This is a genomic window from Microbacterium sp. P26 (genome assembly GCF_023712585.1).
GTDB classification, from domain to species: domain Bacteria; phylum Actinomycetota; class Actinomycetes; order Actinomycetales; family Microbacteriaceae; genus Microbacterium; species Microbacterium algihabitans_A.
In genome coordinates this window covers 340,629-397,367 of record NZ_JAMAXZ010000002.1, presented here as the reverse complement: position 1 = coordinate 397,367, position 56,739 = coordinate 340,629, and the positions used below count along the sequence as shown (strand labels likewise).

The following is a 56,739-nucleotide window of genomic DNA, read 5'->3' as shown; positions in this document are numbered from 1 at the left end:
CGGTGATGATCTGGTCGTACGTTCCGCCGTGGTCCCAGTGGATGGCCACCGGCACGCTCGAGCGGTGCGCGCGGGCGTGCATCGCCGGGATCAGGTCGGTGGTGATGTGCGAGACCTCGTCGGGGTGGATCGCGATGATGACCGGAGCGTTCTTCTCCTCGCTGATGTCCATGATCCCGGTGAACATCGCCCAGTCGCTGATGTTGAAGGCCGGGATGGCGAAGCTGTGGGCGTTGGCGACGTCGAGGATGGACTTGCCGGTGTAAAGCACGGATGACTCCTTGTTCGGGGTTGGGTAGGCGGCGGTCAGCTCTTCACCGAGCCGGCCGTCAGGCCGCTGATGAAGAAGCGTTGGAAGAAGAGGAAGAGCAGCAGCACCGGGATCGAGCCGAGGATGCTCATCGCCATGATCTGGTTCCACTCGTACGAGTGCTGGCCCATGAGCAGTTGGATGCCGATGGGCACGGTGCGCATGTCGATGGTGCGCGTGAGGGTGAGGGCGAACAGGAACTCGTTCCACGCGATCATGAACGTGTAGATACCCACCGAGACGATGCCCGGGATCGAGATCGGCACGAGCACGCGCCACAGCGCGGTGAAGGAGCCGGCGCCGTCGACGCGGACCGCTTCGTCGAGCTCCTTCGGGAGGGTGTTGAAGTACCCGGTCATCATGATGATCGCGTAGGGCAGCGTGAAGACCATGTAGGTGAAGATCAGGCCCGGATAGGTGTTGTAGAGGCCGAGCCCGACCATCAGCCCGAAGTACGGGATGAGCAGCGTGATCGGCGGCACCGCCTGGACGCTGACGATGATGACGTTGACGATGCGCTTGCCGCGGAACTCGAAGCGGCTGAACGCGTACGCCGCCTGGATCGCGACGAGGAGCGTCAGGATCGTCACCGCCCCCGCCACGACGTAGCTGTTGATGAAGAAGCGCACCGTCTCGGGGTTGGTGAAGATCGACACGTACGCGTCGAACGAGAAGGTGTCGGTGATCAGGCGCGGCGGGAGCTCGAAGATCTGCGTGTTCGACTTGAACGAGCTCGACAGCATCCACAGCACCGGACCCGCCGCGAACACGGCTCCGATGACGAGGCCGATGAGCACGCCGGTCTGGGCGAGCCGGCGACGCGTCTTCGTGGTGCCGACGCGCTGGCGCGGGGCGGTGGTGCCGACGCGCTGACGCGGCGTGGTGGTCGTCGAGGCCATGTCAGTCCCTCGCCTTCTGCTGGCGGACGTAGAGCACCGCGATGATCATCGACATCGCCAGGACCAGCACCGCCGAGGTGGAGGCCATCGAGAAGTCGTATTTCGCGAATGCGAGCTTGTAGGTGAAGGTGCTGAGCATCTCGGTGACGTCGATCGGACCGCCGCCCGTGGTCAGCCAGATGAGCGCGAACTGCTGCGAGGTCCAGATCAGATCGAGCAGCACGAGGCTGACGATGATCGGTCGCAGCTGCGGGATCGTGACGTTCCAGAACCGCTGGGCGGGGCTCGCCCCGTCGACGGTCGCCGCCTCGTACAGGTCGCTCGGAATGCCCTGGAGGCCGGCGAGCAGGCTGACCATGAAGAACGGGTAGCCGGCCCAGATGTTGATGAACGTGACGGTGCCCAGGGCGAGCTGCGGCGACGAGAGCCACTCGATGTTCGTGTTCAGGAGGAAGTTGACGATGCCGTTGGGGGCGAGCAGCATGCGCCACAGCACCGCGATGACCGCGACGGTGAACAGCCAGGGCAGCACGTACAGCCCGCGGAAGATCGCACGGGGCACCGCTCCGATCAGGCGGCTGTTGAGCAGCATCGCGAACGACAGACCGAGCACGAGGTGCGCGGCGACGCTGGTGAGGGTGAAGAAGAGGGTGTTGCCGGTGGCCTTCCAGAAGCCCGGGTCCGTCAGGATCGCGACGTAGTTGTCGACGCCGACGAGGTCGGGGCTCTTGTTCAGGATGACGTTGTCCTGGAAGGAGTACCCCACGACCATCACGATCGGAACGATCATCAGGACGAAGAGCAGGATCAGGGTCGGCGAGAGGAAGACGTACGCCTCGCCGGCCTTGCGGAGCTGGCGGGTGCGGCGCGAGGTGGGTCGTCCGGTGACGATGACCTCGGTGTCGGGGGGAGTGAGGGTGCGCATTGACATGGTGTGCGGCTTTCGATGAGCGGGATGCCGCACCGCCAGGCGGTACGGTGCGGCATCCCGGATCAGGATCGGATCAGAACTCCGAGGTCCATTCGTCCTGCGACTTCTTCAGCGCGTCGCTCATGGACTGCTGACCGTCGAGGGCTGCCTGGAACTGCTCGCCGAACTGGCGCATCAGGTCCTCGGCGACGGGCAGACCGGTGAACTCGTTCGCCGGGTAGCCCTTCTTGTAGATGTCGAAGGCGGTCTTGAACAGCTCGTCGTCTTCGACGAACGTGGGCACGCTCTCGGTGTTGCCCGGGAACGCTTTGGCCATCGTCGACAGCTCGCTGTTGACGTCCTTGCCCATCAGGAACTGCACCAGCTTGAAGGCGGCGTCCTTGTGCTCGGAGTTCTCGGCGACGCCGATGCCCCACGAGGCGTAGGGGATGCCGCGCTCTCCCGAGAAGCCGTCCTCGGCGGGGATCGCCGAGATCGAGAAAGTCAGGTCGGGGTTCGACTCGCGGATGAGGTTGATGTGCGCCAGCGAGTCGATCATCATGCCGACGCGGCCGTTGGTGAACTCCTCGACCTTGTCCTGCTCCTTCATGGTGAACGAGCCCGGCGCGATGACACCGTCCTTCCACAGCTGCTGGATGTAGTCGGTCGCCGACGAGACGTCGGAGTTCGTCAGGTCGGGCTGGCCGTCCTTGAGCATCGAGCCGCCCGAGGCCCACACCCACGACATGACGTCGTTCTGCACGCCGTTGGGCGCTTCGAGCGAGAGCGGCAGCACCCAGCCCGAGACGTCGCCGCCGAGGGCGGTGATCTTCTTCGCCGCGTCGGCGAACTCGGTGCGCGTCGACGGCGGGGCCGAAACCCCCGCCTGCGAGAGCAGTCCGTCGTTCGTGAACATCGGGTAGACGAAGTTGACGACCGGGATCATGTAGGTGCTGCCGTCGACCTGGATCTGGCTGGCGAGCTGACTGTCGTCGTAGCCGGAGTCACCCATGAGCTTCGTGAGATCGGCGATCACGCCCTGCTTGGCGAAGTCGCTGACCCATGCGCCGTCGAGACCGACGACGTCGGGCATGGTCCCGGATGCCGCTCCGGCGAAGAGCTGCTCCTTGGTGGAGGCGTACGGGCCGCTCACCAGGTCGACCTTGATGCCGGGGTTCTCCTGCTCGAACTGGTCCATGAGACCGCGGAACTGGCCGTCGCCCAGTTCGGGTTCCCACCACTGGGCGAATTCGATCGTGACGTCTCCGCCGTCCGCGGGGGCGGCGCTGTTCGACGAGCACCCCGCCATCGCCAGGAGGGTCGTGGCCGCTGCTGCGACACCGACGAGCTTGAAGGCGTTCCGACGCCGGCGCCCGCTGTTGTCCATCATTTCTCCTCGTTGAGATCTGCTGCATTTCGCGCTGTTCTGCGCGTTCTTGCATCTTTGAGCATGAGTATGCGCGTCATCGCGGGGACAGGTCAAGCGCTCGATGCAGATTCGTGACAATTCACGCATGAAAGCGCGCCAGAGAACGCAGATCAGTCGCTAAGGCTGCTGTTCTTTGCCGTTTTCTCACAAATTCTGCGGATGCCGCCGCAGAACCGTGCTAAAGATGACGCCATGGACGCAACCACAGCCACGACGAAGCGGCGGTTGCCGGCGGGCCGCAAGGCGGAACTCGCCGCCTACGTCGCCGACACCGGACAGGTGACGGTGGTCGACCTCGCCTCGCACTTCGGCGTCTCGATCGACACCGTCCGCCGCGATCTCGACCAGCTCGACCGTGAGGGCATCGTCGTCCGCACGCACGGCGGGGCCGTCAGCGCCATGTCGGTCCCCGGCCGCGATCGAGGACTCGACGTGCGCCTGCAGATGCAGATCTCCGAGAAGGAGCGCATCGCCGCCCTCGCCGTCGAGCTCATCGAAGACGGGTCGACGCTCATGCTGAACGCGGGCACGACGACGCTCGCCGTCGCCCGCGCCCTGCGCAACCACCGCGATCTGACCATCGCGACGAACAACCTGCGCATCCCCGCCGAGATCTCCCCCTCGGTGTTCCGCGATCTGTTCATCTTCGGCGGCGCGGTCCGCACGATCACCCAGGCGACGACCGGGCCGGTGACCCTTGCGATGAACTCGCACTCCCCCGAGGTCGACATCCGCAGCGACTACGCCCTGATCGCGGTGGGAGCGGTCGACGGGTCGGGCTTCTCCACCAGCAACCTCGGCGACGCCACGATGATGACCGAGATGATCCAGAAGGCCGACCGCACGGCGATCCTCGCCGACTCGTCGAAGCTCGACCGGCGACTGTTCGCGCAGATCGCCCCGCTCGAGAAGGCCGACTACCTCATCACTGACGCTCCACCGTCCGCAGAGCTGGCCGCCGCGCTGAAAGAGGCGGGCGTCACGGTCCTCACGCCCTGACGCTCACCCCGCGACGAGGGGCACGCGCAGGATCATGTCGGAGTCGCCCCCACCGCGATCGGTGTTGCTCGTGACGACCCACAGGGTGCCGTCCGGGGCTTCGACGACATCGCGCAGCCGCCCGTATGTGCCGACGAAGTACTCCGATGCCGCGCCCACATCGGCCGTGGGGACGACGCGCACACGCTGGCCGCGCAGGTTGGCGATGACCACCGCGCCGTCGATCACCGCGAGACCACTCGGACTGGCATCCGCCGGCGCCCATTGCTGCACGGGGTCGACGAATCCCTCCTGGCCGCCGACTCCCTCGACCTCTGGCCAGCCGTAGTTCGCGCCCGGTTCGATGATGTTCAACTCGTCCCAGGTGTTCTGACCGAACTCCGACGCGTACATGATGCCGGCGGCATCCCACCCGATGCCCTGCGGATTGCGGTGACCGAGACTCCACACCGGCGAGCCCGGGAACGGGTTGTCGGCCGGTATGGCGCCGTCGGGCTCGACGCGCAGGATCTTGCCGCCGAGCGAGCCGGGATCCTGGGCGGCACCGGGCTCGGAGGCGTCTCCGGCCGTGACGTACAGCAGACCATCGGGGCCGAAGGCGAGGCGCCCGCCGTTGTGGATGTTCGCGGAGGGGATGCCGGCGACGACCGTCTCGGCGGAGCCCAGGCGCAGCGAGCCCGGCTGGCCCTCCAGGGCGAATCGCAGCACGCGATTGTCGTCGACCGTGGTGGCGTAGGCGTAGAGGAATCCGTCGGCGACGGCGATGCCGAGCAGGCCTCCTTCGCCGCCGGGCGCGACCCCGGGTACCTCGCCGACCACGCGCGTGGATCCACCGACGATCTCGAGCACCTCGCCCGTGTCGCGCTGGCTCACGAGCGCGGTCTCTGCGTCGAAGGCGACCGACCACGGGGTCGTGAGCCCCTCGACCACCGTCGTCGGGTCTGCGGCGAGGGCGGGCGGTGCGCTCGAAGACGGCGACGTCGACGACTCCGGCGCGACGGATGAGGGCGGCGCGACGATCGGTGTCGCGGCATCCGTCTGTCGTTCGGCGGTGCACCCGGCGAGGGCGGCGAGCGCGAGCGCTCCGACGGTGGCCGCGGTCGCACGCAGCGAAAGGGTGGCGGTGGTCATGGCTCTCCTCGTCGGGTCTGTGAACCCTCTGAGATACCCGCTCGACCTGAGTTCCCGGTGAGGGTTGCGCTCGCCCGCCGCCGGCGAGCCACTGCGCGAACGGCCACCCCGACGGGTGACGCCGACCGAAGCGCCGGGTGAGAGGGCGGAGGACCGTGCGTCGAGCAGGACGCCGGCGGCGGCCACCGACCGTCCCCGGTGTTCTGGCCGGACGGGATCCCACCCGCCCGAGACGGTGTCGACACGACCGCGCGCCGGATCTCCGGGGCCCTTGTATGAGCGTGCCCAACCTTCACCTCGCCCGCTAAGGAGAACCCCGTGTCCTCGTCGTCTTCCCCCTCACCCGCACGCCGGCGGCGCCGCCTCGCGCTGCCCGTCGTCCTCGCCGGCAGCGTCGCGTCGCTCATCCTCGCCCTCGGCTTGTCCCCCACCGTCGCCGCCTTCACCGCGTCGATCCAGAACACGATCAACACCGCCGGCGCGGGCTCGCTGATCATGCAGGAGAACGACTCCTCCGGTCTGATCGTCTGCAAGAGCACCGACGGCGCGAGCGGGGTCTCCTCGAACTCGGCCACCTGTTCCACGATCAACAGGTACGGTGGCGACCTCGCGATGGCGCCCGGCCAGACGGTCACGACGAACGTCGCGATCCTGAACGCCGGCTCGCTCGACGCGAAGGGGTTCACGCTGACTCCCGGCGCATGTACCCAGTCGGCCACGAGCACAGTCTACGGTTCCGCCTCCGACCTGTGCTCGCAGATGAAGCTCAAGATTACCTCCGGCGCTTTCGACATCTACGACGGCACCGTCGACGGCCTCGCCTCCACGATCGACATCCTCGACAAGGTGGGCGCCTCGTCCCTCCCCGCCGGGTCTTCGGCGACCTTCACCTTCGCGGTGACGCTGCCGAGCACGCTCGGCCCGAGCTACTCGAACCTGAAGGTGTCGCAGCCTCTCACCTGGACGTTCTCGTCCTGAGCCCCGCCCCGTGACCGACACCCTCGAAGCTCCGCCCTCCCGGGGTCGTCGCGGATCCGCACTATCGGTGGCGATCGTGATCGCGTTGCTCGCGGTCGCGATCGCCACCGTCCTCGGGGTCACCGGGGCTCGACTCCTCGTCGTCGACACCCCGAGCATGGCCGAGGCGGCTCCTGTCGGCACGCTCGTCGTGACGGAGCCACACGCTCGCTACGCCGTCGGCGAGGTCGTGACGTACACGCACAACGACCGCACGATCACCCACCGCATCGTCGAGGCCGACGGCGAGGTCTTCCGCACGCGGGGAGACCTCAACGGCTCGGCCGACCCGTGGGACGTCCGTCCCGACCAGATCGTCGGGGCGGCCGTCCTCATCGTCCCCGGCCTCGGCTTCGCGCTGAAGGCCGCGCCCTGGCTCCTGATCGGCGCCGTCCTCGTCGAGGCGATCGCCCGAGCGCGCGGGGATCGTCGCGCCTGGGCGTGGAGCGTCCGGCTCACCGGCTGGTCCGTCGTGATCACGGCCGTGAGCCTCTGGCTGCGCCCGTGGTTCAACATGGTCCTGCTCGACTTCCGCGCCGCCGACAGCGGTGACGGAGCCCTCATGCACGTCGTGAACACCGGCATCCTGCCCCTGCTCGCCGGCGCGACCCGGTTGGTCAGCGGCGAGCAGGCCACCGTGCTGTCCACGCACCGCATCGCGTCGGGCGCCTACTCGCTCACTCCCGTGCCCGATCCCGACCTGCCGGTGCGGATTCTGTTGGTGCTGCTGTGTCTGCTGCCCTTCCTCGCATCGCTCGTGATCCACGAGAGCGATGTCGCACCCGATGGCGGCTTCCGCGTCCGCACCGATCGCCGCGCGCGCGCAGTGCTGCTGCCGCTGGCGATCGCGACGGTGCTCGCCGTGATCGCCCTGACCACGGTCGGCGGGAGCGACGCGGCGTTCTCGGCGTCCATCCGCAGCAGCGACGACACCGCGGGGGCTATGAACCAGAACTGCCGCTTCGCCGTGACTGATTTCGCCGCGAAGCACCCGTCCGACCTGTACGCGGCCTACGCGATGTCGGCGACGTCGACGGCATCCGAGACCGACATCTCCGGCAACGGTCGCACCGCGACCTGGCGCAAGCCGCCCACCACCTCGAGCTCGATCGGGTGTCGCCGCGACAGCCCCGCCGCGTCGGTGACCTTCGACGGCTCTCAGTGCCTGTACGTTCCCGGCCGGCTCGAACCGCAGACCTTCAGTCTCGAGGCCTGGTTCTCGACCACCTCCGCCCCGAGCGGCAAGATCGTGGGATTCGGCACCGACCCAGCACCCGAGAACGAGAACCACTGGGACCGCCACATCTACCTCGACGCGAACGGGCGCATCGTCTACGGCAACTTCCCCGACGCCTACGCCCTGATCACGACTCCCGCGGGCCGGAGCTACGCGGACGGGAAGTGGCACGCGGTGGTCGCCACGCTCTCGAGCTCGGGCATGCAGCTCTTCGTCGACGGGGCACTCGTCGGCACCGACGGCACGACCCGGGGCCAGTGGTACGACGGCTACTGGAAGTTCGGGTGCGGAAAGACCGACTTCTGGACGTCTCAGACCGGCCCCGCTGCGGGCGACCCCGCCTTCTTCACGGGCTCGATCCAATACGGCGCGATCTACAACCGGGTCCTGACGGCCGCCGAGGTCGAGGACCACTGGCGCTCCGGCACCGGGTGACCCCCGGGGGGGGCACGGGAGCCGGCCCGCGAACCGCGACATCGCGTAGCGTGGTCGAACCCGACCGAAAGGCCCCGCCGTGCCCCGGCCGACCCAGCCCAAGCTCTCGCGCGAGCAGATCGCCCGTGCCGCGCTCGCCCTCGTCGACCGCGACGGCAGCCAGGGGGCGAGCATCCGCCGCGTCGCCGACCGCCTCAAGGTGCACCCGACCTCGCTCTACAATCACGTGCCGAATCTCGCCGCGCTGGTCGAAGACGTCCGCGCGCTCGTGTCTGCGCGCATCGATTCCTCGTACCTTCGCGAGCGCGAGTGGGAGGAGGGCCTGCTGCTGTGGGCGCGCTCCTACCGTGACGCCTTCCGCCGGCATCCGAAGGCCATCCCCCTGCTGATGTCGCAGAGCTCGTCGGCCCCCTTGTTGATGTCGCAGTACGAGGACTTCGCGATCGCCGCTGAGCGCGTCGGATGGTCGAGCGACGACATCCTGCCGCTGCTGACGGCCTTCGAGTCGTTCATCATCGGCAGCGTGCTCGACATGACCGGCCCTTCGGTCATGTTCGACCCGTCGGGGCAAGAAGAGGACGTCCCTCGGTTCGCCGCCGCCTACGCCACCCTCTCGAGCCACGATCCGGCCGACCCTGTGGCCACGCGTGCGTTCGAGCTCGGTCTGTCGTTGCTCATCGCGGGAGCGCGTCCCCGCCCGTCCGCGTGAGCCCGGCTCACATGCGCGCGTAGCGCGCGCGGGCGAAGCAGAACAGGCCGTACACGACGAGTCCCGCCCCCACGAGCCAGAGCACGATCTGGCCGAACGGCAGGCCCGCCAGGGAGCGCAGCGCCGCGTCGAGCCCGCCCGCGGCGCTCGGGTCGTGCGCGAAGGCCGCGACGAGGAACAGGATCCCCGCGACGCCGATCGCGATGCCCTTGGCGATGTAGCCGACCATCCCGAAGGTCCGGATGCCGCGCCCCGCGGTCCCGCCGGGGCTGGAGATGTTCTTCATGAAGGCCTTGGTGATTCCGCGGACGATGAAGGCGACGCCGATGACGGCGACCGCCAATCCGACGATCACCAGGAGGACGATGCCGCCGGGCATCGCCATGAGCTGCGCGCTCATCGTCTGCGACTGCTCGGACGAGTCGGAACGACCTCCCGAGACGACGGTGAAGGCGGTGACCGCGATCGCCCCGTAAGCGATGGCGGTCCCCACGTCCTTGGCGCGGTGCGCCCAGCGCTTCTTCGCGTCGGTGTCGCGCTCGCCGACGGCCTCGGCGATCTGCCAGACGGCGAGGGCGGCGAGACCGATCACGATGACCCACAGCAGCAGCATTCCGGCGGGCGCCTTCGCGACCTGCCCGAGGGCTCCGCTCTGGTCGGCGCTGTCTCCGCCGCTCCCGGTGGCGATCGAGATCGCGATCACTCCGATCAGCAGGTGCAGCACCCCCAACACGATGTAGCCGATCCGCGCCGCCACTCGGAAGGCGGTGGAGTCCTGCGCCTTGTCGGCGGCGGTGGATGCGGAGGCGGAGGCGGAGGTCATCCGGGCACGATAGCGCTCACGCGGTCGCGTCGACCACCCGTTGCGCGCGACGCACCCGCCACACCTCGACGAGAGCCCACACCAGCGTCGACACGGCGATCCCCTCGAGCAAGCCCGCGGTCACGTCGGAGAGCCAGTGCGCGTGCAGGTACGTTCGGCTCCACATCATCAGAAGGACCCACACGACCCCGGCGCCCCAGATCCACCCGCGGCGCAGGATGAGCGCCAGGGTGATCGCGATGGTCGTCGCCACAGCGGTGTGTCCCGAGGGGAACGAGGTCGCCTGGGTCTCGGCGAGCGAGTCCGACGGTCGGGCGCGTGCGATCACGGCCGCGAGCGGAGCGCCGATCAGCACCACGAGGGCGATCGCCCCCGCGACGTTGAGGGCATCCCAGGGGCGTTTGCGCAGGAGGAAGACGATGGTGGTCGAGATGCCGATCACGATCATTCCGATCGTGCCGCCGACGGTGGCCGGGATCCACGCGATGATGACCGCGACCGGGTTCGCCAGGGCGGCCATCGCGTCGTCCCACCACTGGTCGAAGGCCAGCGGCGCTCCGCCGTCGAGGTCGACGGCCAGGCGCAGGGCCACGAACAGCACCGTGGCGATCACGCCCACGATGAGGGCGACCGGGCGGCGCGCGTCGACCCTCGGTCGGTCGGGCAGGATCGCGGGCTCGTCGGTCGTGGCATCCATCCGCGCATCGTCTCAGGAAGGAGGCGTCTCGGGATAGCCATTGCCCGGCGCAGGCGGAACACTTCTCGTACAAGTGCCTCTCGAAACCGTAAAACAAACAGTGTAGGTTTTTGCCATGACCTCCGAGGCCCTCACCGTCGTCGACGCCGACATCGACAGCCTTCGCCACGCCCTCGACGCCGGTCGCATCACCAGCGTCGAGCTCGTGGCCCGCTACCTCAACCGCATCGCGGCCTACGACCGCTCCGGCATCCGGCTCAACAGCGTCCCGGTGCTCGACCCCCGCGCGTTCGCCGCAGCCCGCGCGTCCGACCTGCGTCGCGCGCAGGGGCGCACGCGCGGCCCCCTCGACGGCATCCCCTTCACCGCGAAGGACAGCTACCGCGTCGAGGGCCTGCCCGTGGCATCTGGATCCCCCGCCTTCCGCGACCTGATCGCGGGCGACGACGCCTTCGCCGTCGAGCGCCTGCGCGAAGCCGGGGCCGTGTTCCTGGGGCTCACCAACATGCCGCCCATGGCCGCCGGCGGCATGCAGCGCGGGGTGTACGGCCGCGCCGAATCGCCCTACAACGGCGACTACCTGGCATCCGCCTTCGGCTCGGGCTCGTCCAACGGGTCTGGCACCGCCACCGCGGCGAGCTTCTGCGCGTTCGGACTCGGTGAGGAGACCTGGTCGTCGGGTCGCGCTCCCGCCTCGCACAACGCCCTCGTCGCCTATACGCCCTCACGCGGGGTGATCTCGGTGCGCGGCAACTGGCCCCTCGTGCCGACCATGGACGTCGTCGTCCCCCACACGCGCACGATCGGCGACCTGCAGCACGTGCTCGACGCGGTCGTCGTCGACGACGCCGAGACCGAGGGCGACCTCTGGCGCACGCAGCCGTTCATCAACCTCCCGCGCCCGTCGGAGGTGCGTCCCGCGTCGTTCGCGGCGCTCGAGCCGTTGCCGCTCGCGGGCCTGCGCCTCGCCGTGCCGCGCATCTACGTCAACGGCGACCCCGACAACGCCTCCCCCATCGTCACACGCGACAGCGTGATCGCGCTCTGGAACGACCTGCGCGCCGACCTCGAAGCCGCGGGTGCCGAGGTCGTCGAGACCGCCTTCCCCGTCGTCGAGCGTTACGAGAAGCTGCACGCGGGCGACGAGGACTTCGTCGACCGCGGGTTCGTCACGCGCACCTTCCTCGACGACGAGGTGGGCGATCTCGCGGTGTGGGCGATGGACACGTTCCTGCGCACGAACGCCGACCCGCGACTTCCCCGTCTCGCCGACGTCGAAGCGGCCCTGATCTTCCCCCACCCCCCGGGAGCGCTTCCCGACCGATACGGCATCTGGCACTACGACATCTCGTATGACATCGGCGAGTACGCCGACCGTGCGCAGCAGTGGAACCCCGACTGGCGCGACGTGCCGAGCCTCGAAGAGGGGCTGCGCGGCCTCGAGCACACCCGCCGCGTCGACTTCGAGGAGTGGCTGGAGGCCGAGGGTATCGACGCGGTCGTCTTCCCCACGCAGGCCGACGTGGGCCCCGCCGATGCCGACGCGAACCCCGCTTCGGCCGACATCGCGTGGCGCAACGGCGTGTGGGTCTCGAACGGCAACCTGGTCCCCCGCCACCTCGGCATCCCGACCGTCACCGTGCCGATGGGGACGATGGCCGACACCCGGATGCCGGTGGGCCTGACCCTCGCCGGACCGGCCTACAGCGACACGCGCCTCGTGCAGCTGGCCCAGGCGATCACCGCGCTCGGCGAGCGCCGCACGACCCCGCCGCGCACCCCCGCCCTGCCCGACGAGGCGCTGTTCGCCGACCCGCGTCCGGCTGCAGGGGGCGAGCTGTCGGTCACCGTCGACGAGGTCGTGCACGACGGCGAGCGCGTGCACGTCACCGCCACCGTGGCCGGCGCGGCGGCCGTCGAGGTCGCGCTCTTCGTCGACGGGGTGCGCGTGCCGGCCCGGGTCGACGGCGACCGCGTGAGCGGTGTGGCCGAGGTCTCACCCGACTTGTACGGTGAGGCCGTGAGCGAGTGGGTCCCGCCCTACGGCCCGCTCGTCGTCGTCGCCGTCCGCGATGCCGGTGGAGCCGTCGCCGGCGCCGTCGCCACGGCATCCGACTCTTCGCTCTGACACCCGAACCGCTCGAGGACACCATGACCGACATCGCGCCGACCCCGGTCTTCGACTACTTCAGCCAGGTCGACCTTCCCACTCCGACGCTGTCCGACGAGGAGGTGCAGCGTCTGTTCGTCGACGCGTTCGGCGTCGACATCGACGTGCAGGCGCTCGGCAGCCAGCAGGATCAGAACTTCCGCGTCTTCGCGCGGGGCTCGACCGAGCCACTCGGGGTGCTCAAGCTCAGCAACCCGGTCTTCAGCGAGGCCGAGATCGAGATGCAGGATGCCGCGGCGGCGCGCGTCGCCGAGCGCAGCCCGCAGGTGCGCATCCCGCGCATCGTCGAGGGGCCGCGCGGGGCGATGTCGTCGTGGTGGGAGTCGAGCCAGGGCCGCATCCACGCACGCGTGATCGAGAACATCGCCGGTCGCACGCTGATGGGCTCGGGCTACCTCTCCCCCGCGGCGGTGGAGAGCCTGGGCGCGCTGTCGGCGGCGGTGAGCCTCTCGCTCGCCGACTTCACCCACCCCGCGACCGGTCGGGTGCTGCAGTGGGACCTGCGTCACGCCGAGCGTGTCATCGATACCCTGCTCCCCCTCGAACCGGATGCCGGGGTGCGGGCGATCGTGCAGCGCGCGGCCGACGCGGCGCGATCCGCGCTCTCCCCGGTCCGCGATCTGCTCCCCATCCAGGCCGGGCACTTCGACGTGACCGACGACAACGTGCTGCGCGCCCCCGGCGCCGCGGTGCCCGACGCGGTCATCGACTTCGGCGACGTGTGCGCGTCGTGGCGCGTCGGCGAGATCGCGGTGACCGTCTCGTCGGTGCTGCACCACGACGATGCGACCCCCGAGGCCGCCTTCCCCGCCATCCGCGCGTTCGACCGGGTACGCGACCTGACCGATGACGAGCTCACCGCGCTCTGGCCCCTCGTCGTCCTCCGCGGCGCGGTGCTCGTGCTCAGCGGCCGCGCGCAGGTGCGCCTCGACGACGAGAACGCGTACGCCAGCGTCGCGCTCGACCGCGAGTTCCGCATCCTCGAGCAGGCGGCATCCGTTCCGATCCCCGTGATCACCGCCGCGACCCGGGCGGCCCTCGGGCGTCCCCGCGCCGACGAGCCCGCGTGGACCGGCGCGCCGGTGCTCTCGCTCGGCCGCCCCGTCGAGCTCGATGCCTCGACGGAGTCGCCGCTGAACGACGCGGGCGCCTGGCTCGACGCCGCCACCCTCGACGCCGCGGCGCTGGCCGCCCTCGACGCGGGAGCCGACGTCGTGACCGTGCCGGCGTGGCGCGCGCGCCTGACGGGCACGACCGACCCCCTGCCCTCGACGCCCGAAACCGTTCCGACCGACATCCTGGTGTGGCTCGCCCGACCGGCCACCCACGAACCCGTCACGCGTGACGGGCACGGGTCGCAGATCGTGACGACGGATGCCGGGACCCTGACGATCGACGGAGTGCCCGCCGACGCGGCATCCGGAACCCTTCCGGCGCGCACCCGTCTGTCGGTGCGCCGTTCGCTCGACGGACTCGTCCCCCCGTTGCGGACCACCCGTGCCCTCGCCGACGCCTGGCGCGGGGTCGCCGGCGATCCCGGTGCGGCGCTCGGCCTGCCCTCCCCCGCGACCGAGGCCGACGACGTGCTCGAGCGACGCCACGAGGTGCTCGCCGAGGTGCAGGAGCACTACTACGCCGTCCCGCCGCGCATCGAGCGCGGATGGCGCGAGCACCTCATCGACGTCGACGGTCGCGTGTATCTCGACATGGTCAACAACGTGGCCTCGGTCGGTCACGCGCACCCCCGCGTGGTCGAGGCCGGCGCCCGTCAGATGCACCTGCTGAACACCAACTCGCGCTTCCACTACCGCGCGATCACCGACTTCGCCGACCGGATCGCGGCGACCCTGCCCGACGGCTTCGACACCGTCTTCTTCGTCAACTCCGGCTCCGAGGCCACCGACCTCGCGATCCGCCTCGCGATGGCGGCGACCGGCCGGCCCGACGTCGTCGCGATGCGCGAGGCGTACCACGGGTGGACCTACGCCAGCGATGCGGTGTCGACCTCGATCGCCGACAACCCGAACGCGCTGTCCACCCGCCCCGCGTGGGTGCACACCGTCGACGCCGCCAACTCCTACCGGGGGAAGTACCGGGGGGCGGATGCCGGGAACTACGCCCCCGAAGCCGTCGCGGTGGTCGACGAACTCGCGGCATCCGGTCGCCCTCCGGCGGCACTGATCGCCGAAACCTACTACGGCAACGCCGGCGGAGTCGCCCTGCCCGACGGCTACCTCACCGACGTCTACGCCGCCATCCGCCGCCACGGCGGCCTCGCGATCGCCGACGAGGTGCAGGTCGGCTACGGCCGGCTGGGTGAGTGGTTCTGGGGCTTCGAGCAGCAGGGCGCGGTGCCCGACATCGTCGCGGTGGCGAAGTCCATCGGCGGCGGCCACCCGCTCGGCGCGGTGATCACGCGGCGCGAGATCGCCGACCGCTATCGCACGCAGGGGTACTTCTTCTCGTCCACCGGAGGCTCGCCCGTGTCGTCGGCGATCGGCATGGCCGTGCTCGACGTGATCGAGCAGGAGGGGCTGCAAGAGAACGCGCGGATCGTCGGTGGGCACCTCAAGCGACGCCTCGAAAAGCTCAGCGAGAAGCACGACCTCATCGGCACCGTGCACGGCTCCGGCCTGTACCTGGGCGTCGAGTTCGTGCGCGACCGAGAGACCCTCGAGCCCGCCACCGCCGAGACCGCCGCGATCTGCGACCGCCTGCTCGAGCGGGGCGTCATCATGCAGCCGACCGGCGACTTCCAGAACGTTCTGAAGATCAAACCGCCGCTGGTGGTCACGCAGGCGTCGGTCGACGTCTTCGTCGACGAGCTCGATCGCGTCCTGACCACCGGATTCTGACCCGCCCCGACCCTCGAGGAGCACGCCATGTGGCGCATGCCCGCTGAAACCGCCCCCCACGAACGCACGTGGATGGCGTTCCCCCGCGAGGGCTTCACCCTCGGAGACGGAGCCGAAACCCGCGAAGAGGGATACCGCGCCTGGACCGACGTGGCCCACGCCGTGGCGCAGTTCGAGCCGGTGACGATGGTCGTCGACCCCACCGAGACCGCGCGGGCCCGACGCATGCTCTCGGCCGAGGTCGAGATCGTCGAGGCGCCCCTCGACGAGTTCTGGATGCGCGACGTCGGCCCCACCTTCGTCACTGACCCCGATCGCCCGGGTGTCCTCGGCGCGGTCGACTGGATCTTCAACGGGTGGGGAGCCCCCGACTGGGCCGAGTGGCAGAAGTCGGCCGGCATCGCCCGCGTGGTCGCCGAACACGTCGGCGCCGAACGCATCGACTCGCTGCTCGTCGCCGAGGGCGGCGGCCTGCACGTCGACGGCACCGGCACCGTGCTGCTCACCGAGACCGTGCAGCTCGACCCGCGCCGCAACCCGTTCGCCGACCGCGCCCGCGTCGAGGCCGAGATGGGCCGCACCATCGGGGCGACGGATGCCGTGTGGCTCTCGCGCGGACTCACCCGCGATTACGACGACTTCGGCACGAACGGCCACGTCGACATCGTCGCGACCTTCGCGTCACCGGATCACGTGCTCGTGCACGAGCAGACGGATGCCGCCCACCCCGACTTCGAGGTGTCGCAGCTCGTGCGCCGCGAGCTGTCCGACGCGTTCGCCGCGCGCGGCCGCACGGTGACGATCACGGGCGTGCCCGCCCCCGCCACCCTCCGCGACGACGAGGGGTGGGTCGACTGGAGTTACATCAACCACCTCGTCACCAACGACGGCGTCGTGCTCTGCGGATTCGGCGAGGAGTCCGCCGACGCCCGCGCCCGCGCGATCATCGGCGACGCCTACCCCGGCCGCCGCGTGGTGACGGTCGACGCCCGCCCGCTGTTCGACCGCGGCGGCGGCATCCACTGCATCACCCAGCAGCAGCCGCGGGTGTGATCCCGCGCGCGGCGGGGCCGCGAGCCCACGCATCGCGGCGGGGCGCCTCAGGTGGGTGAAGAGCGCACCGCGCCCAGTACCAGCGGGTCGCTGCATCCTCGCGCGAAGCCGCGAAGCGCCGATCCATGTCGTGCTGCAGCAGGAGTGCGCCGATCCGTTCGGCGAGCGGCGCCAGCCACCGGGGCCGGCACGCGAAGTTGTAGCGCCAGACCGCGAGCGTGCTGCCGGGGTCGCCGGCGACGCAGCGGGACTCGATGACGGGCATGGACTCATCGTGGCAGGCCGCATCGGACCGCGCATCGCGGGGAGCACATGACGAAGGCCCCGCGTCCGTGAGGAATCGGGGCCTTCGTGGTGGCGGTGACGGTGGGATTTGAACCCACGGTAGGGGTGAACCTACACAACATTTCGAGTGTTGCACCTTCGGCCGCTCGGACACGTCACCGCCGACTAGCTTACGACACTCTCCGGGATGCCGCGAACCGGCCCGGGAACCCGGCTCGACCCTCATTCGTCCACCTTCGAACGATGCCGCTGGAAGCGGTTCCCGACCGCTGCCAGGATCGAGCCATGAGCGTGATCGAGAACTCGAAGCTGACGGTCGTGGGCGCGGGGAGCGTGGGGGCGAGCGTCGCCTACGCCGCTCTGATCCGCGGCTCGGCGCGGCACGTCGCCCTCTACGACATCGCCGCCGAGAAGGTCGAGGCCGAGGTGCTCGACCTCGCGCACGGCACGCAGTTCACCGGGTCGAGCGACATCACCGGCGGCGCCGACGTCTCGGTCGCCGAGGGCTCGCATGTCGTCGTCATCACCGCCGGCGCGAAGCAGAACCCCGGGCAGACGCGCACCGAGCTGGCCGCCACGAACGCCCGCATCATCGACGACATGATGCCGAAGCTCCTCGAGGTCGCCCCGAACGCGGTGTACGTCATCGTCACGAACCCGTGCGACGTGCTGACCGTTCTCGCCCAGAGGTCGACCGGGCTCCCGGCATCCCGGATCTTCGCCTCCGGAACCGTGCTCGACACCTCGCGCCTGCGGTGGAAGATCGCCCAGCGCGCCGGGGTTGCGACCTCGAGCGTGCACGCCTGGATCGTCGGCGAGCACGGCGACACGGAGTTCCCGCTCTGGTCGACGGCGACGATCGGCTCGGTCCCCATCACCCAGTTCGAGCTGCCCGACGGCTCCCGCTTCGACAAGGCGGAGCTCGACGCGATCGCCGTCGACGTGCGCGACGCCGCGTACAAGGTCATCAAGGGCAAGGGCGCGACGAACTACGCGATCGGCCTCTCGAGCGCCCGCATCGTCGAGGCCGTCCTGCGTGACGAGCACGCGATCCTGCCCGTCAGCACGGTGCTCGACGACTTCCACGGCATCAGCGGCACAGCATTGTCGGTCCCTTCGATCGTCTCCGCGCGCGGAGCCGTGCCCCTGGCCGCAACGCCCTTCTCGAGCGGAGAGCTGACGCTCCTGCGGCGCTCCGCCGACGCCCTGACGGCCGTCGCCGAGTCGCTGCGCGACTGATTCCGCATGCCCCCTCGCGTCGACCCGGTCCGCCCGCTGGGTGCGAAGAGGCAGATCCCGGATGCCGGAACCCCGGCGACCAGCGATGTCGGAGGCCCCGCGTAGCCTGAGCACATGGCATCCCGACGTCCTGCTGCAGCCCCCGCGCCCTACCGGTGCACCGAGTGCGGATGGACGACGGTGAAGTGGGTCGGGCGCTGCGGCGAGTGCCAGTCGTGGGGAACCGTCGTCGAGGCGGCGGAGCAGACGGGCATCGTCCGCTCGATCACTCCGGTCGCCCCGGGGGCCGGGCGCGTCGCACGCCGCATCACCGAGATCGACACGCAAGACGCCCCGCGGCGCACGAGCGGGGTCGGCGAGTTCGACCGCGTGCTGGGCGGCGGCATCGTGCCCGGCGCCGCCATTCTGCTCAGCGGCGAGCCGGGCGTGGGCAAGTCGACGCTGCTGCTCGAGGTCGCCGCGCAGAGCGCCCGCGCCGGGCGCCGCGTGCTCTACGCGAGCGGTGAAGAATCCGCGGCGCAGGTGCGACTGCGTGCCGAGCGCACCGGCGCTCTGCACGACGAGCTCTTCCTCGCGGCCGAGACCGACCTCGCCACGATCCTCGGGCACATCGACCAGGTCGAGCCGGGCCTGCTCATCGTCGACTCGGTGCAGACGGTGTCGTCGGCGCACAGCGACGGCGCCGCCGGTCAGCCCGCGCAGGTGCGCGAGGTGGCATCCGCCCTCATCCGCGTCGCGAAAGAGCGGGGCCTGCCGATCATCCTCGTCGGCCATGTCACGAAAGACGGCTCGATCGCGGGCCCGCGCATCCTCGAACACCTCGTCGACGTCGTCTGCCACTTCGAGGGCGACCGTCAGACGTCGTTGCGCTTCGTCCGCGCGCTGAAGAACCGGTTCGGGCCGACCGATGAAGTCGGCTGCTTCGACATGACCGGCACGGGCATCGCCGAGGTCGCCGACCCGAGCGCGCTGTTCCTCGGTCACGGCGAACCCGAACCCGGCACGTGCGTCACCATCGCGATGGAGGGTCGCAGAGCCCTCCCCGTCGAGATCCAAGCTTTGGCGGTGCGCCAGACCGCTCCGAACCCGCGTCGCATCGTCAACGGCGTCGACTCCTCGCGCGTCGCGATGGTGCTCGCGGTGCTCGAGAGCCGCATGGGGCTCACGCTGTCCGACCGCGACGTCTACGTCTCGACCGTCGGCGGGGTGCGACTGGTCGAGCCCGCCGCCGACCTCGCCATCGCGATCGCCGTCGCCAACGCGGTGAAGAACCGCAAGGTGTCGAAGCGTCTCGCCGCGATCGGTGAGCTCACGCTCACGGGCGAGATCCGCAACGTGACCCAGGCCGCCCAGCGCGCGTCCGAAGCCAAGCGTCTCGGGTATCACACCGTGCTCGACGCCTCGTCCCGCAAGCTGGCCCAGGCCCTGAACGAACTGCAAGTGCGCGGCATGCCGCGTGACGACAGCGAACCGGGGTTCTGACGCGGGGCTCGGGCATTGAGAGCCCTGCGGGTCTGAGCTCACCCGCGTCCGGCGACGGAAGACGTGAGAGACCCGCCGGTCGAGGGGCGCTCCGGCTCAGCGACCGGGAGGAGCAGACCGGCGACGGCGGTGCGGGGAGGTCATCCCCAGCACGGCGGGGATGACAAGTCCGGCGGCGCACACGGCACCGGCGATCAGGTACTCCATGGCCTCGAGTCTCGCACGGGCGTCTCACCCGCGCGACTTCAAACGTTCACCCGCGAGCCTTCAGCCCGCCGCGAGGCGCGACGCACCTCGTCGAGACCCGCAGATGGTCGACAAACCGTCCAGCGACTCAGGCGTCGAGCGCGGCGATCAGATCGGCGGGCGACGCCTGGATCGGGTGCGGGCCAGCGATGTCGATGAACACCGTCGTGATGGCATCCTGATGCGTTCCGAGGAAGGTGCGCAGCCACTGCGGCGACTGCAACGCCACGTGCGGAGGCAGCGTCTCGGGCTTGTGCGCCGCGTCACTGAAGAGCAGCAGAGCGAGTTGACCGGTGTTCGGGTCGCGGTACGTCCACACCTCGCCGACGCTGAGCGGGTTGTCGGCGTCGCCGGGGGTCATCAGCGGCACGACCGTCGGTCCGTGGCGGAGGGCGAAGGCGATCGCGGCCATGTCTTGGGTCTGCAGGGCGTCGATGAGCGCGGTGTTCTTGAAGTCCACGTCGAGCTTCTTCCCCTTGCGCTTCTTGCCTGCGGCCATCCTCCGAGCCTAATCGCGCGGGGCGCCGCGACCGCATCGCGGGTTCGGGGCGCATTCCGTCGGTCGGGGCGGACGATGTCCGCCCCGACGTGCAGAACCCGCCCCGAACCGCACCTCGCGCGACCTGCGACCCCTTACGCCAGGAAGCCCCGCAACAGCGCCGCCGACCCGGCGAGGTGATCCCGCATCGCCGCATGGGCGGCATCCGGTCGTCCGGCGAGGATCGCCGACACGATCGCCGCGTGCTGCGAGGTGGAGTGGTCGATGTTGCGCGGCAGCAGCGGAAAGGTGTCGAGCCAGGCGTTCACGCGCGCGCGGTTGTCGGCGACGAGGGGGACGAGCGACGGGATGCCGGCGAGCTCGGCGATCGTGAGGTGCAGCAGGGTGTCGAGTCGGCGGTAGTCCGCTCCCCCGGCGACCGCCGCCGCTTCGTGCCGCGCCCACAGCACATCGCGCTCCTCAGCGGGAAGCGATCGACCGGCCGCGGCCCAGGCGGCCCCGGGCTCGAGCACGCCGCGCAGGGCGATCACGTCCGAGAGCTCGGCGGGTGACACGACCGCCGGCTCTGACGGCCGCGGCACGGGGTCGACGACGAAGGTCCCGCCGTAGCGACCTCGCCGTGTCTCGAGCCACCCGGCATCCGACAATTCCCGCAGAGCCTCGCGCACCGTGTCTCGACTGACGCCGTAGAGGGCGGCGAGCTCGCGCTCGGCAGGCAACGACTCCCCCGGGGCGACGAGCCCGAGCCGCACGGTCTGCACGATGCGCGCGGTGGTGTCTTCGAGCGCGTTGCCGGTGCGCACGGGCCGGTAGACGGCCCGCCGCAGGTCGTCCAGGGGCGCCTCGCTCACCCTCTCAGCCTGTCACGTCAGGTTCAGAGCGGGGTCACGTAGGCGTTGGTGATACCGCCGTCGACCACGAACGCCGTGGCGGTGATGAACGAGGCGTCGTCGGATGCCAGGAAGGCCACGGCAGCGGCCATCTCCTCCGGCTCCGCGAACCGGCCCATCGGCACGTGCACGAGGCGGCGCTGCGCGCGCTCGGGGTCTTTCGCGAACAGCTCCTGCAGGAGCGGGGTGTTGACGGGTCCTGGGCACAGCGCGTTGACGCGGATGCCCTGTCGCGCGAACTGAACGCCGAGCTCGCGGGTCATGGCGAGCACGCCGCCCTTCGACGCGGTGTACGAGATCTGCGAGGTGGCCGAGCCCAGCAGCGCGACGAACGAGGCGGTGTTGATGATCGACCCGCGACCGGCCGGCACCATGTGGCGCAGCGCCGCACGCGAGCACAGGTACACGCTCTTCAGGTTGACGTCCTGCACCTTGTCCCACGCGGGCAGCTCGGTCGTCTCGATCGAGTCGTCGTCGGCGGGTGAGATGCCGGCGTTGTTGAAGGCGATGTCGACGCTGCCGAGGTCGGCGGCGACGCCGTCGAAGAGGGCGTTCACGGAGTCCTCGTCGGCGACGTTCACCTGACGGAAGACGCCGTCGACCGAGGCGGCGGCCGCCGTGCCGGTGGTCTCGTCGAGGTCGGCGATCACCACGCGGGCACCTTCGGCGGCGAAGCGTCGGGCGGTGGCGAGGCCGATGCCGCTCGCGCCTCCCGTGACGATGGCGACGCGGTCGCGCAGGCGCTGGGTGAGGTCGATGGTCATGGTGCGGTGGTTCCTTTCGAGCCGAACCTCGTCCCACTTATGGCTGGTTCAGGGCCTCTCGGGGAGCCATAAGTGGGACAAGGATCGTCATAACTGGGACGAGGGGGTCGGGCGGCGGGCAGTCGGGAGAGGGGCGGTCACTCGGTGGCGTAGAAGACGTTCTTGGTCTCGGTGAAGTGCTCGGCGGCATCCGGACCCAGTTCGCGACCGAGGCCCGAGGCCTTCATGCCGCCGAACGGGGTGGAGTACCGCACCGACGAGTGCGAGTTCACCGACAGCACCCCGCTGCGCACGCCACGCGAGACCCGGATGCCGCGACCCAGGTTCTCGGTCCAGATCGAGCCCGCGAGGCCGTAGGCGGTGTCGTTGGCGAGGCGAATGGCATCCGCCTCGTCGTCGAACGGCATGACCGCCAGCACAGGGCCGAACACCTCGTCGCGGGCGATGCGGTCGCCCGGCTGGGCGAGCACCACGGCGGGGGCGAACCAGAAGCCGTCGCCCTCGGGGGCCGATCCGCGGAACGCGACTTCGGTGCCGTCGAGGAAGCCCTGCACGCTCGAGCGGTGGGGTGCCGAGATCAGGGGCCCCATCTGCGTCGCCTCGTCGTGAGGATCACCGACCTTCCAGGCCGCGACCGCCGGCTCGAGCATCTCGAGGAATCGGTCGAAGACGCTGCGCTCGACCAAGAGGCGACTGCGCGCGCAGCAGTCCTGGCCGGCGTTGTCGAACACCGAGCCGGGGACGCCCGCCGCGGCCTTCTCGAGGTCGGCGTCGGCGAAGACGATGTTCGCGCTCTTGCCGCCCAGCTCGAGGGTGACGGGCTTGAGCAGCTGGGCGCACCCGGCCGCCACTTCGGTGCCGACCTCGGTCGATCCGGTGAAGACGACCTTGTGCACGTCGGGGTGGGTGACGAAGCGCTGGCCGACGACCGAGCCCGATCCGACGACGACGCGGAACAGCCCCGCGGGGAGTCCCGCCTCGAGCGCCAGCTCGCCGAGACGAACGGCCGTCAGAGGGGTGAGCTCGGCGGGCTTCAGCACGACGGCGTTGCCCGCGGCGAGCGCCGGCGCGAAGCCCCACGCGGCGATCGTCATGGGGAAGTTCCACGGCACGATGATCCCGACGACGCCGTAGGGCTCGTGATAGGTGACATCGAGTCCGCCCGCGACCGGGATCTGCGACCCGATCAGGCGTTCGGGAGAACCGGCGTAGTAGTTGAGCACCTGGGCGACGTGCTGGGCTTCCCACCGGGCCGAGCCGATCGGGTGTCCGGAGTTCTGCACCTCGAGGGCGGCGAGCTCGTCGACGTGCGTCTCGACGACGCGGGCGAACGAGCGGAGCGCATCGGCGCGGGCGACGGGGGCGAGGGCGGCCCACGAGCGCTGCGCGCGGACGGCGTCGGCGACGGCGGCGTCCACCTCGGCGACGTCGGCGCGCTCGAGCGTGGTGATCGGCGTTCCGGTCGACGGATCGATGACAGTGAAGGAACTCATGCGGTGGCTTTCTGGTGCTCGGGGAAACGTGCGGCCCGGTGTCGGGCTGCGGCGGCGACGAGTCCGAGGAAGAGTCGCCGGTCCTCGGCGTTCTCCTCGGGATGCCATTGCACGGCGACCAGGTAGTCGTCGCCGTCGACCTCGACGGCCTGCACGAGTCCGTCGTCGGTGCGCGCGGTGACGTGCAGGCCGTCGGCGACACGGTCGACGCCCTGGTGGTGATAGCTGTGGACGGTGAGCGCCCCGGCGCCGACGAGGCCGGCGAGCCGGGTGTCGGCATCCACCTCCACCACGTTCTCGGCGAAGACGCCGCCACCGATGCGGTACCTCTCGGTGCCGAGCGCCTCGGGCAGATGCTGGTGCAGCGTGCCGCCCATCGCGACGTTGATGAGCTGGAGTCCGCGGCAGATGCCGAAGACCGGGATACCGCGCTCGCGCGCCCCCGCGAGCAGCGCGATCTCCCACGCGTCGCGGTCGGCGCGCGCGGGGTCGGTCGTGGGGTGGCGCTCGGCGCCGTAGAGCTCGGGCTGCACGTCGAGGCCGCCGGTGAGGATCAGCCCGTCGAGCCCGTCGAGCACCGCCGCGGCGGCCTGCTCGGGCCGCGGCTGCGGAGGCAGCAGCACCGCGGTGGCGCCCGAGGCGGTCACGGCGTCGAAGTACTGCTGCGGCAGGAACGAGGCGCGCACGTCCCAGACTCCCTGTTTCGCGCGCTCGAGGTAGGTGGTGAGCCCCACGACGGGGGTCCTGCTCGGATCAGAGGCGCTCGAAACCACGCACCCGCTCCCAATCGGTCACGGCGGCGTCGTAGGCCTCGACCTCGATGCGCGCCTGGTTCAGGTAGTGCTCCACGACCTCGTCGCCGAAGGCGGCGCGGGCGATGCTCGACTCGGAGAAGAGCTTCGCGGCGTCGCGGAGGGTGGTGGGCAGGGTGTCGACGCCCGCCGCGTAGGCGTTGCCGGTGAGCGGGGCGGGCAGCTCGAGTTCGTCCTCGATGCCGTGCAAGCCCCCCGCGATGATCGCGGAGATCGCGAGGTACGGATTTACGTCTCCCCCGGGCACGCGGTTCTCCACGCGCAGCGACGACCCGCGACCGACCACGCGCAGCGCGCACGTGCGGTTGTCGACACCCCAGGCGACGCCGGTCGGCGCGAAGGACCCCTTGGCGTAGCGCTTGTAGGAGTTGATGGTGGGGGCGTACAGCAGCGTGAACTCGCGGAGGGTGGCGAGGATGCCGGCGATCCAGTGCTGCATCAGGGGGCTGAAACCGTGCTCCTCGTCGCCCGCCATGACGGCCGCACCGTCGTCGCCGCGCACCGAGAGGTGGATATGGCAGCTGTTGCCCTCGCGCTCGTTGAACTTGGCCATGAACGTGAGCGACTTGCCGTGGCGGTCGGCGATCTCCTTCGCGCCGTTCTTGTAGATCGTGTGGTTGTCGGCGGTCTCGAGCGCCTCGGCGTAGCGGAACGCGATCTCCTGCTGACCGAAGTTGCATTCCCCCTTCACGCCCTCGCAGTACATCCCTGCCCCGTCCATGCCGACGCGGATGTCGCGCAGCAGCGGCTCGAGCCGGGTGGTAGCGAGCAGGTTGTAGTCGACGTTGTAGTCGGTCGAGGGCGTCAGGTGCGTGTACCCCTTGGCCCAGGCGTCGCGGAACGAGTCGTCGAAGACGATGAACTCGAGTTCCGTGCCGGCGTAGGCGGTCAGGCCGCGTTCGGCCAGCCGCTCGCGCTGGGCGTTCAGGATGCCGCGGGGCGACTGCACCACGCGGGCGCGGTCCTCCCAGGCGAGGTCGGCCATCACCAGCGCGGTTCCGGGCTGCCAGGGCACGCGTCGCAGCGTGTCGAGGTCGGGCACGAGCAGCATGTCGCCGTAGCCCTTGTCCCAGCTCGACATCGCGTAGCCGTCGACGGTGTTGAGGTCGACGTCGACCGAGAGCAGGTAGTTGCACGCCTCGGCACCGTGGCCCTGCACCTCGTCGCGCCAGAACCGCGCCGCGACGCGCTTGCCGACGAGGCGGCCCTGCGCGTCGGGGAAGGCCACGACGACCGTGTCGATCTCTCCCGCATCGATCGCGGCATCCAGCTCCGCGGTGGTGAGATTGCCCGCCATGGTGTCCCTCTCGCCTCAACGACGCCCTCCCGAGCGGAGGACGTAACGAGGAACTTACACGCCAAAGGTAGACAGGTCGACCAATAGAAGGCCATGATCTTCCGCAAAGGCGAGCCCGAAGCCTGCCCGACACGTCTGGAGGCCCCATGTCCACCTCGAGCCACTCACGAAAAAAGGTCGCCGGAGCCACCTATACGGCAACCGACGCCACCTACTTCGAGAAACGCACCCTGAAACGCTCCGCCGGCGTGTGGGGGCTGTGGGGCCTCGCGGTCGCCGCCGTCATCTCGGGCGACTTCTCCGGCTGGAACTTCGGCATCGGCTTCGCCGGCTTCGGAGGCATGCTGATCGCCTTCGTCATCCTCGTGATCATGTACTACGGCCTCACCTTCTCGATCGGCGAGATGGCGGCGGCCATGCCGCACACCGGCGGCGCCTACTCGTTCGCCCGGTCGGCGATGGGCCCCTGGGGTGGCCTCGCGACCGGCCTCGCCGAGACCATCGAGTACGTCGCCACCACCGCGGTGGTGGTCTACTTCTCGGGCCAGTACGCCGACTCGGCCCTCGAGCTCCTCACCGGCGTGAGCCTTCCGTCGTTCGTGTGGTGGATCATCCTCTACGCCCTGTTCATCGCCCTCAACGCGGCGGGCGCCAACATCTCGTTCGGGTTCGCGATCGTCGTGTCGATCATCTCCATCGGCATCATCGTGGTCTTCGGGGTCATGGCGCTGGCATCCGGGGCCTTCGACTGGGGTTCGCTGTGGGATCAGACACCCGACCCCGGCAACACCGAGTTCCTCCCGTTCGGCGTCGGATCGATCCTGCTCGCCCTCCCCTTCGCGATGTGGTTCTTCCTCGGCATCGAGGAGCTCCCCCTCGCCGCGGAGGAGTCGCACGACCCGGCCCGCGACATCCCGCGCGCCGGCCTCTGGGCCCGCGGCACGCTCATCGTGACGGGCCTCATCGTGCTCTTCCTCAACACCGGCGTACTCGGGGCCGACGCGACCGGCGAATCGGTCGAACCGCTGCTCGACGGCTTCCGCGCGATGGTCGGCGATCAGGCCGCCGCGCTCTTGTCGCTGCTCGCCCTTGTGGGCCTGCTCGCGTCGCTGATGGGCATCATGTTCGCCTACGGGCGCAACATGTACTCGCTCTCGCGCGCCGGGTACTACCCGCGGTGGCTCTCTCTCACCGGAAAGCGCAAGACCCCGTGGGTCGCCCTCGTCTTCGGCGCCGTGCTCGGGTTCATCGCCCTCGTGGTGGTCCAGGCCGCGGGAGGTGACGCCAGCCCGGCCGGCGCGATCGTGCTGAACATCGCCGTGTGGGGCGCGGTGCTGGCCTACTTCCTGCAGATGGTCTCGTTCATCGTGCTCCGCCGGAAGTTCCCGAACGCCGTGCGGCCCTACAAGAGCCCATGGGGCCTGTTCGGCGCGTACTCGGCCGCGATCATCGCCGCCGTGGTGTTCTTCGGCCTGCTGCTGAACTCCGCGTACCTGCTCGCGATCGTCGCGATCATCGCGGTCTACGCGGTGATCTTCGTGGCCTTCGCCGTCTACGGTCGGCACCGACTGGTGCTCTCGCCCGAGGAGGAGTACGCCCTGTCCGGCGGCCTGCACGGCGACCCGCAGCAGGAGGGCTACGACGCCATGGAGGGCGAGGTGTTCGGCACCGACCGGCGCTCCTGACGAAAAAAGCGAGGGGCGGATGCCGCGGCATCCGCCCCTCGCCGTGCTCGGGTCAGCGCAGCACGAACGACGCCGTCCCCGTCGAGGGGATCCCGCCGATCGACACGCTCAAGTGGTAGGTCGCTCCGGCGCCGGGGGCGTACGGGCGCTCGCTCTCGCACGTGCCGACCGAGGAACGCGTGCGGTCCCAGGTCAGCGGCGCGGAGCTCGTGACGGTCTGCCCGGCCGACAGGGTGACCTCCATGTCGCTGGGCTCCGACTGGCAGTCGGTCGAACGCCACCACACGTCGGAGCCGCTGGTGACGGTGAACGACTGCGCGCTCGTACCGACGTTCATGATGCAGGGGTTCGCCGAGGTGTTGGTCAGGCGGATCGACAGCTGAGGGTTCTCGCCCTGCGCGTACTCCCCCTTGTCCGACAGCGCCTCGACCGTGATGTCCGAGGGCGTGCACTCCACCGGTCCGGAGGGCGCTGCCTGGGTGGGCGACGGCGACGGGGAGTCGGCCACCGCGGGCGCGGCGGAGCTCGGCGCGACGGCGGGCGCGCTCGCGACAGGGGTGGGCGGAGCATCGGCGGTGGGGGCGGTGCGCCACGGCGGAGCCGCGACGAGCCACACGACGAGGCCGATCACGATCAGGGCGAGAAGCCCGGCCGCGAGACGACGTCGACGGTAGACCGCCGGGGACTGCCTCCGCCTACGGGGGGCATCGGTCATGGTTCAAGGGTAGGCGCAGCAGAGAGGCGCCCCCGCCACGGCACGCTCACAGTTGCTTGAGCATGCGGGTGTTGCCCAGGGTGTTCGGCTTCACGTGCGCCAGGTCGAGGAACTCGGCCACCCCCTCGTCGGGGCTGCGCACCAACTGCGAGTACACGTCGGGGTCGACGACCTGCTCGCCGATCGGGGCGAACCCGCGCCGCGTGAAGAAGTCGACCTCGAAGGTGAGGCAGAACAGCCGCGAGACGCCCAGCTCACGGGCCCGGGCCTCGAGCACCTCGACGATCGCTCGACCCACTCCGTGATGCAGCCAGTCGTCGTGCACGATGAGCGTGCGGATCTCGGCGAGGTCGTCCCACATCACGTGCAGGGCACCGCAGCCGATGACGACTCCGTCGGCCTCGGCCACGACGAACTGCTGCACCGACCCGTAGAGCACGACGAGGTCTTTGCCCAGCAGGATGCGCTTCTGCACGAACGGCTCGAGCAGTTCGTGGATGCGGCGGACGTCGGCGGTTCCGGCGGGGCGGACGACGAACGGCGCGGAAGAGGTCATCCAACCAGCGTACGCCGCAACGACGAAGGGCCCGGATGCCGTGGCATCCGAGCCCTTCCTTCGCTATGCGATCAGCTGCCCGCGAGCGTGTCGGGGGTCGCTGCGATCTCGCCGGCCGTGCCGACCCCGATGGCGACCTTCTCACCGCGAGGGCTGGTCTCGAACGAGAACTGACCGTTCTCGACGCCGACCTTGACGTGATCGCCGGACTCGAGCTCGCCGTGCAGGATCTTCTCGCTGAGACGGTCTTCGACCTCGCGCTGCATGGCGCGGCGCAGGGGGCGAGCACCGAGCGTCGGGTCGAACCCGATGTCGATGAGCTTGTCCTTCGCCTCGTCCGACAGCTCGACGGTCATGTCGCGGTCGAGCAGACGGTCGGCCAGACGCTTCACGAACAGACCGACGATCTGACGCAGTTCGTCCTTGTTCAGCTGCGGGAAGACGATGACGTCGTCGACGCGGTTGAGGAATTCGGGCTTGAAGTGACGCTTCAGCTCCTCGTCGACCTTGCCCTTCATCCGCTCGTACGAGGTCTGGGCGCTGCCCTCGACCTGGAAGCCGACAGGGCCACCGGCGATCGCCGACGAACCGAGGTTCGTCGTCATGATGATCACGGTGTTCTTGAAGTCGATGACGCGACCCTGACCATCGGTCAGGCGACCCTCTTCGAGGATCTGCAGCAGCGAGTTGAAGATGTCGGGGTGAGCCTTCTCGATCTCGTCGAAGAGAACGACCGAGAACGGCTTGCGGCGCACCTTCTCGGTGAGCTGGCCACCCTCTTCGAATCCAACGAATCCGGGAGGGGCACCGAACAGACGCGACACCGTGTGCTTCTCACCGAACTCCGACATGTCGAGGGAGATCAGCGCACCCTCGTCGTCGAAGAGGAACTCGGCGAGCGCCTTGGCGAGCTCGGTCTTTCCGACGCCCGTGGGGCCGGCGAAGATGAACGAGCCCGACGGGCGCTTGGGGTCCTTGAGGCCCGCGCGCTGACGACGGATCGTGCGCGAGAGGGCCGCGATCGCCTCTTCCTGGCCGATGACCCGCTGGTGCAGGGCCTTCTCCATGAACATGAGGCGGCTGGACTCCTCCTCGGTGAGCTTGAACACCGGGATGCCGGTCGCCTGGGCGAGCACCTCGGCGATCAGACCCTCGTCGACCACCGCGTGGGAGGCGACGTCACCCGAGCGCCACTGCTTCTCGAGGCGCAGACGCTCGGCGAGGAGGGACTTCTCCTCGTCGCGCAGGGCGGCGGCCTTCTCGAAGTCCTGCTCCTCGGAGGCGAGCTCCTTCTGCTCGCGGACCTTGGCGATCTTCTCGTCGAACTCGCGCAGTTCCGGCGGGCTCGACAGGATCGACAGGCGCAGGCGGGCACCGGCCTCGTCGATCAGGTCGATCGCCTTGTCGGGCAGGAAGCGGTCGCTGATGTAGCGGTCGGCGAGGTTGGCCGCCGCGACGATCGCGCCGTCGGTGATCTGCACCTTGTGGTGCGCCTCGTACCGGTCGCGCAGACCCTTCAGGATGTTGATCGCGTGCGGCAGGCTCGGCTCGGCCACCTGGATCGGCTGGAAGCGGCGCTCGAGAGCGGCGTCCTTCTCGAAGTGCTTGCGGTACTCGTCGAGCGTGGTGGCACCGATGGTCTGGAGCTCACCGCGGGCGAGGAGGGGCTTGAGGATCGACGCGGCGTCGATCGCGCCTTCGGCGGCACCCGCACCGACGAGGGTGTGGATCTCGTCGATGAAGACGATGATGTCGCCGCGCGTGCGGATCTCCTTCGTGACCTTCTTCAGGCGCTCCTCGAAGTCACCGCGGTAGCGGGATCCGGCGATGAGCGAGCCGAGGTCGAGCGAGTAGACCTGCTTGTCCTTCAGCGTCTCGGGCACGTCGCCCTTGACGATGGCCTGGGCGAGGCCTTCGACGACCGCCGTCTTTCCGACACCGGGCTCGCCGATGAGGACGGGGTTGTTCTTCGAGCGGCGCGACAGGATCTGCATCACGCGCTCGATCTCCTTCTCGCGCCCGATGACGGGGTCGAGCTTGTTGTCGCGCGCGGCCTGCGTGAGGTTGCGGCCGAACTGGTCGAGCACGGCCGAACCGCCCTGGGCGGCTCCCTGGCTCTGCTCGCCGGCACCCGAGGCTACGCCCGCGGGCTCCTTGCCCTGGTACCCCGAGAGCAGCTGGATGACCTGTTGGCGCACCTTGTTCAGGTCGGCGCCGAGCTTGACGAGCACCTGTGCGGCGACGCCCTCACCCTCGCGGATGAGACCGAGCAGGATGTGCTCGGTTCCGATGTAGTTGTGGCCCAGCTGCAGCGCTTCGCGCAGCGACAGCTCGAGCACCTTCTTCGCACGGGGCGTGAAGGGGATGTGGCCGGTCGGCTGCTGCTGGCCCTGGCCGATGATGTCCTGCACCTGCTCGCGGACGGCGTCGAGCGAGATGCCCAGCGACTCCAGCGCCTTGGCAGCAACACCCTCACCCTCGTGGATGAGGCCCAGGAGGATGTGCTCGGTTCCGATGTAGTTGTGGTTGAGCATCTTCGCCTCTTCTTGGGCGAGCACAACCACACGACGAGCACGGTCGGTGAATCTCTCGAACATCCTCAGTCCCTCCAAAAATGGGCTGACAGGCACGCCTCCGCGCGCCGTACAACGAGAGTAACCAGCGGCCGGAGGCCTGAGACCCATGTTCGCCGTGGGCATACCGTCTGCACGGTCGACCTTGCGGAACCCATCGATAGTCGTTACCTTATCGATAACCGATAACAACGATCATCGATAAGGAGCGATCATGGCCTCCCCCCGACCTCCCCGCGTCCTCTCCCGCGGCGACACGATCGGCTTCGTGCTCTTCCTCATCGGAGGAGTGGCGATCGCCATCGCCGCCGTGGTGCAGTCCGTCATCGCTATCGCACAGGTCCTGCCCAACCGCGACATCACCCTCCTGGCGCCTTTCGTTGCCACCGAGGCCCAGGCGCCGCTCGGGCCCGACGGAGCGACGGTCGCCGTGCAGCTCGATTCCGCGTCGGTGACGGTGGCCTCGCTTCAGCCCGCGGCGCTCGGCGCGCTCGTCGTCAGCCACGTGCTGGTCGCAGTCGCGATGGTGACGGTGGTGACTCTGCTCCTCATCCTGTGCTTCGGCATCCTGCGCGGGCGGATCTTCTCGCGTGGCCACACGGCCCTCGTCACGGCGGCGGGCCTCGTCGCCATCGCCGGCATGTACTTCGTTCCGTTCTTCCACAACATGGCCGTGAACGGCGCCCTAGCGCTGTTGTCCGACGGAACGTACGATCGCGCCGTCGTCGGAACGGTCGATCTCTTGTCCATCTTCGGCGTCGCCTTCGTCGTCGCCCTCGCCGGCACTGCCTTCGCGGTCGGCGACCGCCTGCAGCGCGACACCGAGGGCCTCGTATGACCCCGGCGGCGACGGACGACGGGCCCACCGGCATCCACTGCCGTCTCGACGAGCTGCTCGAGGCCCGGGGCATGACGCTGACCCGCCTGAGCGAGCTCGTCGGGGTCTCGGTGGTGAACCTGTCGGTGCTGAAGAACGACCGCGCCCGGGCGATCCGCTATTCGACGCTGTCGGCGATCTGCCGGGTGCTCGAGTGCGAGGTCGGCGACCTCCTGGTGATCGACCCGTCCTGAGCGACCATCGGTCGCCGCCTCGCGCTGACAGCGACCGGGGTCAGCGCGAGCCGAGGATGGCGATCGGCTCCGGTGCCTCGACGCCGCCGCCCGACAACGTGACCGAGGCGACCTCGGCGCTCGCGACGCCGGTCACGTCGGCCATCGTCACGCGAGGCGCGAGGTCCATGGTGCAGATCTGGTCGGCCGGCGGCGTCGCGAACTGCACCGACAGCTCGGACCCTGCCGCGGTGACCGATTCGACCACCGGCGGGCAGCCGGAGCTCCCGTAGGTGAGGACGGCGAGCAGGTCGCGGCCGACCCAGCCGGCGCTCGAGGTGAACTGTTCCGGGGTCGCGGAGGCCGCGGCGAGGCCCGGGAGCATCGCCGCGCCTTCGGCCGCACCGGTCACGCGGACCGCGAGTCCGGCCGTCGGATCCACCCCACTCGGCACGCTGACGAGGGTCGCCCGCGGGGCCATGTCGCGCGTGCACGTCGTCCGTGGCGAGTCGGCCAGTGCCACGGTCAGGGTGGTCCCCTCGACGCTCGGCTCCCCCTCCACGACCGGGGGACACGACGAGCTGCCGAGCGTCACCAGGGCGATCGCGCCGCCCCCCTCGAGCCAGCCGGCCTGGATCGAGTCGGCGGATGCCGTGCCCTCGGCATCCGGAGTCGATGACGACGAGGGGGTCGAACCCGGCGTCGATGCGGCCGTGGCGCAGCCGGTGAGGGCTCCGGCCGCGAGCAGACCGGCGCCGATCACGGCGATGAGCGTCAGACGGGGACGGGACATGAGAACCTCCGGGGGCGAGTTGCGCCCATGATGGCGGAGTTTCCTGGACGGCGTCGGCGAAGCGGGGTGTGTCCTGCCCGCGGGCGCGTCGACGCGGCGCACCCTCGGGCGGTCATTGGAGGGCCGAGGTGAGGCGCGCGAGGTTGTCGAGGATCGTCGAGCGCAGCGGCTGGTGACGCCACTCCTCGACGGTGAGCTGGCGGCTGAGCCCTCGATACACGTCTTCGACCGCGCGCATGTCGCGCACGAACTCCTCGCCCCGCACGAGCATCGACACCTCGAGATTCAGACCGAACGAGCGCATGTCCATGTTGCTCGAGCCGATGACGGCGACCTCGTCGTCGATCGTGACGCTCTTGCTGTGCAGGATGAACGGCTTGCGGTACATCCAGATGACCACGCCGGCACCCAGCAGAGCTTCGTAGTAGCTGCGCTGCGCGTGGTAGACCATCGCCTGGTCGCCCTCTTCGGAGACGAACAGCTCCACGTGCACGCCGCGCTGGCATGCCGTCGTGATGGCGAGCAGCAGCGCCTCGTCAGGAACGAAGTACGGGCTGACGATGATGATCTTCCGCTGGGCGGCGAAGAGCAGTCCGAGGAAGAGCTTGAGGTTGTTCTGGAAGTCGAAGCCGGGGCCCGACGGCACGATCTGGCAGTCGAGATCGCCCGGGCCCGAGGTCACGCTGAACAAGTCGATCTCGTGGCGGAGGGTCTCGTCGGTCTCGCTGTACCAGTCGGAGAGGAAGACGGCGTTGATGCTCGCGACCACGGGGCCCTGCACGCGCACCATGAGGTCGACCCAGTGCAGCCCCCGACGGATGTTCTTGCGCAGGTTGTACGACGAGTCGGTCACGTTCTGCGAACCCATGTAGGCGACGTCGCCGTCGATGACGAGCAGCTTGCGGTGATTGCGCAGGTCGGGACGTTGGTACCGGCCGCGCAGCGGCTGCACGGGCAGCATGAGGTGCCAGTGCGCGCCCATCGCGTCGAGGCGGCGCATCGTGCGCTTGTAATGCGGTTTGCCGCGGTTGGCCCAGTGATCCATCAGGACCCGCACGATCACACCGCGCTCCGCGACCTCCTCGAGGGCACGGAAGAAGTTGTCGGTCGACTCGTCGGACTGCAGGATGTAGAACTCCACGTGCACGTACCGCTTCGCCTCGCGGATCGCGTCGGCCATGGCATCCAGGCTCTGCTGGTAATCGGAGATGAGGGTCGCGGCGTTGTCGCCGGCGATCGGCATGGCTCCCAGGTTGCGATTGAGGCTCACGAGCGAGCGGAACCACTGCGGGGCGTTGGGGCGCAGCGTGCCGAACTCGAGCGAGGCGCTGGTGTCGTGGATGTACTCGTTGATGGCCGCCTGCTTGCGTCGCCGTTTGCGCGGCAGACGCGGGTTTCCGATCAGCAGAAACAGGAAGACCCCGACGAACGGGATGAAGTAGATCGCCAGCAACCACGCCATGGCGGCCGTCGGGCGGCGGTTGCGCGGCACGATGATGATGGCGGCGATGCGCACCACGAGGTCGACGACGAACAGCGTGATGACGAGCCAGCTCGCGTCGAACGTGGCGTTGATCACGGATCCTCCTGGGCGGGTTGTGCACCCAGCGTAGCGACGGCCCCCGACACGGGGCCGCGCCGGTGTCAGTTCGCGGGTCCGTCGCCGGCGCGCGCGACCGGCGGGAGACCGCGCTTGGCGCGCTCCTGCGCCTCGATGCGGGCGTAGGCCTTGCGCTCGGTGCGATCCATGCGGATGACGTTGCGGAGGATGAAGAAGAAGACCACCGACACCACGAGGGTCGGCAGGATCGCCCACAGCATCGCGGTCCAGGTCTCGTCCATGTGTCCAGGATACCCGCGGTGCTCCGACATCCGGCCGGCTCCCCCTTCTCCCCAGGAGCGGGTTCGGTGGATTCGTCCACGATCGAGGTATCCACCGCCGCGCGCGCCCCGCGCATCCCGGCACTCTCGTGCCCATGACCACCATCGTCCCCGCGTCCACGCCCGCCTCGTTCCTCTCCCTCGTCCCCCACCTGCTCGGGTGCGTTCCGCGCCGGAGCCTCGTGCTCGTGCCGTTCGCCCGCGGACGCTCGCTCGGCGCGATGCGCGTCGACCTGCCCCCGAGCAGCGACCCCACCGCCTGCGTCAGCGTGGCCTCCACCGTGATCGGCATGGCCTGCAAGGTCGCGACGGCCGATGCCGTGGCCGTCGTCGTCTACGCCGACGAGCCCCTCGCCGAGGCGGCCGCGTCGGCGCACGGCCCGCTCGTCGACGCGACCATCGCGCGAGCCGAGATCTGCGGCCTGCGCATCACCGAGGCTCTGATCGTCGGTGCCGACGGGTGGGACGATCACCGCGCACCGTCGCCGACCGGGCCGTATCCGCTCCCGGAGATCGACGAGTCGCAGGCCGGGCTGCCCGACGCCCGCATCGACGACGACCAGTACGCCGCCGCCGAACTGCCCGGGGTCGACGACGACCTCACGGAGGTCGTGGCCGAGGCGATCGACGCGATGGAGCACGTGCTCGGAACGGTGGCGGAACGCCGCCGCCTGCCCCTCGATCGGGTCGCCGTCGCCACGGCCACGGCGTCGCTGCTGGCCGAACCGCCCCTTCTCTTCGAAGACGCGATCTCGCGCGCCCCGTCGGAGCTGACGCCGCGCGAGCTCGCCGCCGTCTCGTTCTGCCTCGAGCGCCCGTCGTTGCGCGACGTCGCCCTCATGCAGTGGGCGGGCGACATCCGCGACGGATACGCCGTGCTGGGCGCTCAGACGGCGTACCACGCGGGCGCCGCGTTCCCCGAAGACCTCGCACGCCCCATGTGGGGCGAGGGGGCACACCCCGATCCGGACCGCCTGCACCGCGCGCTGGCGTTGTGCCGCCTCGTCGCCGCGACCGTGCCGTCACGTCGTCGCCCGGGATCGCTCTCGGCGTGCGCATGGCTCGCCTGGGCGGTGGGGCGCTCGACGCACGCCGCCACCTACGCTGAGCACGCGCTCGACATCGACAGCGCTCATGGCCTCAGCGGCATCATGCTGAGCATGATCGACGGAGGCCGCCTGCCCGAGTGGGTGTTCGAGCGGCCTACTTCACGAGCGGGAACATCACCGTCTCGCGGATTCCGAGACCGGTGATCGCCATCAGCAGACGATCGATGCCCATGCCCATTCCACCGGTCGGCGGCATGCCGTGCTCGAGCGCCCGCAAGAACTCCTCGTCGATCGGCATCGCCTCGTCGTCACCGCGCGCGGCGAGCTTCGCCTGCTCCACGAACCGCTCGCGCTGGATGACGGGGTCGATCAGCTCCGAGTACCCGGTCGCGAGCTCGAAGCCGCGGACGTACAGGTCCCACTTCTCCACGACTCCGGCGATCGAGCGGTGCTCGCGCACGAGCGGGCTCGTGTCGAGCGGGAAGTCCATGACGAAGGTCGGTCGGGTCAGGCCACCCTTGACGAAGTGCTCCCACAGCTCTTCGACCCACTTGCCGTGCGTCTCGTGCGGGGGCGCGTCGACCCCGGCCTCGGCGCCGACAGCGCGCAGTTCATCCAGCGAGGTCGAGGGGGTGATCTCGTGACCGGATGCCGCAGACAACGAGTCGTACATCGAGATGCGGTCCCACTGCCCGCCCAGGTCGTACTCCGTCCCGTCGGCCCAGGTCACGGTGGTGGAGCCGGCGACCGCGATCGCGGCGTCCTGGATGAGCGTCTGGGTCAGATCGGCGATGCCGTTGTAGTCGCTGTAGGCCTGGTAGGCCTCGAGCATCGCGAATTCGGGGCTGTGCGTGGAGTCGGCGCCCTCGTTGCGGAAGTTGCGGTTGATCTCGTACACGCGGTCGATGCCGCCGACGACGGCGCGCTTGAGGAACAGCTCGGGCGCGATGCGCAGGAACAGCTCGGTGTCGAACGCATTCGAGTGGGTCGTGAACGGGCGCGCGCTCGCGCCACCGTGCTGCACCTGCAGCATGGGGGTCTCGACCTCGACGAAGTCGCGCTCGGTGAAGGTGCGACGCAGGCTCGCGTTGACCTTGGCGCGGGCCAGCACGGTCTCGCGCGCACGGTCGCGCACGATCAGGTCGAGGAAACGGCTGCGCACGCGGCTCTCTTCGCTCAGCTCGGTGTGCAGGTTCGGAAGGGGCAGAACGGCCTTGGCCGCGATGCTCCACTCGGCGACCATGATCGACAGCTCGCCGCGGCGGCTCGAGATCACCTCGCCCGAGACGAACACGTGGTCGCCGAGGTCGACGAGCTCCTTCCACGCCTGCAGCGACTCCTCGCCCACGCTGGCGAGCGACACCATCGCCTGAATGCGGCTGCCGTCGCCGGCCTGCAGCGAGGCGAAGCAGAGCTTGCCGGTGTTGCGACTGAACACGACGCGGCCCGCGACGCCGGCGGTCTCACCGGTCTCGGCTCCCGCCTCGAGGTCGCCGAAGCGCGCGCGCAGCTCGGGGATGGTCGTCGTGATCGGAACGCTGACCGGGTAGGGCCCACCCGCGGCGTCCGTGCGCTCGGCGAGCAGACGCTCGCGCTTGGCCAGGCGTACCGCCTTCTGTTCGAAGACCTCGTCTTCGGTCGGTTCGGCGGCGTCGTTCGCGGGCGCGTCGGTCATCAGAAAGGCTCCTCGGGGTCTGCTCCAGTCTATTCGCCGCGCTCGAGGGCCCCGTGGCCCACCGACGTCCCGGCGCTGACCGGCCAGAGGTCAGCGCAGCGAGATCTCCGCGTTGTCGATGAAGCGGTGCCCGCCCACGGTCGCGGCGATCAGGGCGAACGCCCGGCCGTGGTGGCCTTCGTCGACGGGCAGGAACGTCTCGGTATCCACGACGCTGAGGTACTCGAGCGTGATGCGCGCCTCGCCCATCAGCGACGACTGCGCCGCCGCGATGCACGCGTCGACCCCGAGGTCGGCGTTGGACGCCGCGGCCTCCAAGGCCCGGGGCAGGGCCGCCGCCGCGCGGCGGTCCGCCGGCTCGAGCAGCGTCACACGGCTCGAGACGGGCAGCCCGTCGTCGGTCCGCACGGTCGGCACGGTCGCGACCGACACGGCGAAGTCGAGATCGCGCACCATCTTGCGCACGAGGAAGATCCGCTGCAGATCGCGCTCCCCGTAGACGGCGACGTCGGGCCGCACGAGGTGGAACAGCTTCGCCTCCACCGTGAGCACGCCGTCGAAGTAGAACGGACGCACCCGGCCCTCGTAGCGCAGGCCCACATCGCCCGCCGAGACGCGGGTCGTGGCGGTGCCGGCGGGCAGGAACTCGCTCGCGCTCGGGGCGAAGACCACGTCCACACCGAGATCGCGCAGCACGATCTCATCGGCCTCCGGCGAGCGCGGGTAGCGCGCGGTGTCGTCTGCGGTGCGGAAGCGCAGCGGGTTGACGAACGTCGAGACGACGACGACCTCGGCCTGCGCGCGCGCCTCACGGATGAGGTCGATGTGGCCGTCGTGCAGGGCGCCCAGAGTCGAGACGAGCGCGACGCGGGGGCCGCCGGAGGATCGGTCTGCGCCTCGGATCTCGCCGAGTCGGGTGCGCAGATCCTCGAGGGTGCGGATCATTCGTCGATCGTAGCGTCGCCGACGAGTCCGCCCCGCCCGGCGCCCTCCACGAGCGCCTGGTCGACGCTGGAACGCACCAGGGCCGACAGGTATCCGCCGGGGTTCTCGACGCCGACGCGCCTGAGGAGCTCCGACGACTGGCGCACGATCGAGCGCGAGAACTCTGTGGCCGTCGCGATCGCCTCCGCATACGTCGCACGGTCGTCCTCCGCCACGACGACGGGCTCGCACCCGAGCTCGACGGCCAGGGCCTGCGCGATCGGGAGCACCGGAGCGGGGGCCGTCACCGCGGCATACGACTGGGCGAGCTGGCGCAGGTCGACCGACGAGACCCCGGTGAAGACGATCGCCGGGTGGATGGCGAGCGGGATCGCGCCGAGGCGGGCGGCCGGATCCAGTACGCGCGAACCGTACGCGGGGTTGGTGTGCAGCACGAGCTGACCGGGCTGCCAGGCACCCATCTCGGCGAGTCCGGCGACGAGGCCTGCGAGCTCGTCATGCGGAACGGCGATCACCACGAGTTCGCTGCGGCGTACGACCTCGTCGGCCGCCAGCACCGGCAAACCCGGCAGGATCGCTTCGACGCGGTCGTCGTCGGAGCCCGAGGTGATCCCCGTGAGCGCATGCCCGGCACCGGCGAGGGCGGCCGCGATCACCGGGCCGACGCGTCCCGCGCCGATCACCCCGACGCCCAAGCGCCCGTCGCGACCGCCGCTCATCCGGCCCACCGGTGAGTGCGATCGGTGGCCGCGGCGGCGACGCCGCCTCGCGCCGCGCGCGCGAACATCTCCAGCGCGTCGGCGCGGTCGATCGCGCCGATCGAGGTCTGCACATTGCCGGCGATGACGTGTCCGGTCACGGTCGCGGTTCCCGCGGCGCGCGCGATCGGACCCTGCTGCAGCCCCACGGACTGCAACCGGGCCAGGGGCAGCACGCTCAGCGAGCGCCAGATCCACCCGCGGCGCATCAGCAGGGCATCGGCTGTCACGAGCAGGCCGTTGCGACGCCATGAGAAGGGCCGCAGCCACCGCGCGCGGCGAGGGGTCGTGACGTAGGGGTCGTTCTCCACCGGACCCAGGATGCCGTCGCGGAACACGAGTGTCCATTCGTCGTCCGACAGCCCCGGCGCGAAGATCCCCAACACCCGTTCGACGTCGGCGCGGGTGCCGATGGGCAGCACTGCGGCCAGCTGGTCGTTGCTGGTGTCGGTGGACGCGCGGCCCGAGAGGCGGTTAATCGAGACCGACCACCATCCGAAGGGGCGCCACATCAGCGGCTGACGCACCTCGATGGCGTGCACGCGGCCCGGCGGGACGATCTCGGACACCGTGGTGAACAGCCCGAAGGTGACGCGCACGCCGTCCGGGGTGGGGGCGATCGAATACCGGAGCCCCCGGGCGACCGAGCGCACGTAATACGCACCGAAGGCGAGGAACATCGGGACGACGGTGAACAACAGCCACAGCGTCGACACCGACGCTGCCACGATGATCCCGACCACGAGGGCGATGAGCACGATCGTCGACCCGCTCAGCACGCGAGAGGCCACCAGGCGCCCCAGGGGGATGCGCACGATGCTCTGCGGCTCGGCGTCGGAGAAGTCCTCACCGTCGACGATGCCCTGCAACCCGGAGCCGACAGCCTCGGCCGCCTGGCGCACGAGTGACGACCGCTCGCTGCCCGCCTCGCGCGCTTCGGCGAGCCGCCGACCGGAAGCGAGGCGGAGGATGTCGCCGCGGATCGCCTCGGCGTCCTTGCCCGAGAGGTACTCGAGCTTCACGTTCGCGTCGAGGCCCGCGCCGACGACCTCGAGTTTGGCGAGCCCCAGCAGACGGGCGAGCATCGGGCGCGTGAGGTTCACGCCCTGCACCCGATCGAGCGGGGCGCGCCGATGTGTGCGGAAGAGGACGCCCGAACGCACCTCGACGTCGTCGTCGCCGATGCGCAGGGTGTGGAACCGCCACGACAGGCGGAAGAGCGCCAGCAGCACGAGCACCACGGCGAGAGCGACCCCACCCGCGATGAGGATCAGATTGTGGGAGAACAGGAAGTCGACCGGGTCGGGCGGCATGCCGCCGGGAGGCAGCTCGGTGACGACCGGGAAGAACCACTCGATCAACCGTTCCCGGAGGTTGGCGACGAGCACTCCGATGATGACGAGCAGTGAGAGACCGCCGCGCAACAGGGGCGTCAGCGGATGCAGCCGGTGCCACTCGCCGTCGCTGTACGGCGATCGCACGCTGACGCGCGGCACCGCTGGGAGCGGGCCCGACGGACGGGCGGCGGCGGCCGGGGCGGCTGCGGGCGGACGGGCGTCGGCGCCCGGCGCGCCCACGGGGCTCGGCGGCGTCAGGCCACTCGGGGGGCCGGCCGGAGGTGCCGGGTCGCTCACAGGCCGGTCCGACGGGTCTCGGCGACAGCGACGAGGGTGTCGCGCAGGTGCTCGGCCGCCTCCTGCGTCAACCCGGGGATCGTGACGCCCGTCGAGGCGGCGGCGGTCACGAGCTTGAGCTGCGCGATGCCGAAGCCGCGATCGAGCGGCCCGTGGGTGATGTCGACGAGCTGCATGCGGCCGTAGGGCACGGCCACGACGCGCTGCCACAGGATGCCGCGACGGAAGACCAGGTCGTCGTCGCGCAACTGGTACCCGACCGATCGCGCCTGCCGCGGCGTGATGATCAGCCCGATGGCGGTGACGAGCAGGATCACTCCCGCGGGGATCCACTGCCACATCACCCCGGTGAGCAGCTGCGCGACGAGCGCCGCGGCGGCCACCAGGACGAACACCGCACCCTGCGAGATGAGCTGCACCCGTACGTAGGCCCGCGCGAGCTGGTACCAGGTGCCGTCGCCGAGCGGCAGCCGTCGCTCCGAACGAGGCTCGAGGATGCGGTCGTAGGTGCGCTCGCTCAGCACGGCACCCTGCGTCACCGCCTCCGGCGAGGACGCGGGGGCGTCAGATCCCGACGGGGCCGGCGGGGAGGTCTCCGGGGGTGTCGTCATCGTCGTCCTTCCGGATGGTGCACAGCTGCTCGGCCACGAGTCCCGCGACGACCAGGACGACAGCGCACACGAGCGTCGCGATGATCGTCCCCATCGAGCCTACCGATGGCGTCACCGGACGGCTCAGCAGAAAGGCAAGCAGGCCGAGCGCGAACCCCGCCGCCGCAGCCCCCAGCAGCGACGACGCCTTGGCGAGCATCGCGATGCGCAGCGCCCGGAACGGGTCGATGCGCCGCTCGCTGCGACCGCGGCTCGCGCGGAAGACCGGCACCGCGAGCACCACGATGACCGCGCCCAGCAACGCGAGGATCGTGGGCAGGCTCACGGCCGGCGAGAACGTCGCGCGCCCCATGGCCGTCAGCGCGGTGTCGAGGACGAAGCCGCAGACGAGCCCGATGATGACGGCGATGATCAGGATGCCGGCTCCCGTACGCTTCATCGGTCGCTCCCCCGGAGTCCGGCGAGCAGGTCGGCGACGCGGCCGCGGCCCGGGATCTCGGCATCCGGATCGATCTGCACCCACGGCGCGAGGACGAACTCGCGCTCGTGCGCCCGGGGATGCGGTACGACCAGGTCGTCGCGGTCGATCATCTCGTCTCCGTACGCGATCAGGTCGAGATCGAGCGTGCGATCGCCCCACCGCTCGCGACGCACGCGACCGTGGCGCGCCTCGATGCGGTGCAGCGACGCCAGCAGCTCGGCGGGCGAGAGCCGCGTCTGCAGCACCGCGACCGCGTTGAGGTAGCGGGGGGCGTCCTCGTCCTCGCCGTCGAGGGTCACCGCGACCGTCTCGATGGGGTGCGACACCCGCACGTCCGAGGTGAGGGTCAAGCGCCGCAGCTCGTCGACGGCGGCGGCGAGTGTCTCGGCGCGCTCGCCGAGGTTGGCGCCGAGGGCGACCACCGCGGGCACGGGCGTCGAGCGCGGAGCCGCGTCGAGGCCGTGGGCCAGACGCACGTTCACGACCGCCCCCTCGTGATCGTCACCGACACGTCGCCGAACGGCACCGTGATGGGCGCTTTCGGTTTGTGGACCGTGATCGTGACGGTCTCGACGCGTCGGTCGGTCAGCACCTCGTCGGCGAGGCGCTGCGCGAGCGTCTCGATGAGGTCGACCGGCTCCCCCTCGACGACGGCGACAAGGCGTTCGGCGAGCTCGCCGTAGTGGACGGTGTCGACCACGTCGTCGGTCTCGGCCGCGCGACGCAGCGACAGGTCGAGCGCAGCGTCGACGACGAACTCCTGTCCGTCGCGTTTCTCGTCGGGATACACGCCGTGGAAGCCCACGGCCCGCACCCCCGTCAGTGTGATGCGGTCAGCGGCATCCATCAAGCCTCCCAAGCGCGGGCGACGGCGAGCGCGTCGCGGGTGGTCGGTACGTCGTGCACGCGCACGGCCCAGGCGCCGTCGCGCGCCGCCAGGACGCTGGTCGTGGCGGTGGCCAGATCTCGGCGGGCGAGATCGGCGTCGTCGCCGAGCGCGTCGCCGAGGAATCGCTTCCGACTCGTGCCGACGAGCACGCGGTACCCCGACGCGACGAGGTGCGGCAGCGCGCGCAGCGTCTGCCAGTTCTGCGCCCCGCGCTTGCCGAAGCCGATGCCCGGGTCGACGACGATGCGCGCCGGATCGATGCCGGCTGCGCGCGCCGCCTCGACCCGCTCGGCCAGTTCGGCGGCCACCTCTCGACCGACGTCGGCGTAGTCCGCCCGCGCGTACATCTCGGCCGACGGGCCGCGCCAGTGCCCCAGGGCGATCTCGGCGTCGGTTCCGGCGACGGCGGAGAGCATCTCGGGGTCGGCGAGGCCGCCCGAGACGTCGTTGATCAGCCGCGCACCCGCTCGCGCCGCGGCGGCGGCCGTCGAGGCGTTCATCGTGTCGATACTGACCCACGCGCCCTCGGCGGCCAGTGCCTCGACGACCGGGAGCACGCGCTGCTGCTCGACCCGCGGGGCCACGCGCGATGCCCCCGGGCGCGTCGACTCGCCGCCGATGTCGAGGAGATCGGCGCCCTGGCCGCGCAGGCTCCGCGCGTGGGCGATCGCGACGTCGGGGTCGATGTAGCGGCCCCCGTCGCTGAACGAGTCGGGGGTGACGTTGACGATCCCCATGATGAGGGTCACGCGCGCGCCCCGATCAGAGCGACCAGCTCGGATCGGGCGGCGGGCTCGACGTACACGCCGCGCGCGGCGATCGTCACGGTCGACGCGTCGAGCTGGCGCCCTCCCCGCATCGTCACGCACTCGTGCGTCGCATCGAGCACCACGAGTACGCCACGCGCGTCGAGGGCCGAGGCGATGGCATCCGCCACCTGCTCCCCCAGTCGCTCCTGCACCTGCGGACGGGCGGCGAGGATGTCGATGACCCGGGGCAGAGCCCCGAGACCCACGACCTCTTCGCCCGGCAGGTAGGCGACGTGCGCGCGGCCGCGGAACGGGAGCAGATGGTGCTCGCACATCGACCGGAACGCGATGTCGCGCAGCATCACCGCGCCCGAGGGCAGCGTGTCGGGCGCAGGTCCCTGCGACACCGAGATGGTGTGCCACAAGGGCTCCCCGGCATCCTGGTTCACGCCGGAGAAGAACTCCGCCCAGGAGTCGGCGACACGCGTCGGGGTCTGGCGGAGGCCGGGGCGGTCGGGGTCTTCCCCGATCGCCTCCAGCAACTCACGTACCAGAGCGGCGACGCGCTCTCGATCGACGGCCACGGCGCCTCAGGCGGTTGCCGGGCGCGTCTGTCCGCTCGGACGGTGCTGCGCCTGAGCCGTCGCCTGCGACTCCGCTTCGGCGGATGCCGCGATGCCGGCGGGAGCCTGGCGACGGGGGACCTCGACCGGAGGCTGGGTCGAGACCGGGCGATCGCCCGACGACAGCCACTGCGGGCGCGGCGTCAGACGCTTGACGTCCTTGAAGATCTCGGCGAGCTCGAGGTGGTCGAGGGTCTCCTTCTCGAGCAGTTCGAGAGCCAGACGGTCGAGAACCTCGCGGTTGGCGTTGATGACCTCGTAGGCCTCGTTGTGCGCCTGCTCGATGAGAGCGCGCACCTGCGCGTCGACGCGCTCGGCGATGCGCTCCGAGAAGTCCCGGCCGTGTCCCATGTCGCGGCCCATGAACACCTCGCCCGACGACGAGCCGAGCTTGACCGGGCCGACCTCGTTGGTCATGCCGTACTCGGTGACCATCTTGCGGGCGATGCTGGTGGCCTTCTCGATGTCGTTCGACGCGCCCGTGGTGGGGTCGTGGAACACGATCTCCTCGGCGACGCGGCCGCCCATCGCGTAGGTCAGCTGGTCTTGCAGCTCGTTGCGGGTGATGGAGTACTTGTCGTCGAGCGGCAGCACCATCGTGTAGCCCAGCGCCTTGCCGCGCGGGAGGATCGTGACCTTGGTGACGGGGTCGGTGTGGTTCATGGCCGCCGCAGCGAGGGCGTGGCCGCCCTCGTGATACGCGGTGATCAGCTTCTCTTTGTCCTTCATCACGCGCGTGCGGCGCTGGGGACCGGCGATGACGCGGTCGATGGCCTCGTCGAGGGCGCGGTTGTCGATGAGCTGCGCGTTCGAGCGCGCGGTGAGCAGCGCCGCCTCGTTCAACACGTTCGCGAGGTCGGCACCGGTGAAGCCGGGCGTCTTGCGTGCGACGACCTCGAGGTCGACCGAGTCCGACAGCGGCTTGCCGCGGCCGTGCACCTCGAGGATGCGCTGACGACCCTTGAGGTCGGGCGCGTCCACGCCGATCTGCCGGTCGAAGCGGCCCGGGCGCAGCAGCGCGGGGTCGAGGATGTCGGGGCGGTTGGTGGCCGCGATCACGATGACATTGACCTTGGGGTCGAAGCCGTCCATCTCGACGAGCATCTGGTTGAGCGTCTGCTCACGCTCGTCGTGACCGCCGCCCATGCCGGCGCCGCGGTGGCGGCCGACGGCGTCGATCTCGTCGATGAAGATGATGGCCGGGGAGCTCTCCTTGGCCTGGTTGAACAGGTCGCGCACGCGGCTGGCGCCGACGCCGACGAACATCTCGACGAAGTCCGAACCCGAGATCGAGTAGAACGGCACGCCCGCCTCGCCGGCGACGGCGCGCGCGAGCAGGGTCTTACCGGTTCCCGGAGGGCCGTACAGCAGCACGCCCTTGGGGATGCGGGCACCGACCTCTTCGAACTTCTTCGGGTCCTTGAGGAACTCCTTGATCTCGTCGAGCTCTTCGATCGCCTCGTCGGAGCCCGCGACGTCTTGGAAGGTGACGGTCGGCGTCTCCTTCGTCACGAGCTTCGCGCGCGACTTGCCGAACTGCATGACCTTGCTGCCGCCGCCCTGGGCGCTGGAGAGCAGCCACCAGAAGAGCAGACCGAGCAGCACGAGCGGGAGCATCAGCCCGAGGAAGCCGTCGAACCAGCTGGGCTTGGGCACGACGTCGTTGAAGCCGTCGGAGGGGTTCGCCGAGTCGATCGCGCTGGCGACCTCACTGGCGCGCGCCTGGCTGAAGTAGAACTGCACGTCGTTCGCGCCCTCGAAGGGCGTCGACAGCGTCAGATCGACACGCTGGTCGGGATCGTTCGTGACCGCCTGGGTCACGGTGCCGCCCTTGAGGAGCTCCAGACCCTCCTTGGTCGACACCTGACGGGCGCCGCTGAGGTTGGAGATGAGCGAGAAACCGATGACCAGAAGCAGACCGACCAGCAGAACGTAGACGATCGGATTACGCGTGATCTTCTTGAAATTCATGGTGGGCGAGCCCAGCCCTTTCGTGTGCTCCGCAGAAAAGCGGTCGCATCAGGCTAACGCGCGAGGACTATGCCGGGCCTGTGCGTTCGTCGTGGGCGTACCCCGGATGCCGGATGCCGGTGTCCAGCCGGCCCCTTCGGGCGTTCGGCCTCAGGAGTAGACGTGCGGTGCGAGCACCGCGACGTCGCGCAGGTTGCGGTAGCGCTCGGCGTAGTCGAGGCCGTAGCCGATGACGAAGTCGTTGGGGATGTCGAAGCCCACGTAGCGGCAGTCGACCTCGACCTTCATGGCCTCGGGCTTGCGCAGAAGAGCGAGCACCTCGACCGACTCGGCTCCGCGCGACGCGAAATTCTCGAGCAGCCAGCTGAGGGTGAGTCCGGAGTCGATGATGTCCTCGACGATCAGCACGTGCTTGCCGGTGATGTCGGTGTCGAGGTCTTTGCGGATCTGCACGACACCACTCGAGCGGGTCGAGGCGCCGTACGACGAGACGGCCATCCAGTCCATCGACACGTGCATCGGCAGGTGACGGGCGAAGTCGGCCATGACCATGACCGCGCCCTTCAGCACGCCCACGAGGACGACGTCGCGCCCCTCGTAGTCGGCGGCCACCTGCGTCGCCAGTTCGGCGAGCTTTCCGTGGATCTGCTCCTCGGTGAGGAGGACTTCGCTGATGTCGTCGGAGATGTCGGCCGCGCGCATTGGGAAAGTCTACGTCGGCGGATTCGCCATCGCCGCCCGGGCGACCCCCCTCACACCTTCGGGGCGGGGATGTAGAAGGCGGTGACGCTCGCCGAGAGGCGGTGCTCGGTGAGTTCCGGCCCGATCCGCGCGCGGAAGCCGTCGTCGACGGGCCCGACCTCGACGAGGAAGTCGTCGCGGACCTCCGCGGTCACACCCGTGGTGCCGCAGGTGACGGAGGGTCGCGGCTCGATCGTGGTGATCACGACGAGGCACACGTTCGTCGTCCCGGCCTGATGGCCGATGTACAGGAGGGTGTTCTCCACGTTCGCGATGAAGCGGACCGAATCGGGCTCGAGTCCCGCGCTCGGGTCCTGCCCGCTGATCGTCGAGAAGATCACGTCTTCCGATGCCTGGGCCCACTCCAGTTCCGGGATGCCCCCGTCGCCCGGCCGGGCAGTGAAGAGACCACCCGCGGCAGCACCGGCGACGAAGATCGCGACCGCGCCGACGATGAGGGCGACGAGCGACCGTCGGCGCCGCGGCTTCACGGCCGAGCTCTCCGGCGCCTCCTTTTCCCGTGCGGCGAGTGGCTCCGCGGGCGGAGGGGACGGCACCTCGTCGGGGACGGGCTCCGGTTCGCCCGCGGACTCGCGCTGCTCCAGCTCCTGCAGGCGATGGATGGTCGCGGGAAGGACCGGTTCGGGCGACGGCGGGCCGTACACCCGTTCACGGAGTTCCGCCAGCTCCGCCGATTCGCGGGAGGACAGCACGCTCACAATCCGACCGTCACCGGGGTCATGCCCGCGCGACCAGTTCGATGCGGGCGCCGACCCGGCGGGCCAGGCACCCGGGCAGGTCGATCGGCCCCTGACCGCGCCAGTCGGTCGCGAGCCGGGCGACCTCGAGGGTCTGGGTGCGCGAGAGAGAGACCCCGAATTCGCTGTCGGCCACGTAGCGGATGATCCGGTTGCGCAGCGCGGCGGGGTTCGCGGCGAGGGCCGCCACCGAGATCGAGATCCCCGCCTCGGCGTGCTCGACGATGTCTTCGATCGTCTCGTCGATCATCTCCTGGAACGCGACGGCGTCTTCGCGCAGCTGCTCGGCGGTGCGCGCGAGCGCTTCGGCCGCCCCGGGGCCGAGCTCGGCTTCGAGCACCGGGAGCACGCGCTCCCGCACCCGCACGCGCGAGAACGTCGGATCGGCGTTGTGCGGGTCGGTCCACGGCTCGAGACCCTCGGCGGCGCACGCCGCGACGGTCGTGCGGCGACGCACCCCCAGCAGCGGGCGCACCCAGGTGGGTCCGGTCTCGTCGCGGCGCCGGGGAGCCATTCCCGCCAGGCTCGCCGTGCCCGATCCGCGGGCGAGTCCGAGCAGCACCGTCTCGGCCTGATCGTCGAGCGTGTGGCCGAGCAGCACGGCATCCGCGCCGATCTCCTCCGCGGCCCGGGCGAGCCCGGCGTAGCGCGCGGCTCGCGCGTCGGCCTCGGGGCCCTCCCCCGCCACGACCTCGACGCGGACGACCCGGGCGTCGAGCCCGAAGGATCGGGCGGCGTCGGCGGCGCGCCGGGCCACGGCATCCGACCCCTCCTGCAGACCGTGGTCGATCACCACCGCTTCGGCCCGGACGCCGCGGCGCGCAGCTTCGAAGGCGGTCGCCCGCGCCAGGGCGAGCGAGTCGGGCCCACCCGACAGAGCGACGACGACGGTGCCCTCGATCTCGTCGAGCGCCGCGCGCACGGCACGGCGCACCTCGGCGACGGACGGGTCGAGGCCGGGGCGGTGATCCATGTCTCCACGCTATCGCCGGGCCGCGGCGCCGCCGCCTGCGCCGCCCATGACATGACGCAGGAGTTCCCGGCGGTGACGCCCCGACACCGCGTCTGGTCAGCCCTCGTCGACCGCGAACTCCTGCGGTCTGGTTCCGCGTGGGCGTCGCGCGCCCGCCCGACTAGGCTGGGCCGCGGAAATCCACAGATCTAAGGAGCACGAGTATGGGCGCTTTCGACGCCGTCATCGAGATCCCCCGCGGAAGCCGCGTGAAGTACGAAGTCGACCACGGCACCGGCCGCGTCTACCTCGACCGCATCCTCTACACGGTGTTCGGCTACCCGGCCAACTACGGCTTCTTCGAGAACACCCTCGGCGAAGACGGCGACCCGCTCGACGTGCTGGTGCTGCTCGACCGCGATCTGCACCCCGGCATCCTCGCCAAGGTGCGCCCGGTCGGCGTGCTGAAGATGAGCGACGAGGCCGGCGGCGACGACAAGGTCGTGGCCGTGCTCGCCAAGGACCCGCGTTGGGACCACATCCAGGACGTCGATGACATCGACGAGTGGACCAAGAAGGAGATCTCGCACTTCTTCGAGCACTACAAGGACCTCGAGCCCAATAAGTGGGTCAAGGTCGACGAGTGGGCGGATGCCGCCGAGGCCGAGCGTCTCGTGGCCGAGGCCTTCACGCGCTTCGACGAGCACGACGCTCAGACCAAGACGCAGGGTTCGGGCGAGGCTCCGAACACCCTCTGATCTTCTGCAGACGAGAAAACCCCCGGTCCTGCGACCGGGGGTTTTCTCGTGGGCTCGGTCAGACCGAGACGCCCCGATCGCGCAGCCAGGGCGCGGGATCGGTGGTCCCACCCCACGGGGGGTAGACCTCGAAGTGAAGGTGGCAGCCGAAGGAGTTGCCGGTCTGTCCGGTCGCGGCGATCTGCTCGCCCGCTCCGACGCGCTGACCGTACGAGACGTAGATGCCGCCGTCGACGATGTGTCCGTATCCGGTGCCCGAGCCGTCGTCGTGCTGGATGCGGATGTAGTTGCCGAAGCCGCCGTAGCGGCCGGCGTAGGTGACGCGACCGGCTGCGGCCGCGTAGATGGGCGACCAGCAGCTGGCGCCGAAATCGAGACCGAGGTGCCAGGTGCTCGCGCAATAGCTGGCGGTGCACTGGCCGGTGCGCGGGCCGTAGCCCGACGTCGTGTACGCGGAAGACGGGCGAGCCCAGCCCGATCCGACGACGCTTCCGCCGCCACCGCCACCGCCACCGCCACCGCCGCCGCCGCTGCTTCCGCCGCCACCGCCACCGCTGCTGCTTCCGCCCCCGCCGCCACCGCCGCTGTTGTTCGCAGCGTTCTGGCGGTCGCGCTCTTCCTGCTCGCGACGTTCGCGGTCGCGGCGCTCGGCCTCTTCGCGGGCCTGACGCTCGCGCTCCTCGCGGGCCTTGCGTTCTGCTTCGACGCCGGCCTGGTAGTCGGCGATCGTCTTGGCCGTGGTGTCCTGCAGGGCCGCGAGCTGCGCTTCGAGCGTCACCTGGTTGGCCTGCTGCGCGGCCAGGGCGTCTTGCGCGGCCTGAGCGGCCTGCTGCGCAGCGACCATCTTGTCTTCGGCGATCTTCTGTAGACGGTCACGCTCGGCGCGGGCGTCGTTGGCCTGGTTGCTCAACTGCTGCGCGTTGTCGCGGGCCGTCACGGCCGCGGCGTACACCGACCGGTTGCGCTCGAGGAGCTTGTCCATCGTGCCGAGCTTGGCGAGCAGGTCGTCGGCCGTGGCCGCCGAGCCCGAGAAGAACAGGTCGAGCGAGGTGTCGTCTCCGCCCGAGCGGTACAGCTGCGCGGCGACCTTGCCGGCCTTCGTCGCGGCATCCGTCGCCTTCGCGGCTTCGGCGTCGGCCTGGGTCTGGATCAGCTGCGCGCGGTAGTCGGCGTCGAGGTAGGCCTGTTGCGCGGTGAAGTACTCGTCGGAGCGCGCCTGCACCTCGGCCTGGGTGCGCGCGACCTCGGACTGGAGCTGCGCGATGAGGCCCTGGATTCGGGCGATCTCACCCGCCTTCGCGGATTCGTTCGCCTTGGCCGCCTGCACGTCGTCCCACGAGGGGTAGTCGGCGGCGACGGCGGGAGAACTGAATCCGGATGCCGCGGCACCGAACGCACCGACGGCGACGGCCCCCATCACGCCGAACTTCAGCGCGCCACGGCGGTCGAACGTCGGCCACAACCGTCGCTTTTCGGCCGGCGTGGGCGCGCAGCCGCAGTCGTCTGTCTCGTCGAGGTGCTCGAGCGTCACGGGAATACCTCATCTCACCGGTCGCAACTCGGCCAACAGTAGCAACACGAGTCACACGTACAACAGGGTGAGTTCCCGCTGCCGCCGCCCATCCTGGGCCCTCGACACGCGCGGGAGCCGCACGCCACGCCCCGAATTGGCAATCTCCGAAGATGTGAAGTAGGCTCGGTCGTCGGCAAGCGAGGATGAAATCACAAGGTTTCAGGCTCATCCGGCCCCATCGTTTAGCGGCCTAGGACGCCGCCCTTTCACGGCGGTAGCACGGGTTCGAATCCCGTTGGGGTCACTTTCCGGTGAAGTACAATTTAAAACGCATGGCCCTGTAGCGCAGTTGGTTAGCGTGCCGCCCTGTCACGGCGGAGGTCGCGGGTTCAAGTCCCGTCAGGGTCGCTCCACAGCGACGGGCCTTCTTTCGAGGAGGCCTTTCGTTTAGGAAGCGGCAGACATGTCGCTCGGCTCTGTAGCTCAGTTGGTAGAGCGCACGACTGAAAATCGTGAGGTCACGGGATCGACGCCCGTCGGAGCCACACGGACCGTCGTTACAACGGTCCCAGAAACCCTCGCCTAGCTTCTACATGGCGGGGGTTTTGTCTTTTCCCCTGCGAGGATCCCTCCCCGCGCCCCGCTGCGTGGAGAACAGGACGCGCGTCGAGAACAGGCCGTTCTCCGCGATATCGCCCTGTTCCCATGGCATCCCCCTGTTCTCGTGACCGGTGGAGGCGCCATCCCCCGCGCCGAACACGGGCGCGAACACCCGCATAGGGTCCCCACAGCCGCGGGTGGTTACGGACGCCTCCGGACAGCGCTACTATTTGTTGACTTTTAGCAAACACCTGGCGCCCGACTGAGCTACCCCGAGCCGTCCGCCAGGCCTTCTCTCGAAGAGGCCCCGATGTCAGACATCACGCAAACCAGACGCGCCCGTGCGGCCTCCCCCACCACCGGGGCGACCGACACGGTCATGACGCACCGCATGATCATGTTCGTGATCTTCGGCCTCATGGCCGGCATGTTCCTCTCCGCCCTCGACCAGACGGTCGTGGGCACGTCGATCCGCACGATCGGCGACGACCTGCAGGGCCTGAGCCTTCAGGCCTGGGTCACGACGGCCTACCTGATCGTGTCGACCATCTCGACGCCGATCTACGGCAAGCTCTCCGACATCTTCGGTCGGCGCCCGCTGTTCCTCATCGCCATCCTCATCTTCATCATCGGATCGGTGCTCGCGAGCTTCTCGACCTCGATGGTCGAGCTCGCCGCGTTCCGCGCCATCCAGGGCCTCGGCGCCGGTGGCCTGATGTCGATGCCGCTCGCCATCATGGGCGACATCCTCGCCCCGCGCGAACGTGCGAAGTACCAGGGCTACTTCCTGGCCGTCTTCGGCATCTCGAGCGTCATCGGCCCGCTCGTCGGCGGTCTGTTCGCCGGCGCCAGCCAGATCCTGTTCATCACCGGATGGCGCTGGGTCTTCCTCATCAACGTGCCGATCGGCATCGTCGCGCTCGCGATCGTCTGGCGCTTCCTGCACATCCCGAAGCAGCCGCGGCACTCCGTGCGCATCGACTGGTGGGGCGCCACGACCGTGATCGTCGCGCTCGTCCCGCTGCTGCTCGTGGCCGAGCAGGGCCGTGATTGGGGCTGGGGCTCGCCGATCGCGATCGCCTGCTACGTCATCGGCGCCCTCGGCATCCTGGCCTTCGTCATCGCCGAGACCGCGATGAAGGACGACGCGCTCATCCCGCTGAAGCTCTTCCGGTCGCCGACCTTCTCGATGGCCACCATCATCGGTGTGCTCGTCGGCTTCGGCATGTTCGGCGCGATGCTGACCCTGCCGCTGTACCTGCAGCTCGTGCTCGGCTCCTCGCCGACGCAGAGCGGTTTCGAGATGCTGCCGATGATCCTCGGCCTCATGATCGCCTCGATCGCGAGCGGCCAGATCATCGCGCGCACCGGCCGGTACCGCATGTTCCCGATCCTGGGCACGGCGCTGATGTCGCTCGGCTTCTTCCTGCTGACGTTCCTCAAGTACGACAGCCCCTACTGGCACGTCGCCGTCGCGATGCTCGTGATCGGCCTGGGTCTGGGTCAGCTGATGCAGACGCTGACCATCGCCAGCCAGAACTCGGTGGGCCTGCGCGACATGGGCGTGGCCACCAGCGGCTCGACGTTCTTCCGCCAGATCGGTGGAACGCTGGGCACCGCGGTGCTGCTGTCGCTGCTGTTCACGCTGATGCCCTCGAACATCATCGGATCGTTCTCCGACCGCGGCACCCTGACCGACGCGCTCGACGCGGCGTTCGACCCCACCGTGTCGTCGGCGCCGGCGAACGAGAAGATCATGTCGTCGATCTACACCCCCATCGTCGCGCAGACCACCCAGGCCGTGACGCAGCAGGCACAGCAGGGTGTGCAGCAGGCGACGGATGCCGCGACCCAGGCCGTCGCCGCGCAGGTCGCCGCCGGCCAGATCCCCGCGGCCGCTCAGGCGCAGGCGACGCAGGCCGCCGTGTCCCAGGCCGTTCAGGCCGCCGCCACGCAGATCCAGCAGCAGGTGCCCGTCGCGCGGGTCGCCGCTGACGGCACGGTCAGCCTCGACTTCTCGAACGGGACGGATCGCGCCGCCTTCGTCGACACGGTGGCGACCACCCTCGAAGACCGCTTCACCGCGGGTGACGAGAACACCTCGATCGGCGGGTCGACCCTCGACGACACCTCGTTCCTGGTGGGCGCGGATGCGCGGCTGACGAAGCCGTTCCTCGTCGGGTTCAACAACTCCGCCACCACGGTCTACTGGACCGCGATGGGCGTAGTGCTGCTGGCCTTCGTCCTGTCGCTGTTCTTCCGCACGCCGCCGCTGCGGGCGAAGTCGGCGCTGCAGGAGGCCGCCGATGAGCGCCGAGGCAAGAAGGAAGAGGACGAGCGCGCCGAAGAGGCCGCCGCACAGTCCGGTGCGTTGATCGCACCGTAGTCCGCACCCACGAAGGGCGGGGCCGTCGCAAGACGCCCCGCCCTTCGTCGTGTGTCAGGCCGCGGCCTCGCGCGCGCGCAGGTCCTTCCGCAGGATCTTGCCCGAGGTCGACTTGGGGATGACGTCGATGAACTCGACCCGGCGCACCTTCTTGTGCGGAGCGACGTTCTCGGCGACGAAGCTCATCACGTCCTCCGCCGTCAGGCCGGCATCCGCAGCCGCCACCACGAAGGCCTTGGGGATCTCCTCGCCCTCGTCGTCGCGCACGCCGATGACCGCGGCATCCTGGACCTTCGGATGCGCCAGCAGCAGGGCTTCAAGCTCCGCCGGGGCGATCTGGTACCCGTGGTACTTGATGAGCTCCTTGAGCCGGTCGACGATCGTGAAGTACCCGTCGACGTGGTGCACGCCGATGTCGCCGGTGTGCAGGAAGCCGTCGGCGTCGAGCGTCTCGGCCGTCGCGTCGGGGCGGTTCAGGTAGCCGAGCATGACGTTCGGCCCGCGCACCCAGATCTCGCCCGGCGCAGTGAGACCGTCGTCGCCGTACTCCTCGAGCTCGGCGCCGGTCTCGGGATCGACGAGCTTCGCGTCGCAGTTGGGAATGAGCACGCCGACCGAGCTGACGGGCATGTCCGAGTTCCCGGGGATTGCGTGCGAGACGGGGCTGAGCTCGCTCATGCCGTAGCCCTGGTAGAACCGCGCGCCGATGCGTCGCCCGGCGGTCTCGGCCGTCTCCCCGTCGAGGGGCGCGGCCCCCGAGAACACGCTGTGCACGCTCGAGAGGTCGAACTGTTCGACGGCCGGGTGCTTGGCGAGCGCCACCGCGATCGGCGGGGCGATGAAGAGGAAGGTGCAGCGGCGATCCTGGATCGTCGTGAGGAAGTCGGTCAGGTCGAAGCGCGGCATGGTGACCAGGGCGGCGCGCTGGCGCAGCGCGAGGTTGAGCAGCACGGTCATGCCGTAGATGTGGAAGAACGGCAGCACCGCGAGCACCCGGTCGTCGCGGGCGATCTCGATCACGACCCGGCATTGCGCCACGTTGGCGACGAGGTTGCGGTGCGAGAGCATCACTCCCTTGGGCACACCCGTCGTCCCCGACGAATAGGGCAGCACCGCAATGTGGGTGGCGGGGTCGAACCGCACCTCCGGAGGCGTGCGCCCCTCGACGAGCAGCGAGCGCAGGTCGGGGTGTCCGTCGGCTCCGTCGAGCACGATGAGCTGATCGTCCGGGATGCCGACGGCGCGGGCCGCCTCGCGCGCCTGGGGCAGCAGCGGCGAGACGGTGACGAGCCACGTGGCTCGCGCGTCGCGGAGCTGGGTCTCGATCTCGCGCTCGGTGTAGAGGGAGTTGATCGTGGTGATGACCGACCCGGCGCGCAGGATGCCGTGGAAGACGGTGGCGAAGGCGGGGACGTTCGGGCACAGCATCGCCACGACCGTCTCGGTGTCGGCCCCCCCGGTGCGCGAGGGCCCCGGCGAAGGCGTCGACCTGCTGCCGCAGTGTGCCGTAGGTGGTCTCGGCCCCCGACGTCGGGTCGATCAGCGCGACGCGGGCCAGATCGGCGTCGTCGAGGGAGGCGAAGAGGTAGTCGTAGATGCTCTGGTCGGGGATCTCGACGCTCGGGTGGGGGCTGTGGAACACGGTTCTCTCCCTCGAGGATGCTCGCCGCGGCGCTGCGGTGTGCTCATCCTGGCATCGATCGCGACGTGTCGGGCCGACTCAGAGGAAGGCCAGAACCACTCCCCCGGCCGCGCCCACGATGACCACGGCCCATGCCGGCGCGCGGAACGCGGTCAGCAGCACGAAGCCCACCGCCGCCAGCAGGAACGGGCCCGGACCGGTCACCGCGGTCGTGAAGACCGGGGTGTAGAGGGCGGCGGCCAGGATGCCGACGACGGCCGCGTTCGCGCCGCGCATCGCCGCGCGCACCCGGGGCCTCTCGCGCACGGCATCCCAGAAAGGCAGGACTCCGACCAGTACGAGGAATCCGGGTGCGAAGATCGCGGCGAGCGCGAGGGCGGCACCCGCGACGCCCCCGGGGCCGACGTTTGAGATCGACCCGAGGTACGCCGCGAAGGTGAACAGCGGACCGGGCACGGCCTGCGCGGCGCCGTAGCCCGTGAGGAAGTCGCCCGACGACACCCATCCGGTCTCGACGACGCCCGCCTGCAGCAGCGGCAGGACGACGTGGCCTCCGCCGAACACGAGCGCCCCGGCGCGATAGAACGCGTCGAGCAGGTGCGCGGTGCCCGCCCCCGTCGCCGTCGCTGAGAGGGGGAGGGCGATCAGGAGCGCAGCGTAGGCGGCGAGACACGCGATCGCCACGGCCCGCGGCACCCCGAACGACGGCAGCCGCGGCCCCTCGGCCTCGGGCACCCCGCGCAGGAGCAGCAGCCCGCCCACGATGCCGACGGCGAGGGCGCCGAGCTGCCCCGGCGCCGCGGGCAGCAGCAGGGCGAGCCCGAGACCCGCCACCGCGATGCCCGCCCGGCGGGCGTCGGGGGTGAGGGTGCGCGCCATCCCCCACACGGCGTGCGCCACGATGGCCACCGCGACGATCTTGAGGCCCGACAGCACTCCGTCGCCGATCGGTCCCCCCACCAGCGCCGCTCCACCGGCGAACAGCACGAGCAGGATCGCGGAGGGAAGGGTGAAGGCGAGGAACGCGGCGAGCGCGCCGAGGATGCCCGCGCGCTGCAGACCCATGGCGA

The 56,739-nt window shown here is 69.9% G+C and carries 51 protein-coding genes, 4 tRNA genes and 1 pseudogene (2 of these 56 running past the window's edge); 18 read left to right on the top strand and 38 right to left on the bottom strand.

The window, feature by feature from the left end; all coding sequences use genetic code 11:
• The 4 genes from M3667_RS05505 to M3667_RS05490 form a co-directional block, all read right to left on the bottom strand.
• On the bottom strand, nt 1-271 hold the 5' end (the start) of the coding sequence (locus M3667_RS05505; protein WP_154096228.1) for a ketose-bisphosphate aldolase. Its footprint begins 593 nt before the window's first position; 271 of the gene's 864 nt are visible here — the first part of the coding sequence; its start codon is at nt 269-271; the stop codon falls past the left edge of the window.
• 35 nt (nt 272-306) lie between these two features.
• A complete protein-coding gene (locus tag M3667_RS05500) occupies nt 307-1,209 on the bottom strand; it encodes a carbohydrate ABC transporter permease (protein WP_230704124.1) in 903 nt (300 codons plus the stop codon).
• Nucleotide 1,210: 1 nt separating this feature from the next.
• Nucleotides 1,211-2,140 (bottom strand): carbohydrate ABC transporter permease, encoded by a 930-nt coding sequence (locus tag M3667_RS05495; RefSeq protein WP_144829949.1) that lies wholly within the window; start codon nt 2,138-2,140, stop codon nt 1,211-1,213.
• A 73-nt stretch (nt 2,141-2,213) separates the two neighbouring features.
• A complete protein-coding gene (locus tag M3667_RS05490; protein ID WP_251506039.1) occupies nt 2,214-3,509 on the bottom strand; it encodes a sugar ABC transporter substrate-binding protein in 1,296 nt (431 codons plus the stop codon).
• A gap of 231 nt (nt 3,510-3,740) precedes the next feature.
• On the opposite strand from M3667_RS05490, the gene M3667_RS05485 reads away from it, so the two are divergent.
• Entirely contained in the window at nt 3,741-4,547 is an 807-nt protein-coding gene (locus tag M3667_RS05485) for a DeoR/GlpR family DNA-binding transcription regulator (RefSeq protein ID WP_251506036.1), read from the top strand.
• A gap of 3 nt (nt 4,548-4,550) precedes the next feature.
• Here the strand turns inward: M3667_RS05485 and M3667_RS05480 are convergent, their stop codons facing one another.
• The gene (locus tag M3667_RS05480) at nt 4,551-5,678 is read right to left on the bottom strand and encodes a sorbosone dehydrogenase family protein (protein ID WP_251506033.1); all 1,128 of its coding nucleotides are present in this window, start codon (nt 5,676-5,678) and stop codon (nt 4,551-4,553) included.
• A 318-nt stretch (nt 5,679-5,996) separates the two neighbouring features.
• Here M3667_RS05480 and M3667_RS05475 point away from each other — a divergent pair, with 318 nt between their 5' ends.
• From M3667_RS05475 to M3667_RS05465, 3 genes are all read left to right on the top strand, one after another.
• A complete protein-coding gene (locus M3667_RS05475; RefSeq protein WP_251506030.1) occupies nt 5,997-6,656 on the top strand; it encodes a hypothetical protein in 660 nt (219 codons plus the stop codon).
• A 10-nt stretch (nt 6,657-6,666) separates the two neighbouring features.
• Nucleotides 6,667-8,367 carry a LamG domain-containing protein gene (locus M3667_RS16980; protein WP_251506027.1) on the top strand — a complete coding sequence of 567 codons (1,701 nt, stop codon included), beginning with the start codon at nt 6,667-6,669 and terminating at the stop codon, nt 8,365-8,367.
• Between the two features lie 79 nt (nt 8,368-8,446).
• On the top strand, nt 8,447-9,076 hold the full coding sequence (locus M3667_RS05465; RefSeq protein WP_251506024.1) for a TetR/AcrR family transcriptional regulator: 630 nt from the start codon (nt 8,447-8,449) through the stop codon (nt 9,074-9,076).
• A gap of 7 nt (nt 9,077-9,083) precedes the next feature.
• Here the strand turns inward: M3667_RS05465 and M3667_RS05460 are convergent, their stop codons facing one another.
• Nucleotides 9,084-9,899: a DUF1206 domain-containing protein gene (locus M3667_RS05460; RefSeq protein ID WP_251506021.1), complete on the bottom strand. Its 816-nt coding sequence runs from the start codon at nt 9,897-9,899 to the stop codon at nt 9,084-9,086.
• A 16-nt stretch (nt 9,900-9,915) separates the two neighbouring features.
• A complete protein-coding gene (locus tag M3667_RS05455; protein ID WP_251506019.1) occupies nt 9,916-10,596 on the bottom strand; it encodes a phosphatase PAP2 family protein in 681 nt (226 codons plus the stop codon).
• A gap of 115 nt (nt 10,597-10,711) precedes the next feature.
• On the opposite strand from M3667_RS05455, the pseudogene M3667_RS05450 reads away from it, so the two are divergent.
• The 3 genes and pseudogenes from M3667_RS05450 to M3667_RS05440 all read left to right on the top strand — a co-directional run.
• Nucleotides 10,712-12,385, top strand: a pseudogene (locus M3667_RS05450) (amidase); the annotation flags it as partial.
• A 362-nt stretch (nt 12,386-12,747) separates the two neighbouring features.
• Nucleotides 12,748-15,621 carry an aminotransferase gene (locus tag M3667_RS05445; RefSeq protein WP_251506016.1) on the top strand — a complete coding sequence of 958 codons (2,874 nt, stop codon included), beginning with the start codon at nt 12,748-12,750 and terminating at the stop codon, nt 15,619-15,621.
• Between the two features lie 27 nt (nt 15,622-15,648).
• On the top strand, nt 15,649-16,674 hold the full coding sequence (locus M3667_RS05440; protein WP_251506013.1) for an agmatine/peptidylarginine deiminase: 1,026 nt from the start codon (nt 15,649-15,651) through the stop codon (nt 16,672-16,674).
• On the opposite strand, the gene M3667_RS05435 is transcribed toward M3667_RS05440, so the two are convergent.
• Nucleotides 16,649-16,939, bottom strand: coding sequence for a hypothetical protein (locus M3667_RS05435; protein WP_251506010.1), 291 nt, complete (start codon nt 16,937-16,939; stop codon nt 16,649-16,651). The two genes, M3667_RS05440 and M3667_RS05435, sit on opposite strands and share 26 nt — an antisense overlap.
• A gap of 90 nt (nt 16,940-17,029) precedes the next feature.
• Nucleotides 17,030-17,119: transfer RNA gene (locus M3667_RS05430), tRNA-Ser, on the bottom strand.
• 125 nt (nt 17,120-17,244) lie between these two features.
• Between M3667_RS05430 and M3667_RS05425 the strand changes: the two genes are divergently transcribed.
• Nucleotides 17,245-18,198 (top strand): L-lactate dehydrogenase, encoded by a 954-nt coding sequence (locus tag M3667_RS05425; protein WP_251506007.1) that lies wholly within the window; start codon nt 17,245-17,247, stop codon nt 18,196-18,198.
• 114 nt (nt 18,199-18,312) lie between these two features.
• Nucleotides 18,313-19,680 (top strand): DNA repair protein RadA, encoded by a 1,368-nt coding sequence (gene radA / locus M3667_RS05420; RefSeq protein WP_251506003.1) that lies wholly within the window; start codon nt 18,313-18,315, stop codon nt 19,678-19,680.
• Between the two features lie 334 nt (nt 19,681-20,014).
• Here the strand turns inward: radA and M3667_RS05415 are convergent, their stop codons facing one another.
• The 6 genes from M3667_RS05415 to M3667_RS05390 form a co-directional block, all read right to left on the bottom strand.
• Nucleotides 20,015-20,425: a dehydrogenase gene (locus M3667_RS05415; protein WP_251506000.1), complete on the bottom strand. Its 411-nt coding sequence runs from the start codon at nt 20,423-20,425 to the stop codon at nt 20,015-20,017.
• Nucleotides 20,426-20,559: 134 nt separating this feature from the next.
• Nucleotides 20,560-21,276, bottom strand: a complete 717-nt coding sequence (locus M3667_RS05410; protein WP_308196433.1) for a GntR family transcriptional regulator — start codon at nt 21,274-21,276, stop codon at nt 20,560-20,562.
• A gap of 23 nt (nt 21,277-21,299) precedes the next feature.
• Nucleotides 21,300-22,079 (bottom strand): 3-oxoacyl-ACP reductase, encoded by a 780-nt coding sequence (locus M3667_RS05405; RefSeq protein ID WP_251505998.1) that lies wholly within the window; start codon nt 22,077-22,079, stop codon nt 21,300-21,302.
• A 137-nt stretch (nt 22,080-22,216) separates the two neighbouring features.
• On the bottom strand, nt 22,217-23,572 hold the full coding sequence (locus M3667_RS05400; RefSeq protein WP_251505996.1) for an aldehyde dehydrogenase: 1,356 nt from the start codon (nt 23,570-23,572) through the stop codon (nt 22,217-22,219).
• Nucleotides 23,569-24,345 carry a gamma-glutamyl-gamma-aminobutyrate hydrolase family protein gene (locus M3667_RS05395; RefSeq protein WP_251505993.1) on the bottom strand — a complete coding sequence of 259 codons (777 nt, stop codon included), beginning with the start codon at nt 24,343-24,345 and terminating at the stop codon, nt 23,569-23,571. Before M3667_RS05395 ends, M3667_RS05400 begins: the two co-directional genes overlap by 4 nt.
• Nucleotides 24,326-25,681, bottom strand: a complete 1,356-nt coding sequence (locus tag M3667_RS05390) for a glutamine synthetase family protein (RefSeq protein WP_251505991.1) — start codon at nt 25,679-25,681, stop codon at nt 24,326-24,328. The genes M3667_RS05395 and M3667_RS05390 overlap by 20 nt, the downstream gene beginning before the upstream one ends.
• Before the next feature lie 146 nt (nt 25,682-25,827).
• On the opposite strand from M3667_RS05390, the gene M3667_RS05385 reads away from it, so the two are divergent.
• The gene (locus M3667_RS05385; protein WP_251505988.1) at nt 25,828-27,366 is read left to right on the top strand and encodes an amino acid permease; all 1,539 of its coding nucleotides are present in this window, start codon (nt 25,828-25,830) and stop codon (nt 27,364-27,366) included.
• A 52-nt stretch (nt 27,367-27,418) separates the two neighbouring features.
• Here M3667_RS05385 and M3667_RS05380 read toward each other — a convergent pair whose 3' ends face one another.
• The 3 genes from M3667_RS05380 to M3667_RS05370 form a co-directional block, all read right to left on the bottom strand.
• Complete coding sequence (locus M3667_RS05380; protein ID WP_251505985.1) at nt 27,419-28,081, bottom strand: hypothetical protein; 663 nt, start codon at nt 28,079-28,081, stop codon at nt 27,419-27,421.
• Nucleotides 28,082-28,127: 46 nt separating this feature from the next.
• Complete coding sequence (locus tag M3667_RS05375) at nt 28,128-28,637, bottom strand: amino-acid N-acetyltransferase (RefSeq protein WP_144830023.1); 510 nt, start codon at nt 28,635-28,637, stop codon at nt 28,128-28,130.
• 71 nt (nt 28,638-28,708) lie between these two features.
• Nucleotides 28,709-31,234 (bottom strand): ATP-dependent Clp protease ATP-binding subunit, encoded by a 2,526-nt coding sequence (locus tag M3667_RS05370; RefSeq protein WP_144830026.1) that lies wholly within the window; start codon nt 31,232-31,234, stop codon nt 28,709-28,711.
• A gap of 190 nt (nt 31,235-31,424) precedes the next feature.
• On the opposite strand from M3667_RS05370, the gene M3667_RS05365 reads away from it, so the two are divergent.
• The gene (locus M3667_RS05365) at nt 31,425-32,048 is read left to right on the top strand and encodes a hypothetical protein (protein ID WP_251505984.1); all 624 of its coding nucleotides are present in this window, start codon (nt 31,425-31,427) and stop codon (nt 32,046-32,048) included.
• Nucleotides 32,045-32,281: a helix-turn-helix transcriptional regulator gene (locus tag M3667_RS05360; protein WP_144830033.1), complete on the top strand. Its 237-nt coding sequence runs from the start codon at nt 32,045-32,047 to the stop codon at nt 32,279-32,281. Before M3667_RS05365 ends, M3667_RS05360 begins: the two co-directional genes overlap by 4 nt.
• A 40-nt stretch (nt 32,282-32,321) precedes the next feature.
• On the opposite strand, the gene M3667_RS05355 is transcribed toward M3667_RS05360, so the two are convergent.
• The 3 genes from M3667_RS05355 to M3667_RS05345 all read right to left on the bottom strand — a co-directional run bounded on the left by M3667_RS05355 (nt 32,322) and on the right by M3667_RS05345 (nt 34,895).
• On the bottom strand, nt 32,322-33,053 hold the full coding sequence (locus tag M3667_RS05355) for a hypothetical protein (RefSeq protein ID WP_251505981.1): 732 nt from the start codon (nt 33,051-33,053) through the stop codon (nt 32,322-32,324).
• 112 nt (nt 33,054-33,165) lie between these two features.
• Complete coding sequence (cls, locus tag M3667_RS05350; RefSeq protein ID WP_251505978.1) at nt 33,166-34,632, bottom strand: cardiolipin synthase; 1,467 nt, start codon at nt 34,630-34,632, stop codon at nt 33,166-33,168.
• A gap of 65 nt (nt 34,633-34,697) precedes the next feature.
• Nucleotides 34,698-34,895 carry a hypothetical protein gene (locus M3667_RS05345; RefSeq protein WP_251505975.1) on the bottom strand — a complete coding sequence of 66 codons (198 nt, stop codon included), beginning with the start codon at nt 34,893-34,895 and terminating at the stop codon, nt 34,698-34,700.
• 134 nt (nt 34,896-35,029) lie between these two features.
• Between M3667_RS05345 and M3667_RS05340 the strand changes: the two genes are divergently transcribed.
• Nucleotides 35,030-36,187: a DUF4192 family protein gene (locus tag M3667_RS05340; RefSeq protein ID WP_251505972.1), complete on the top strand. Its 1,158-nt coding sequence runs from the start codon at nt 35,030-35,032 to the stop codon at nt 36,185-36,187.
• Here the strand turns inward: M3667_RS05340 and lysS are convergent.
• From lysS to tilS, 14 genes are all read right to left on the bottom strand, one after another.
• Nucleotides 36,138-37,658 carry a lysine--tRNA ligase gene (gene lysS / locus M3667_RS05335; protein ID WP_251505969.1) on the bottom strand — a complete coding sequence of 507 codons (1,521 nt, stop codon included), beginning with the start codon at nt 37,656-37,658 and terminating at the stop codon, nt 36,138-36,140. The genes M3667_RS05340 and lysS overlap by 50 nt on opposite strands.
• 90 nt (nt 37,659-37,748) lie before the next feature.
• The gene (gene panC / locus M3667_RS05330; protein ID WP_251505966.1) at nt 37,749-38,603 is read right to left on the bottom strand and encodes a pantoate--beta-alanine ligase; all 855 of its coding nucleotides are present in this window, start codon (nt 38,601-38,603) and stop codon (nt 37,749-37,751) included.
• Nucleotides 38,600-39,322: a DUF2520 domain-containing protein gene (locus M3667_RS05325; RefSeq protein ID WP_251505962.1), complete on the bottom strand. Its 723-nt coding sequence runs from the start codon at nt 39,320-39,322 to the stop codon at nt 38,600-38,602. The genes panC and M3667_RS05325 overlap by 4 nt, the downstream gene beginning before the upstream one ends.
• Entirely contained in the window at nt 39,319-40,857 is a 1,539-nt protein-coding gene (locus M3667_RS05320) for a PH domain-containing protein (protein ID WP_251505959.1), read from the bottom strand. The genes M3667_RS05325 and M3667_RS05320 overlap by 4 nt, the downstream gene beginning before the upstream one ends.
• Nucleotides 40,858-40,991: 134 nt before the next feature.
• Nucleotides 40,992-41,606, bottom strand: a complete 615-nt coding sequence (locus M3667_RS05315) for a PH domain-containing protein (RefSeq protein ID WP_251505956.1) — start codon at nt 41,604-41,606, stop codon at nt 40,992-40,994.
• Nucleotides 41,560-42,045, bottom strand: coding sequence for a DUF3180 family protein (locus M3667_RS05310; RefSeq protein ID WP_251505939.1), 486 nt, complete (start codon nt 42,043-42,045; stop codon nt 41,560-41,562). Before M3667_RS05310 ends, M3667_RS05315 begins: the two co-directional genes overlap by 47 nt.
• Nucleotides 42,042-42,569: a 2-amino-4-hydroxy-6-hydroxymethyldihydropteridine diphosphokinase gene (folK, locus tag M3667_RS05305; RefSeq protein ID WP_144830063.1), complete on the bottom strand. Its 528-nt coding sequence runs from the start codon at nt 42,567-42,569 to the stop codon at nt 42,042-42,044. Before folK ends, M3667_RS05310 begins: the two co-directional genes overlap by 4 nt.
• Nucleotides 42,566-42,934 (bottom strand): dihydroneopterin aldolase, encoded by a 369-nt coding sequence (gene folB, locus M3667_RS05300; protein WP_251505935.1) that lies wholly within the window; start codon nt 42,932-42,934, stop codon nt 42,566-42,568. The genes folK and folB overlap by 4 nt, the downstream gene beginning before the upstream one ends.
• The gene (gene folP / locus M3667_RS05295; RefSeq protein WP_251505933.1) at nt 42,934-43,725 is read right to left on the bottom strand and encodes a dihydropteroate synthase; all 792 of its coding nucleotides are present in this window, start codon (nt 43,723-43,725) and stop codon (nt 42,934-42,936) included. Before folP ends, folB begins: the two co-directional genes overlap by 1 nt.
• On the bottom strand, nt 43,722-44,309 hold the full coding sequence (gene folE, locus M3667_RS05290) for a GTP cyclohydrolase I (protein ID WP_251505930.1): 588 nt from the start codon (nt 44,307-44,309) through the stop codon (nt 43,722-43,724). The genes folP and folE overlap by 4 nt, the downstream gene beginning before the upstream one ends.
• Nucleotides 44,310-44,315: 6 nt before the next feature.
• Nucleotides 44,316-46,319 (bottom strand): ATP-dependent zinc metalloprotease FtsH, encoded by a 2,004-nt coding sequence (gene ftsH / locus M3667_RS05285; protein ID WP_251505926.1) that lies wholly within the window; start codon nt 46,317-46,319, stop codon nt 44,316-44,318.
• A 150-nt stretch (nt 46,320-46,469) separates the two neighbouring features.
• Nucleotides 46,470-47,021 (bottom strand): hypoxanthine phosphoribosyltransferase, encoded by a 552-nt coding sequence (gene hpt / locus M3667_RS05280; protein WP_251505922.1) that lies wholly within the window; start codon nt 47,019-47,021, stop codon nt 46,470-46,472.
• A 50-nt stretch (nt 47,022-47,071) separates the two neighbouring features.
• A complete protein-coding gene (locus tag M3667_RS05275; protein WP_251505919.1) occupies nt 47,072-47,779 on the bottom strand; it encodes a hypothetical protein in 708 nt (235 codons plus the stop codon).
• 19 nt (nt 47,780-47,798) lie between these two features.
• Nucleotides 47,799-48,791, bottom strand: a complete 993-nt coding sequence (tilS, locus tag M3667_RS05270) for a tRNA lysidine(34) synthetase TilS (protein WP_251505916.1) — start codon at nt 48,789-48,791, stop codon at nt 47,799-47,801.
• A 203-nt stretch (nt 48,792-48,994) separates the two neighbouring features.
• On the opposite strand from tilS, the gene M3667_RS05265 reads away from it, so the two are divergent.
• Nucleotides 48,995-49,528, top strand: a complete 534-nt coding sequence (locus M3667_RS05265; RefSeq protein WP_144830087.1) for an inorganic diphosphatase — start codon at nt 48,995-48,997, stop codon at nt 49,526-49,528.
• A 58-nt stretch (nt 49,529-49,586) separates the two neighbouring features.
• Here the strand turns inward: M3667_RS05265 and M3667_RS05260 are convergent, their stop codons facing one another.
• Nucleotides 49,587-51,059: a M23 family metallopeptidase gene (locus M3667_RS05260; RefSeq protein ID WP_251505913.1), complete on the bottom strand. Its 1,473-nt coding sequence runs from the start codon at nt 51,057-51,059 to the stop codon at nt 49,587-49,589.
• Between the two features lie 213 nt (nt 51,060-51,272).
• On the opposite strand from M3667_RS05260, the gene M3667_RS05255 reads away from it, so the two are divergent.
• The 4 genes from M3667_RS05255 (at nt 51,273) to M3667_RS05240 (ending at nt 54,027) form a co-directional block, all read left to right on the top strand.
• Nucleotides 51,273-51,345 (top strand) — tRNA-Glu (locus M3667_RS05255).
• A gap of 30 nt (nt 51,346-51,375) precedes the next feature.
• Nucleotides 51,376-51,449: transfer RNA gene (locus tag M3667_RS05250), tRNA-Asp, on the top strand.
• Nucleotides 51,450-51,513: 64 nt separating this feature from the next.
• A tRNA-Phe gene (locus tag M3667_RS05245) sits at nt 51,514-51,586 on the top strand.
• Nucleotides 51,587-52,020: 434 nt separating this feature from the next.
• On the top strand, nt 52,021-54,027 hold the full coding sequence (locus M3667_RS05240; RefSeq protein ID WP_251506522.1) for an MDR family MFS transporter: 2,007 nt from the start codon (nt 52,021-52,023) through the stop codon (nt 54,025-54,027).
• Between the two features lie 54 nt (nt 54,028-54,081).
• Here M3667_RS05240 and M3667_RS05235 read toward each other — a convergent pair whose 3' ends face one another.
• Nucleotides 54,082-55,455, bottom strand: a complete 1,374-nt coding sequence (locus tag M3667_RS05235) for an AMP-binding protein (RefSeq protein WP_251506518.1) — start codon at nt 55,453-55,455, stop codon at nt 54,082-54,084.
• Between the two features lie 292 nt (nt 55,456-55,747).
• On the bottom strand, nt 55,748-56,739 hold the 3' portion of the coding sequence (gene chrA / locus M3667_RS05230; protein WP_251505911.1) for a chromate efflux transporter. Its footprint extends 202 nt past the window's final position; 992 of the gene's 1,194 nt are visible here — the last part of the coding sequence; its start codon lies beyond the right edge, outside the window; the stop codon is at nt 55,748-55,750.

Excerpts from the sequence above, each read along its gene's own strand:
- M3667_RS05405 (WP_251505998.1), bottom strand. The coding sequence starts at position 22,079 with ATGACCATCGACCTCACCCAGCGCCTGCGCGACCGCGTCGCCATCGTC.
- panC (WP_251505966.1), bottom strand. The coding sequence starts at position 38,603 with ATGATCCGCACCCTCGAGGATCTGCGCACCCGACTCGGCGAGATCCGA.
- M3667_RS05365 (WP_251505984.1), top strand. The coding sequence starts at position 31,425 with ATGGCCTCCCCCCGACCTCCCCGCGTCCTCTCCCGCGGCGACACGATC.
- M3667_RS05345 (WP_251505975.1), bottom strand. The coding sequence starts at position 34,895 with ATGGACGAGACCTGGACCGCGATGCTGTGGGCGATCCTGCCGACCCTC.
- tilS (WP_251505916.1), bottom strand. The coding sequence starts at position 48,791 with ATGGATCACCGCCCCGGCCTCGACCCGTCCGTCGCCGAGGTGCGCCGT.
- M3667_RS05360 (WP_144830033.1), top strand. The coding sequence starts at position 32,045 with ATGACCCCGGCGGCGACGGACGACGGGCCCACCGGCATCCACTGCCGT.
- M3667_RS05235 (WP_251506518.1), bottom strand. The coding sequence starts at position 55,455 with ATGCTGTGCCCGAACGTCCCCGCCTTCGCCACCGTCTTCCACGGCATC.
- M3667_RS05415 (WP_251506000.1), bottom strand. The coding sequence starts at position 20,425 with ATGGCCGCAGGCAAGAAGCGCAAGGGGAAGAAGCTCGACGTGGACTTC.
- folB (WP_251505935.1), bottom strand. The coding sequence starts at position 42,934 with ATGGATGCCGCTGACCGCATCACACTGACGGGGGTGCGGGCCGTGGGC.
- M3667_RS05370 (WP_144830026.1), bottom strand. The coding sequence starts at position 31,234 with ATGTTCGAGAGATTCACCGACCGTGCTCGTCGTGTGGTTGTGCTCGCC.
- M3667_RS05265 (WP_144830087.1), top strand. The coding sequence starts at position 48,995 with ATGGGCGCTTTCGACGCCGTCATCGAGATCCCCCGCGGAAGCCGCGTG.
- M3667_RS05490 (WP_251506039.1), bottom strand. The coding sequence starts at position 3,509 with ATGATGGACAACAGCGGGCGCCGGCGTCGGAACGCCTTCAAGCTCGTC.
- M3667_RS05485 (WP_251506036.1), top strand. The coding sequence starts at position 3,741 with ATGGACGCAACCACAGCCACGACGAAGCGGCGGTTGCCGGCGGGCCGC.
- M3667_RS05400 (WP_251505996.1), bottom strand. The coding sequence starts at position 23,572 with ATGAGTTCCTTCACTGTCATCGATCCGTCGACCGGAACGCCGATCACC.
- M3667_RS05480 (WP_251506033.1), bottom strand. The coding sequence starts at position 5,678 with ATGACCACCGCCACCCTTTCGCTGCGTGCGACCGCGGCCACCGTCGGA.
- M3667_RS05435 (WP_251506010.1), bottom strand. The coding sequence starts at position 16,939 with ATGCCCGTCATCGAGTCCCGCTGCGTCGCCGGCGACCCCGGCAGCACG.
- lysS (WP_251505969.1), bottom strand. The coding sequence starts at position 37,658 with ATGACCGACGCGCCCGCGAACGACGCCGCCGAACCGACCGAAGACGAG.
- M3667_RS05500 (WP_230704124.1), bottom strand. The coding sequence starts at position 1,209 with ATGGCCTCGACGACCACCACGCCGCGTCAGCGCGTCGGCACCACCGCC.
- M3667_RS05455 (WP_251506019.1), bottom strand. The coding sequence starts at position 10,596 with ATGGATGCCACGACCGACGAGCCCGCGATCCTGCCCGACCGACCGAGG.
- M3667_RS05390 (WP_251505991.1), bottom strand. The coding sequence starts at position 25,681 with ATGGCGGGCAATCTCACCACCGCGGAGCTGGATGCCGCGATCGATGCG.
- M3667_RS05440 (WP_251506013.1), top strand. The coding sequence starts at position 15,649 with ATGTGGCGCATGCCCGCTGAAACCGCCCCCCACGAACGCACGTGGATG.
- M3667_RS05355 (WP_251505981.1), bottom strand. The coding sequence starts at position 33,053 with ATGTCCCGTCCCCGTCTGACGCTCATCGCCGTGATCGGCGCCGGTCTG.
- hpt (WP_251505922.1), bottom strand. The coding sequence starts at position 47,021 with ATGCGCGCGGCCGACATCTCCGACGACATCAGCGAAGTCCTCCTCACC.
- M3667_RS05325 (WP_251505962.1), bottom strand. The coding sequence starts at position 39,322 with ATGAGCGGCGGTCGCGACGGGCGCTTGGGCGTCGGGGTGATCGGCGCG.
- M3667_RS05460 (WP_251506021.1), bottom strand. The coding sequence starts at position 9,899 with ATGACCTCCGCCTCCGCCTCCGCATCCACCGCCGCCGACAAGGCGCAG.
- M3667_RS05380 (WP_251505985.1), bottom strand. The coding sequence starts at position 28,081 with ATGACCGATGCCCCCCGTAGGCGGAGGCAGTCCCCGGCGGTCTACCGT.
- radA (WP_251506003.1), top strand. The coding sequence starts at position 18,313 with ATGGCATCCCGACGTCCTGCTGCAGCCCCCGCGCCCTACCGGTGCACC.
- ftsH (WP_251505926.1), bottom strand. The coding sequence starts at position 46,319 with ATGAATTTCAAGAAGATCACGCGTAATCCGATCGTCTACGTTCTGCTG.
- M3667_RS05310 (WP_251505939.1), bottom strand. The coding sequence starts at position 42,045 with ATGAAGCGTACGGGAGCCGGCATCCTGATCATCGCCGTCATCATCGGG.
- M3667_RS05340 (WP_251505972.1), top strand. The coding sequence starts at position 35,030 with ATGACCACCATCGTCCCCGCGTCCACGCCCGCCTCGTTCCTCTCCCTC.
- M3667_RS05385 (WP_251505988.1), top strand. The coding sequence starts at position 25,828 with ATGTCCACCTCGAGCCACTCACGAAAAAAGGTCGCCGGAGCCACCTAT.
- M3667_RS05425 (WP_251506007.1), top strand. The coding sequence starts at position 17,245 with ATGAGCGTGATCGAGAACTCGAAGCTGACGGTCGTGGGCGCGGGGAGC.
- M3667_RS05445 (WP_251506016.1), top strand. The coding sequence starts at position 12,748 with ATGACCGACATCGCGCCGACCCCGGTCTTCGACTACTTCAGCCAGGTC.
- M3667_RS05375 (WP_144830023.1), bottom strand. The coding sequence starts at position 28,637 with ATGACCTCTTCCGCGCCGTTCGTCGTCCGCCCCGCCGGAACCGCCGAC.
- M3667_RS05495 (WP_144829949.1), bottom strand. The coding sequence starts at position 2,140 with ATGTCAATGCGCACCCTCACTCCCCCCGACACCGAGGTCATCGTCACC.
- M3667_RS05315 (WP_251505956.1), bottom strand. The coding sequence starts at position 41,606 with ATGACGACACCCCCGGAGACCTCCCCGCCGGCCCCGTCGGGATCTGAC.
- M3667_RS05240 (WP_251506522.1), top strand. The coding sequence starts at position 52,021 with ATGACGCACCGCATGATCATGTTCGTGATCTTCGGCCTCATGGCCGGC.